The organism is Acidilutibacter cellobiosedens (genome assembly GCF_004103715.1).
Classification (GTDB): Bacteria; Bacillota; Clostridia; order Tissierellales; family Acidilutibacteraceae; genus Acidilutibacter; species Acidilutibacter cellobiosedens.
In genome coordinates, this window is the sequence record NZ_CP035282.1 from 3,581,544 (window position 1) to 3,639,214 (window position 57,671).

General features: G+C 34.0%; 52 protein-coding genes and 1 pseudogene (1 of these 53 only partly in view). 15 read left to right on the plus strand and 38 right to left on the minus strand.

The window, feature by feature from the left end; translation table 11 throughout:
• Positions 1–237: 237 nt before the first annotated feature.
• The 5 genes from EQM13_RS17315 to EQM13_RS17335 form a co-directional block, all read right to left on the minus strand.
• A complete protein-coding gene (locus tag EQM13_RS17315) occupies positions 238–2,898 on the minus strand; it encodes an ABC transporter permease (protein ID WP_128753355.1) in 2,661 nt (886 codons plus the stop codon).
• Positions 2,895–3,578: an ABC transporter ATP-binding protein gene (locus tag EQM13_RS17320; RefSeq protein ID WP_128753356.1), complete on the minus strand. Its 684-nt coding sequence runs from the start codon at positions 3,576–3,578 to the stop codon at positions 2,895–2,897. Before EQM13_RS17320 ends, EQM13_RS17315 begins: the two co-directional genes overlap by 4 nt.
• A gap of 70 nt (positions 3,579–3,648) precedes the next feature.
• Positions 3,649–4,830 (minus strand): sensor histidine kinase, encoded by a 1,182-nt coding sequence (locus EQM13_RS17325; protein ID WP_128753357.1) that lies wholly within the window; start codon positions 4,828–4,830, stop codon positions 3,649–3,651.
• Entirely contained in the window at positions 4,827–5,492 is a 666-nt protein-coding gene (locus tag EQM13_RS17330; protein WP_128753358.1) for a response regulator transcription factor, read from the minus strand. The genes EQM13_RS17325 and EQM13_RS17330 overlap by 4 nt, the downstream gene beginning before the upstream one ends.
• A gap of 245 nt (positions 5,493–5,737) precedes the next feature.
• Complete coding sequence (locus tag EQM13_RS17335) at positions 5,738–6,136, minus strand: GNAT family N-acetyltransferase (RefSeq protein ID WP_071139426.1); 399 nt, start codon at positions 6,134–6,136, stop codon at positions 5,738–5,740.
• Positions 6,137–6,378: 242 nt separating this feature from the next.
• Between EQM13_RS17335 and EQM13_RS17340 the strand changes: the two genes are divergently transcribed.
• Entirely contained in the window at positions 6,379–6,846 is a 468-nt protein-coding gene (locus EQM13_RS17340; protein ID WP_071139427.1) for a pyridoxamine 5'-phosphate oxidase family protein, read from the plus strand.
• 120 nt (positions 6,847–6,966) lie between these two features.
• Here the strand turns inward: EQM13_RS17340 and EQM13_RS17345 are convergent, their stop codons facing one another.
• The 3 genes from EQM13_RS17345 to EQM13_RS17355 form a co-directional block, all read right to left on the minus strand.
• Positions 6,967–7,854: a hypothetical protein gene (locus EQM13_RS17345; RefSeq protein ID WP_128753359.1), complete on the minus strand. Its 888-nt coding sequence runs from the start codon at positions 7,852–7,854 to the stop codon at positions 6,967–6,969.
• A 78-nt stretch (positions 7,855–7,932) separates the two neighbouring features.
• Positions 7,933–9,333, minus strand: a complete 1,401-nt coding sequence (locus EQM13_RS17350; RefSeq protein WP_128753360.1) for a sensor histidine kinase — start codon at positions 9,331–9,333, stop codon at positions 7,933–7,935.
• A complete protein-coding gene (locus EQM13_RS17355) occupies positions 9,330–9,983 on the minus strand; it encodes a response regulator transcription factor (RefSeq protein WP_128753361.1) in 654 nt (217 codons plus the stop codon). Before EQM13_RS17355 ends, EQM13_RS17350 begins: the two co-directional genes overlap by 4 nt.
• A gap of 232 nt (positions 9,984–10,215) precedes the next feature.
• Here EQM13_RS17355 and EQM13_RS17360 point away from each other — a divergent pair, with 232 nt between their 5' ends.
• Complete coding sequence (locus EQM13_RS17360) at positions 10,216–13,536, plus strand: UvrD-helicase domain-containing protein (protein WP_128753362.1); 3,321 nt, start codon at positions 10,216–10,218, stop codon at positions 13,534–13,536.
• A 53-nt stretch (positions 13,537–13,589) separates the two neighbouring features.
• On the opposite strand, the gene istB is transcribed toward EQM13_RS17360, so the two are convergent.
• The 6 genes and pseudogenes from istB to EQM13_RS19090 all read right to left on the minus strand — a co-directional run bounded on the left by istB (position 13,590) and on the right by EQM13_RS19090 (position 19,546).
• A complete protein-coding gene (gene istB, locus EQM13_RS17365) occupies positions 13,590–14,315 on the minus strand; it encodes an IS21-like element helper ATPase IstB (protein ID WP_128751668.1) in 726 nt (241 codons plus the stop codon).
• Positions 14,309–15,825, minus strand: a pseudogene (gene istA, locus EQM13_RS17370) (IS21 family transposase). The gene istB and the pseudogene istA overlap by 7 nt, the downstream one beginning before the upstream one ends.
• Before the next feature lie 302 nt (positions 15,826–16,127).
• Entirely contained in the window at positions 16,128–16,631 is a 504-nt protein-coding gene (locus EQM13_RS17375; protein WP_161567303.1) for a DUF4111 domain-containing protein, read from the minus strand.
• Between the two features lie 111 nt (positions 16,632–16,742).
• Positions 16,743–16,910, minus strand: coding sequence for a hypothetical protein (locus EQM13_RS18350; RefSeq protein WP_161567304.1), 168 nt, complete (start codon positions 16,908–16,910; stop codon positions 16,743–16,745).
• A 49-nt stretch (positions 16,911–16,959) separates the two neighbouring features.
• On the minus strand, positions 16,960–18,909 hold the full coding sequence (locus EQM13_RS17380) for a DUF2971 domain-containing protein (RefSeq protein WP_128753364.1): 1,950 nt from the start codon (positions 18,907–18,909) through the stop codon (positions 16,960–16,962).
• 397 nt (positions 18,910–19,306) lie between these two features.
• The gene (locus tag EQM13_RS19090) at positions 19,307–19,546 is read right to left on the minus strand and encodes a 23S rRNA (pseudouridine(1915)-N(3))-methyltransferase RlmH (RefSeq protein WP_128753520.1); all 240 of its coding nucleotides are present in this window, start codon (positions 19,544–19,546) and stop codon (positions 19,307–19,309) included.
• A 101-nt stretch (positions 19,547–19,647) separates the two neighbouring features.
• Here EQM13_RS19090 and EQM13_RS17390 point away from each other — a divergent pair, with 101 nt between their 5' ends.
• From EQM13_RS17390 to EQM13_RS17395, 3 genes are all read left to right on the plus strand, one after another.
• A complete protein-coding gene (locus EQM13_RS17390) occupies positions 19,648–19,932 on the plus strand; it encodes a helix-turn-helix domain-containing protein (protein WP_206172752.1) in 285 nt (94 codons plus the stop codon).
• A 77-nt stretch (positions 19,933–20,009) separates the two neighbouring features.
• Positions 20,010–20,246: an IS3 family transposase gene (locus tag EQM13_RS18630; RefSeq protein WP_206172753.1), complete on the plus strand. Its 237-nt coding sequence runs from the start codon at positions 20,010–20,012 to the stop codon at positions 20,244–20,246.
• The gene (locus EQM13_RS17395) at positions 20,247–20,843 is read left to right on the plus strand and encodes an IS3 family transposase (RefSeq protein ID WP_206173024.1); all 597 of its coding nucleotides are present in this window, start codon (positions 20,247–20,249) and stop codon (positions 20,841–20,843) included.
• Here the strand turns inward: EQM13_RS17395 and EQM13_RS18635 are convergent.
• The 12 genes from EQM13_RS18635 to EQM13_RS17450 all read right to left on the minus strand — a co-directional run bounded on the left by EQM13_RS18635 (position 20,840) and on the right by EQM13_RS17450 (position 32,387).
• Complete coding sequence (locus tag EQM13_RS18635; RefSeq protein WP_206172754.1) at positions 20,840–21,133, minus strand: type I restriction-modification enzyme R subunit C-terminal domain-containing protein; 294 nt, start codon at positions 21,131–21,133, stop codon at positions 20,840–20,842. The two genes, EQM13_RS17395 and EQM13_RS18635, sit on opposite strands and share 4 nt — an antisense overlap.
• Positions 21,099–23,090, minus strand: a complete 1,992-nt coding sequence (gene hsdR / locus EQM13_RS17400) for an EcoAI/FtnUII family type I restriction enzme subunit R (protein WP_206172755.1) — start codon at positions 23,088–23,090, stop codon at positions 21,099–21,101. The genes EQM13_RS18635 and hsdR overlap by 35 nt, the downstream gene beginning before the upstream one ends.
• 389 nt (positions 23,091–23,479) lie before the next feature.
• Positions 23,480–24,031 (minus strand): hypothetical protein, encoded by a 552-nt coding sequence (locus EQM13_RS17405; RefSeq protein ID WP_128753366.1) that lies wholly within the window; start codon positions 24,029–24,031, stop codon positions 23,480–23,482.
• A 265-nt stretch (positions 24,032–24,296) separates the two neighbouring features.
• Entirely contained in the window at positions 24,297–24,719 is a 423-nt protein-coding gene (locus EQM13_RS17410; protein WP_128753367.1) for a hypothetical protein, read from the minus strand.
• Between the two features lie 224 nt (positions 24,720–24,943).
• Complete coding sequence (locus EQM13_RS17415) at positions 24,944–26,668, minus strand: recombinase family protein (protein WP_161567305.1); 1,725 nt, start codon at positions 26,666–26,668, stop codon at positions 24,944–24,946.
• A gap of 38 nt (positions 26,669–26,706) precedes the next feature.
• Positions 26,707–27,066, minus strand: a complete 360-nt coding sequence (locus EQM13_RS17420; RefSeq protein WP_128753369.1) for a recombinase family protein — start codon at positions 27,064–27,066, stop codon at positions 26,707–26,709.
• 132 nt (positions 27,067–27,198) lie between these two features.
• On the minus strand, positions 27,199–28,191 hold the full coding sequence (locus EQM13_RS17425; protein WP_071139432.1) for an NADH:flavin oxidoreductase: 993 nt from the start codon (positions 28,189–28,191) through the stop codon (positions 27,199–27,201).
• Between the two features lie 103 nt (positions 28,192–28,294).
• Positions 28,295–28,864 carry a DNA-3-methyladenine glycosylase I gene (locus EQM13_RS17430; protein ID WP_128753370.1) on the minus strand — a complete coding sequence of 190 codons (570 nt, stop codon included), beginning with the start codon at positions 28,862–28,864 and terminating at the stop codon, positions 28,295–28,297.
• Positions 28,865–29,077: 213 nt separating this feature from the next.
• A complete protein-coding gene (locus EQM13_RS17435) occupies positions 29,078–29,401 on the minus strand; it encodes a DUF4491 family protein (protein ID WP_071139434.1) in 324 nt (107 codons plus the stop codon).
• A gap of 310 nt (positions 29,402–29,711) precedes the next feature.
• Positions 29,712–31,277, minus strand: a complete 1,566-nt coding sequence (gene hcp, locus EQM13_RS17440; protein ID WP_071139435.1) for a hydroxylamine reductase — start codon at positions 31,275–31,277, stop codon at positions 29,712–29,714.
• A gap of 2 nt (positions 31,278–31,279) precedes the next feature.
• Positions 31,280–31,660 (minus strand): cupin domain-containing protein, encoded by a 381-nt coding sequence (locus EQM13_RS17445; RefSeq protein WP_071139436.1) that lies wholly within the window; start codon positions 31,658–31,660, stop codon positions 31,280–31,282.
• A 13-nt stretch (positions 31,661–31,673) separates the two neighbouring features.
• Complete coding sequence (locus EQM13_RS17450) at positions 31,674–32,387, minus strand: ATP-binding protein (RefSeq protein WP_200796043.1); 714 nt, start codon at positions 32,385–32,387, stop codon at positions 31,674–31,676.
• A gap of 55 nt (positions 32,388–32,442) precedes the next feature.
• On the opposite strand from EQM13_RS17450, the gene EQM13_RS17455 reads away from it, so the two are divergent.
• Positions 32,443–33,111 (plus strand): Crp/Fnr family transcriptional regulator, encoded by a 669-nt coding sequence (locus tag EQM13_RS17455; RefSeq protein ID WP_071139438.1) that lies wholly within the window; start codon positions 32,443–32,445, stop codon positions 33,109–33,111.
• 157 nt (positions 33,112–33,268) lie between these two features.
• On the opposite strand, the gene EQM13_RS17460 is transcribed toward EQM13_RS17455, so the two are convergent.
• Both EQM13_RS17460 and EQM13_RS17465 read right to left on the minus strand, forming a co-directional pair.
• Positions 33,269–33,787: a nitroreductase family protein gene (locus EQM13_RS17460; RefSeq protein ID WP_071139439.1), complete on the minus strand. Its 519-nt coding sequence runs from the start codon at positions 33,785–33,787 to the stop codon at positions 33,269–33,271.
• Between the two features lie 164 nt (positions 33,788–33,951).
• Entirely contained in the window at positions 33,952–34,173 is a 222-nt protein-coding gene (locus tag EQM13_RS17465; protein WP_128753371.1) for a hypothetical protein, read from the minus strand.
• A gap of 194 nt (positions 34,174–34,367) precedes the next feature.
• On the opposite strand from EQM13_RS17465, the gene EQM13_RS17470 reads away from it, so the two are divergent.
• On the plus strand, positions 34,368–35,957 hold the full coding sequence (locus EQM13_RS17470) for an ABC-F family ATP-binding cassette domain-containing protein (protein WP_071139441.1): 1,590 nt from the start codon (positions 34,368–34,370) through the stop codon (positions 35,955–35,957).
• Between the two features lie 291 nt (positions 35,958–36,248).
• Here EQM13_RS17470 and EQM13_RS17475 read toward each other — a convergent pair whose 3' ends face one another.
• A complete protein-coding gene (locus EQM13_RS17475; protein ID WP_071139442.1) occupies positions 36,249–36,923 on the minus strand; it encodes an OmpA/MotB family protein in 675 nt (224 codons plus the stop codon).
• A gap of 6 nt (positions 36,924–36,929) precedes the next feature.
• A complete protein-coding gene (locus tag EQM13_RS17480) occupies positions 36,930–37,739 on the minus strand; it encodes a motility protein A (RefSeq protein ID WP_083381805.1) in 810 nt (269 codons plus the stop codon).
• A 602-nt stretch (positions 37,740–38,341) separates the two neighbouring features.
• Between EQM13_RS17480 and EQM13_RS17485 the strand changes: the two genes are divergently transcribed.
• Positions 38,342–39,889 (plus strand): ABC-F family ATP-binding cassette domain-containing protein, encoded by a 1,548-nt coding sequence (locus EQM13_RS17485; RefSeq protein WP_128753372.1) that lies wholly within the window; start codon positions 38,342–38,344, stop codon positions 39,887–39,889.
• A 48-nt stretch (positions 39,890–39,937) separates the two neighbouring features.
• Here the strand turns inward: EQM13_RS17485 and EQM13_RS17490 are convergent, their stop codons facing one another.
• The 6 genes from EQM13_RS17490 to EQM13_RS17515 form a co-directional block, all read right to left on the minus strand.
• Positions 39,938–40,984: a P1 family peptidase gene (locus EQM13_RS17490; protein WP_128753373.1), complete on the minus strand. Its 1,047-nt coding sequence runs from the start codon at positions 40,982–40,984 to the stop codon at positions 39,938–39,940.
• Between the two features lie 112 nt (positions 40,985–41,096).
• Positions 41,097–42,350 (minus strand): zinc-binding dehydrogenase, encoded by a 1,254-nt coding sequence (locus EQM13_RS17495; RefSeq protein WP_128753374.1) that lies wholly within the window; start codon positions 42,348–42,350, stop codon positions 41,097–41,099.
• A gap of 80 nt (positions 42,351–42,430) precedes the next feature.
• A complete protein-coding gene (gene pfkB, locus EQM13_RS17500; RefSeq protein WP_128753375.1) occupies positions 42,431–43,363 on the minus strand; it encodes a 1-phosphofructokinase in 933 nt (310 codons plus the stop codon).
• Entirely contained in the window at positions 43,364–43,804 is a 441-nt protein-coding gene (locus tag EQM13_RS17505; protein WP_128753376.1) for a PTS sugar transporter subunit IIA, read from the minus strand. It lies immediately after the preceding gene.
• Positions 43,804–45,852, minus strand: coding sequence for a BglG family transcription antiterminator (locus EQM13_RS17510; protein WP_128753377.1), 2,049 nt, complete (start codon positions 45,850–45,852; stop codon positions 43,804–43,806). The genes EQM13_RS17505 and EQM13_RS17510 overlap by 1 nt, the downstream gene beginning before the upstream one ends.
• 78 nt (positions 45,853–45,930) lie before the next feature.
• Positions 45,931–47,343 (minus strand): PTS mannitol transporter subunit IICB, encoded by a 1,413-nt coding sequence (locus tag EQM13_RS17515; protein WP_128753378.1) that lies wholly within the window; start codon positions 47,341–47,343, stop codon positions 45,931–45,933.
• A 393-nt stretch (positions 47,344–47,736) separates the two neighbouring features.
• On the opposite strand from EQM13_RS17515, the gene EQM13_RS17520 reads away from it, so the two are divergent.
• From EQM13_RS17520 to EQM13_RS17550, 7 genes are all read left to right on the plus strand, one after another.
• Complete coding sequence (locus EQM13_RS17520) at positions 47,737–49,026, plus strand: IS110 family RNA-guided transposase (protein WP_128751741.1); 1,290 nt, start codon at positions 47,737–47,739, stop codon at positions 49,024–49,026.
• A gap of 397 nt (positions 49,027–49,423) precedes the next feature.
• A complete protein-coding gene (locus tag EQM13_RS17525; protein ID WP_161567306.1) occupies positions 49,424–51,385 on the plus strand; it encodes a BglG family transcription antiterminator in 1,962 nt (653 codons plus the stop codon).
• Positions 51,386–51,394: 9 nt separating this feature from the next.
• A complete protein-coding gene (locus tag EQM13_RS17530; RefSeq protein WP_128753380.1) occupies positions 51,395–51,829 on the plus strand; it encodes a PTS sugar transporter subunit IIA in 435 nt (144 codons plus the stop codon).
• A gap of 53 nt (positions 51,830–51,882) precedes the next feature.
• The gene (locus tag EQM13_RS17535) at positions 51,883–52,182 is read left to right on the plus strand and encodes a PTS sugar transporter subunit IIB (protein WP_128753381.1); all 300 of its coding nucleotides are present in this window, start codon (positions 51,883–51,885) and stop codon (positions 52,180–52,182) included.
• A gap of 3 nt (positions 52,183–52,185) precedes the next feature.
• Complete coding sequence (locus EQM13_RS17540; protein ID WP_128753382.1) at positions 52,186–53,460, plus strand: PTS ascorbate transporter subunit IIC; 1,275 nt, start codon at positions 52,186–52,188, stop codon at positions 53,458–53,460.
• 26 nt (positions 53,461–53,486) lie between these two features.
• Positions 53,487–53,717, plus strand: a complete 231-nt coding sequence (locus EQM13_RS17545; protein WP_128753383.1) for a phosphoheptose isomerase family protein — start codon at positions 53,487–53,489, stop codon at positions 53,715–53,717.
• A 229-nt stretch (positions 53,718–53,946) separates the two neighbouring features.
• Entirely contained in the window at positions 53,947–54,408 is a 462-nt protein-coding gene (locus tag EQM13_RS17550; protein WP_128753384.1) for a YaiI/YqxD family protein, read from the plus strand.
• A gap of 7 nt (positions 54,409–54,415) precedes the next feature.
• Here the strand turns inward: EQM13_RS17550 and recQ are convergent, their stop codons facing one another.
• Positions 54,416–56,575, minus strand: a complete 2,160-nt coding sequence (recQ, locus tag EQM13_RS17555; RefSeq protein ID WP_128753385.1) for a DNA helicase RecQ — start codon at positions 56,573–56,575, stop codon at positions 54,416–54,418.
• Between the two features lie 360 nt (positions 56,576–56,935).
• A protein-coding gene (locus EQM13_RS17560; protein WP_206172756.1) for an alpha/beta hydrolase crosses the window boundary here: on the minus strand, positions 56,936–57,671 show its 3' portion. Its footprint extends 176 nt past the window's final position; only the last 736 of its 912 coding nucleotides appear in the window; the start codon falls outside the window, past its right edge; it ends in the stop codon at positions 56,936–56,938.

The following is a 57,671-nucleotide window of genomic DNA, read 5'->3' on the forward strand; positions in this document are numbered from 1 at the left end:
AAGGGATGATACATTGGTTGCTTGATTATGGCTTTAAAGTTGTAGGAATCCAACCTGACGCCTTAGGTAAAAATTATCACTGCATTTATTTAACTAAAATTTTAAATTAGTCTGATGATTTAAATTGTGTAGATTGTGAGCATAACAAGAGACGGTAAATCCATAGCATTATTAAAATAAAGGCAGGAAATTTCCCAATCTTCCTGCCTTTATTATTTCTCATAATTTTATTCTCAATTATACAGCTTCGTCTTTTAAAATATCTACGATGTCTCCCTTTCGAAGCATCCTTCCTCCCATTACGTAGGAAAGTATGATTGATAGCAAAATTACTCCACCGAAAATCAAAATCGGTAAAACCGGTAAAAAAGGCAGAAATTCTTTCAGATATATCATATTAACTTTAAGAAACACACCAATCACAATTAGGTTTAAAGGAATGCTTAACACAATGGGCATAATACCGAAAAGTATTCCTTCTAACAGTAACATCCGTTTTATTCCCTTAGGTGAAATTCCCACTGACCGCAGCATGGCAAATTCTTTTTTGCGTTGTCTTAAATTACCCGATACGGTAGCGAACACATTGGAAATACCGATTAATGCAAGAAAAACTGCTACGCACAACATTACAGTTTTCAGCAGGTTTCTGGAATTTGTATCCGTTTGACGCATTTCAAGAACGTTCCATATAGAATAATCTCCTGAACCATACCACTTATCACAAATTTCTATTATTTTATCCGTTACCGGCTGAATAAAATCTTCCGATTGAACAACTATAGGAGCAAAAACTCTCTTTCCACGCAAAGCACGTACTTCCTGAAAATTTTCGATAATTTTCAAATACGTACTTCTGGGCATAACCTGTATAAGCTGATATCCTCCGTATCGGTCACCAACGGCCGGCATTTGATTAGTCAAAAATCCGATTTCAGTCTGGAAAGAAAAGTCACTGGTATCCTCCGGATATGTTTTTTCCTCTTCATTCAACTTATCGCCGACGTTAAGTTTTAAAAACGGAATACGGACTTCATTACGGAGGTCACTGTGCATATCGTCCTGTACTTCATTGACAACGATGGTAAGTGGCCTTTTGGTATCATAAAACATAGATGAATCCGCACCGATTTGCTTACAGTATTCTGCAAAACTTTGATCATCCAAGGCAATCAGATTAGTTTGAATGCGGAACTTCCCCTTTTCTTCATACACGGAGAATTTCCCGCTGTCGGCAATCCGTTTAAGCCCTCCTATCCCTCTAAGCTCGTATGACTCCATATCCGTTGATAACCATAAACCGGCAGGAACCTCACTGGCAAATAATACACTTTTTGCTCCTTCAACGGAACGTATCTGATTTTCAAATTCTGGTTCTGTCATATTACCATCTTCTGTATAAAGTGAGATATTCTGCTGTTGTTCTTTTAATTTATCAAAATAAAATATTTTATTTTTTGCGTCGTTTACAGCCATGAAATTCAGGAATCCACTGAATAACAAGAATGATAAGGTAAGAGAAATAGATGCTGTGCGGTACGATTTTCTTCGGATATACAAAGCATTTTGAGCAAGTTCTCCTTCGATTCCGAAAATTTTTGAAGCAATGTTATGTTTCTTCACCTTTTTTATCTTTATATCCTCGCCTTGTCGAATAGCATCAATAGGCATAAGTCGGCTGATTTTTCGTGCCGGAATCAGTGCAGACAGCCATACAGTCAAAAGAGCCAGTAAAACAGAGGGCAATGCCGCCGGAAGTCCAAAGGTAAAAACGATGTTATAGTCCCTCAGGTTTTTTACAGAATTGATATAGGAAAATAAACCATAATCCAGTGCCCAACCGATAAATAATCCTACCGGAACGGGTATAACCGATAAAACAAATCCTTCAAATATGACCGAGTGTTGTACCTGCTTAGGTGAAGCACCTATACTCTTCAACATTCCAAGCTGCTTAAGCCGTGCATTTGCCGACATTGCAAAAGCATTGTTAATGATGAACACAAATACTCCCGCTACTAACAAAACAATAACCGTAATCATAACGGGCTGTGATAACATCCATAGTTTAAAATCCGTCCTTTGTTTCGGTGGGAAAATAAGGTATTTGGCCAGAAGACTATCATTGGTTCTCACCATGTATTTACCGTATTCATCAGGTTTAGAACATACCGACTTAGCAATGTTGTTAATATCTTCATAAGTACTTCTCGGATTTTTAAAACGCATATAAACGGTAAGCTGATCCTCCGGTAAGATATTTGTTTCATTCAAATATCCATAGGCCATATAATAAGGTGTCATGGAATTTGTGGTAATATCCAGCTTTGCAACAACAGTATAGATACGTTTAACAGTAGGAACAAAAAGTTCTTCGTCTTTAAACGGAGCATTAAAATCTATTTGCTTACCATTCAACTTTCGGTTGCCTAAATCGAGAGTAAGACTGTCTCCTATCTTTAAGTCAGGGTGATTTTCAAAATATTGTTTTGAAAGAGCAATTTCGTTTTCCGATTTAGGGATTCTTCCCTCCAGAATGGCCGTATGCTCTGGCATATCCTCCCAGTAACTTTGACTTAAACCCCGCATTGCCAGATAGGGGCGTCTTGGATCATCAATTTTAGCGATTTTCCATGTACCCTTTATCATCACTCTTTCCACATTAGGGTGAGCAGTAACATATTTCAATTTGTCACCGGGAGTATTGTCAAACAATTCGGCATGCCAATTACCGTTTTCCAAAATAAGCAAACGAACTTCGTCGGTATAAAAAGTATATAAGGCACCACTCAAGGCGGAAAGAAGGATAGTTGCAATCAAAATGGCAATCATGATGGCAATACTGCTTTTCTTGTTGTGCTTTATATAGTCAAGAGTATATTCTTTAAGAATATTCATTTCCTCACCGCCTCGTCGGAAATAATTATTCCATCTTCAATTGTAATGATACGATCAGCCTCCAGGGCAAGTTTTTCATCATGGGTAATAAGCAGTACGGTTTGTTGGAAATACTTATTGGAAAGCTTGAGCAATTCCAAAGTTTCCTCAGAGTTCTTCCGATCAAGATTTCCGGTAGGTTCATCTGCCAACAGAATAGCAGGGCGGTATATAAGTGCTCGCCCTATAGCCACGCGCTGCTGTTGACCGCCGGAAAGCTGCCACGGAAAATGATTTAACCGATCAGATAAGCCAAGGGTATCCACGATTTCCGCAAACCGTTGTTCATCCGGTTTCCTGCTGTCCAGAAGTATGGGAAGTAAAATATTCTTGCGTACATTCAGTGTAGGAATAAGATTATAAAACTGATAGATCAGCCCTACCTTGCGGCGGCGAAAAACAGCAAGTTGTTCTTCATTTAACGTAGCAATATCAATATCCTCAATAAAAATTTTCCCTTCCGTAGGACGATCTACACCTCCTAACAGGTGCAGCAACGTCGATTTTCCGGAGCCAGACGGACCGACAATTGTTACGAATTCACTTTTTTGTACCGAAAGGTTTACATGGTCAAGAGCCGTTACCATAAGTGTACCGGAGCCATATTTTTTTGTTACATTTTCACATCTCAACAATTCCATAAAACTACCTCCTTTATGCCATCATGGTATCAGCCTTAAATGACATTCCGGTGACAAAAGACAAAAAACATCAAACATAAAACTTTACAATAAACCTCCCGCCGCCTTTGGGAGAATTTTCTGCTCGAAGAGTCCCTTTTTGTCTTTCAATGATAGATTTGGAAAGCGCCAATCCAATACCTACACCGTCCTTTAAGGAATTTTTCCCTTTATAGAAACGCTCAAACAAATGAGGTAGGTCATTCCTGTCAAAACCTTTACCACTGTCCTCTATAATGATTTCCGTATAGAGTGGATTCTGTGAATAATTAATAGAAATATTCCCCCCATCCGGCGTGTATTCACTGCAATTCTTGATAAGATTCAAAAGAGCTTCTGACACCCAATTCATATCCCCCATGAACTTCACATCAGATTCATGAGGAATAATAAGCTGCTGGCCCTTTTTCAAAATCATATCCTCTACCGGCTCAGAAGCAAGAGCCAGTACAGCAAAAACATCCACATGTTCCTGTTTGAATTCCATTGTACCTGCATCCAACTTAGATAAAGTCAATAGTGAAGAAACCAATGTTTCCAGGCGATTAAGTTGGTGATTAAGCTTTTCAATATAAATTCTGTCTTCATCTGTAGGATTTTCCGACAAAAGTTGAGTCATTAACGACATAGATGTAATAGGAGTTTTTAGCTGATGGGAAATATCGGTTAGATTATCGGCAAGAGATCGACGTTCCCGCACAGCATTTTCCTTTGTTTGACGTAGTTCGTTCATCGTCTTATACAACTCATCTTCCAGAAGGGAAAAGTCATCTTCCTGACGTAATAGTAATGCTTCCTGTCCGAGATTGATGGCTTTCAGATAATCAGTCAATCCTTCAATACGTTCTTTTTTCTTCTTTAAGGAGAAGTAGCCTATCACTATCACCAATGTGGCCGGGACGATTGCCAACAAGATACCATATACCGTCATTCTGAAAGTATTTTGGCTTCGAAATACATTCAATGAATAATTATATTTCTTAAGAATTGCATCACCGTCATTAAAATCCGAAAAATTCGCTTCTTTAAGTGCCCGAATCATCATGGCTTCCATCTGGGGATCAGTTTTTACAGCAAAACCAAGTATCTGAGCCACATTTTTATATTCCTGCCTTGCAATGATGTGTGAAGATATCAAACCCATCGCAATTCCCATGATTATAAAAGTAACGATAATTGCCACTGTCCTATTTAAAAATTGGTTCCGTTTCATAACGAATCCTCCATTCTATACCCAATGCCTCTTATTGTTTTAATACAAGTAGGATTATTCAGTTTTTCCCGCAGGCGTTTCATGGTAACTGTAAGAGTATTGTCATTAACAAAGTTCCCTTCTGTATCCCACAATTTATTTAATAGCTGTGAGCGGGTCAAGGTCTGATTTTTATTTTCCAGCAAGACAGTGAGAAGGCGGTATTCCCTGGCAGTGAGCCCAATTTCCTTTCCGTTACAGAAAACTTTGGTTTTGTCCTTATGTACTATAATGTTCCCACAGCCCAGCACGGATTGATTGATAACTTTTGTTCTTCGCAAGACCGCCTTGATTCGAGACAACAATATGGAAAGCTGAAAAGGCTTGACAATGTAATCATCGGCACCCATATCAAGACCTTCTACAATATCTTTCTCTTCATCCCGAACAGTCAAAAAAATAATCGGTATATCCCTCTGTGCTTTTGCATAGTGACAAAATTCACTGCCGGTTCCGTCCGGTAAATTCCAATCTAAAAGAACTAAGGAAATGGAATCTGATAATTTCTTCTTACCTTCTTCAAGGTTCAGAGCGCATACAGGCTTAAATCCGTTTTTATACAGTGCCGTTTGTAATGCAAACTGAATGGTTTCATCATCTTCTATAATTAATATTTTTTTCAATCTTATAACACCCCCAGTCACCATAAATTTCTATTGGAAGTTCAGTTTTCAGACACTTGAATATCTTCTGTTGACTGAATGTTATACTCCCTGATTAAATCTGCAACGATATTCTTTTTCCCATAATACTTTTATTTTATCATAGAAATCTCTTATATATTTCAATTTACAGCCTTATTTCACAGGCTCAAAATAATTCACTCCGCTTATTCCCAATATCCTATTTCATCAACCTTATGAATACCCTATAATAATTTCTTTCTTAATAAAATTGCATTTGGTTCTTCCCAGCCTAATTTTTTATAGAAAGGAACAGCTGATTCTAAAGCATCTGCAATAATCAATTCACAATTATTACTCCGTAAAATATCTTCAACATGCTTAATGAGTTTCTTTCCAATTCCTTTAAAACGAGCTGATTCATAAACAGCAATTTTCGCTATATACCCCCTAAATCCAAAGTCATACGCAAATATGCAACCTAATATGCAGCCGTCTTCTTCATATACAAACGAAAGAGAACCTGAAGATTTCAAAGCCTTATTTAATGTACCATCATCCCAACATTCGTGCCAAAAATAAGGTATAGATTGTATAATATGTTTTACTACCGGCAAATCCTCTTCATTCATTACCCTAATCATATTCTCACCCTCCATACAATTTTTTAATATTGCTTAAATATCCGAAGGAATACTGTAAACTCCTCTTTTCAGATCCGATATCGCAAATAGTACTATTATTATATCAGTATACCAGATTCCTCCCATCAAAAACTTTTATTTCTTTTTCGACAACATTTTTAAGTATTATTTAAAAATTATGTTACTATAAAAATAATAAAGATTATTTATATTTAAGAAATATAATAAGGAGGGTGTCCCCTATGAATGAATTTGATGCTGCTTGTGAACTGATACAAAAACAACTTGGTCATGACGTACAGATATCTTTAGCAACATGTAATAAAAATAATGTAAGTGTACGTATCGTAGATGGATATTATAAAGATGGATGTATATATGTCGTAACTCACACATCATCCCATAAGATGAAGCAAATATCGCTCAATTCAAATGTAGCTGTCTGCAAAGATTTATTCCAAGGTATTGGAAAGGCTGAAAATTTAGGAAATCCAAAAGAAATAAAAAATCAGGAATTGGCAAAAGAACTTAGAGAAGTCTTTATCATTTTTTATGATCGTCATGTAGATGAAGACGATCCGGGGACTTGCATATTAAAAATTAATTTGACTGAAGCCGTTGTATTTGACGATAATAATAAATATTCCATTGATTATCTTAATAAGACCGCAAAAAGATATGACTTCCATAATGATATTATTACAATATAATACATAACACAATTATCATGCCAAAAAAACACGAGCACCTTAAAGGTACTCGTGTTTTTTGTATTAACTCCGTTTACGTTATATGTCAGATTAATTTTCCCATTTAAACTCCAGTAAAATTTACCATTCTATAACTTCTAAAAGAGGCATTCCCTCTCCTTTAGAAGAATCCGATTTTTTAAGTTCTTCGCTCTTTTCTTTCGTTTGCTCGAGAAGTTTTTCCTGTAATTCCAGACCATATTTATATTGAGAACTATAACCAATACCAAGCAGTGCCTTATCATATCGAGAGAAGGTCATCAAGGCAATCTCCCCATTTTCACCTATGATATCGATGGAAATAGTCGGGTCGTTACCGCTATAACCTTGCCCATTATATTCAGCCGACTTGACTGCACCGTGAACGACATTATACTTCTTTGCCAGATCTTTTGCCAATATAACATATTCCTGGGGGTTTTTATCGAGATTTGCATCAAATGATACTGAAACATCTTCCTTCAGTGTTCTGCTGTAACCTATATCAAACAGTTCTCCGGTCACGGAGTCCACACAAAAATAATAGCTGCGCTCACCTTTAATCAGTACATCAGCATACCAATTTGAACGAGGAAGGTTCTCTGTAGGCAAGTGATAACCCATTTCAATTACCTGCCCTTCCAAATCCAAGCCAAATATTTTCCAAAGAGCTTTTGCTCCTATTTCTGCGGCATCTTCCCTTGTCATGTCCTTATCGGTTGGTTTTTGATTACGGTAATACTCAAGATCAATTGGTTTTATCGTATAATTTGCTTTTTTGTAACCTTCCGGTAAGCTATTTTGTGCCGTATTGGACAAACTATCAGCATGAACCGTATAACTTGTAGGAATTAAATCTGTCTTCCCCATTTCATCCTTCACAGCTATCTGTGTAAATCCCTGAAATAAAAATGTGCTTATTCCGATAGTTACTATAGCTGACAATATAATCTTTTTGGATCTTTTTCCCTCCGACCTATCTTCTTTCATATTAATCGCTCCTTTATAGTTTTATTTGTGATCACAATAAGTAGTATAAATGAACATAATTATAGAATAATTATCAAGTTATTTCGAAGTTGTAAAAGTTATTTTTGCTGTAGTTCCTTCTCCGGGGTGGCTGATGAATTTAAGCTCGGCATCGTGACATAAAGCAATCTGTTTACAAATGGCAAGACCTAACCCCGCCCCGTTATCCTTGTGATTTCGTGACTTCTCTGCCCGATAAAAAGGCTCTGTAATGTGGTTGAGTACTTCGGCCGTCATGCCTTTTCCGTCATCCCGGATACAAATTATTTTCTTACCATTTTCTTCAGTAGCACGTATTATTATATGTCCTCCCTTACTGCACGCCTTTATCGCATTATCAATTAAATTTACAAGTAAACTTTCCAATAAACACGCATCCCCCCAAATAATATCTATTTCACAAATAAACTCTATTTTAATTTCTTTTTCTATAATCTTATTATGTAGGGTTGTCTTGACATATTGAAAAAGTCTTGATATTTCTTGTTCTTTCCACACTATCTGATCATTTTTGAGATTTGCCAGTTCAAGTAATTGACAAGCCATTGTTTGCATATGGCGGCTTTCCGACATAATATAATTTATTGCAAACAACCTATCGGATTCGGTCATAACGGCTTTTTGCATATATTCTGCATATCCATAGATTGCGGTCAAAGGTGTACGGAGTTCATGAGCAAAATTATCAATAAACTGCTGCTTCTTTTCTGCCTCAGTGATAAGTTCTGTCATTTGATGCTGAATCTTCTCTGCCATGCTATTAAAACTTTGTGCCATTTCCGAAATTTCGTCATGACCGGATACCGGAAGTCTTGTTTCATACGCACCATCCGCTATACTTCGGGAAGTTTGAGATATCTGTGCAAGAGGTTCAAATATTCGATTAAACAGTAAAAGAAGACCTAAAGAAAGAAAACAGGAAAGAATGAATCCTATAATAAACAACATATTTTTCATTTGTTCCCATGAAGTAATTTCATCTGTCATATCATAAAGATAAATTATCGTATAAGAATCATAGGGATCAGGAAGCTTCCCCGAAACAATTACATAGGTACCGCCCTCTGATTTCTGTATCGAAACAATACGGTCTCCATTCTTCGGAGGTTCCAATAAATTGTCCTGTAATTCTATTTCAAATCGATTTGAATATACAAGACGGCTATCCTTATAAAGTGCTAATCTGGCTTTTTTATTCTCAGACAGATAACTATAGGGTTGGAGCAGAGAATCCAAAGATCCTTCAATATTATTTCCCCGGCTTTCCACAGCATGAAAATCCTTTACAAGAGCAGATGTTATAAAATAATGTTCTCCTAAGCTTCTTTCTTTGGCACTATTGGCAGTATCTTTAAACGTAATGGCAGAAATCACTAATATCCCGAAATTAAAAGAAAACAGAAAAAGTATAAGTGTTGCTAAAAATGTACGGTATTTCATTGATTTACCTCCAAACGATAACCCAATTTATAGACGGTTTTTATTACATCATCCCACCCTAATTTTTTTCGCAGTTTCTGTATATGAACATCAACCGTTCGGGTATCACCTTCATAGTCGTAGCCCCATACAAGTTCCAATAATTTTTCTCTTGATAATGCAATATTACGGTTATTTACAAGTACCTCTAACAATTCATATTCTTTCGGGGTACATTCTATAGGTTGCCCCATATAAAATACTTGGTGGCTGTCAAAATCAACCCTCACATCTCTCAGTTCAAAGCAACTCCTGTTTTTTTGAGTTCGACGTAATACCGCTTCTACACGAGCTAAGAGTTCCAACATTTCAAAAGGTTTCACCAGATAATCGTCAGCCCCCATTGAGAAACCTTTTATGCGGTCCGATAAACTACTCCGTGCTGTTAAGAAAATAGTGGGAACTTTATCTACTTTTTCAAAAACTTCGAATCCATCAAGTTCAGGTAACATAATATCTAAAATTATCAGGTCATAGGTATGATCTTGTATTTCAGAGACGGCAGTTTTCCCATCAAAAACAGAAGTACAGTGATGCCCTACGAGCTGCAAATTCCTTTTAATTAACTCATTGATTGATATTTCATCCTCAACAATTAAAATTGATGCCATAATGATTCACCCCTTTTTTAATATAACATCATTTTATTATAGAGTTGTAAAGTGAAAAGATAATTTTATTATACCGAATATATGATATAATACATACACAGATTATTTATACAAATAGATACGATGTTGATATATTACAGACTCAAATAAAATTTTGAGAAAAGTTATTTTTTGGTTTATAATATTTATAATATAAGTTAATTCAATTTGATAAGAATGTAGGTGTATTGTTATGTTTATTGCTGATTTTCATATTCATTCAAAGTATTCAAGAGCAACAAGTAAAGAATGTATACCTGAAATTCTTGAAATGTGGTCACGACGTAAAGGTATCAATCTCCTTGGAACAGCGGATTTCACACATCCAGTTTGGCGTGAAGAATTAAAGGAAAAACTCACTCCTTCAGAAGAAGGTCTATATGTTCTTAAAGATGATTATCGCAAAGAAGATAATATTGGAGGAACAGATTTTAAGCCTCGATTCATTATATCTGGAGAAATCAGCTCAATATACAAAAAAAACGGAAAAGTGAGAAAAATCCACAATCTAATACTTCTCCCCGGATTGGAGGAAGCTGAATTAATATCTCATCGTCTCGAGGCCATAGGTAATCTACACTCTGATGGAAGACCCATATTAGGTCTTGATAGTAAGGATTTGCTTGAAATTGTACTTGATATATGCCCGGAAGCCATATTTATTCCTGCCCATATATGGACTCCTCATTTTTCTTTATACGGTGAGTATTCAGGGTTTGATGATATAAGAGAATGTTTCAAAGATCTAACGGACAATATCTATGCTGTAGAAACGGGCCTTTCTTCAGATCCCCCCATGAACTGGCGTCTCTCTGCACTTGATAAATTTACTTTAGTTTCTAATTCAGATGCTCATTCTCCTGCTAATTTGGCCAGAGAAGCTAATATCTTTGATACGGACCTTTCTTATTCAAATATATCACAGGCTTTAAAGAACCGAAATACAAAGGAATTTTATGGTACAATAGAATTTTTCCCAGAGGAAGGAAAATATCATTACGATGGACACAGAAATTGTAAAGTATGCTTAAAACCTGCAGAAACCGAAGCTTTATCGGGTATATGCCCAGTGTGTGGAGGTAGACTTACAGTAGGGGTACTTCATCGAGTTGAAGCCTTGGCAGACAGAGCTGAAGGGTTCGTCCCTCAGACAGCCAAACACTTTGAAAGCCTCGTTCCCCTTCGGGAAATAATTGCATCTTCATTAGGCTTTACTACTGCCAGCATTAAGGTAAAAAGAAGGTATGAAAATCTGATACAAACTTTAGGTACTGAATTATTCATCCTTCGGGAAGCATCCTTAAGCGATATAGAATTAGCTGCTGGACCTCATATTGCAGAAGGTATTCGCAGGTTGCGAGCTGGGCAAGTGGAAATACATCCCGGTTACGATGGAAAATATGGACAAATTAATGTAATGAACAAGAATGAAATAAATCTAATTTCCGGCCAAATAAGCCTTTTTAAAAATGAAGATAATAATGACAGGAATAATGATAAAAATAACGATATTCAAAAACAATCTTTAATTAAAAAAGAAAGGGTTTCGGAACCTTACTCAGCAAGCTCTATTGAACCTCTTCCTTCCAGCAACCCTTACAGATTAAATCAAGAACAATGGGAAGATGTTTCATCGCCGGAACCTGTAATCGTAGTAATGGCTGGCCCCGGAACGGGAAAGACAAGAACATTGGTATACCGTATAGTATATCTAATTGAAAACTGCGGTATTTCTCCTTCAGAAATAACCGCCGTTACTTTTACCAATAAAGCTGCTAATGAGATGCGCAGTCGTTTAGAAAAACATTTTAAGAACAAAAACACAGTAAAAGCCATGAATATAGGAACATTTCATTCCATATGTCTAAAAATTTTATCTGAAGAAAAAGGGAATGGAAAAACTACAATTATTGATGAATATAATTCAATTTCTATAGTTGAAGATATACTGAAAAATCTTCAACTGAAGATCTCCCCACGGGATGCTATGAAGGAAATTTCTCTGATGAAAAGCGGAACAATTTCAGGAGAAGAAAATAAGAAAGAGCTTAAAATTCCATTGGAAGTATATGATTTATACTGTTCGCAGCTTAAACAGTATGATGTTATGGATTATGATGATATCCTTCTTGAAGCACTCAAAAAGTTTAAAAATACAAATTTAAGCAATTCTTTCTCCTATCTTTTAGTAGATGAGTTTCAAGATATTAATGAAATTCAGTACCGTTTAATTAAAGAATGGGCAAGTAATAATATCTTCGTCATAGGGGACCCCGAGCAATCAATTTATGGCTTTAGAGGTTCAGATTTTCGATATTTTGATATATTTAAAGAGAATTTTCCTCATGCCAAAAATATCAGGCTTACCCAAAATTATCGTTCGACTCCTGAGATCATACATTGTGCCAAATCGGTAATTTCCAAAAAAATAAAGGGGGAACCTTTTAGTTTTCTGGAATCCAAAAGAGAAAAAGGTACAAAAGTACGACTTCTAAAAACCAATAATGAATTTTCCGAAGCATTGTTTGTCGCTAAGGAGATTAACCGCATAGTGGGCGGTATTGATATGATAGATACACAGAAGATATCGGAAACTGACAGGAAGAATTCCAAAGTAAAAAATCCAAGAAGCTTTGCTGACATTGCCATATTATATCGTACTAATCACCAGGAGAATATTATAGAGCAGTGCCTTATAAAAGAAGGCATACCCTACGTAGTTGCAGGAAAAGATGAGTTTCTTTCAGAAAAGGAAGTTCGTGCCGTAATTGCTTTCTTCCAGTTTTTACTCAATCCAAAGGATATTTTTTCCTTAAAGACATACCTAAAAATATCAGGCATATATTCAACGGAATTAATTCAAGAAATACTAAAAAATTATGTTTCAGCTAAAAAGAATATACCGTCTCTTATTAAAATAATAGAAAAAGTTCAGCCGTCTGATGATTTAGTAAAATCTTGGAATTTTATTGAATTACTAAAGAAATATGAACCTTTACTCCATAAAGAAAAACCCGTGAAGCTAATAGATTCTTGGATTAATGATAATAACCTATCCGGCATAGATTGTCTAAAACTGCTCTTAAATACATCCGTCTTTCACAATAATATGTCCTCCTTTATTCAAACCCTTATATTAGGGCGTGAAAGTGATATAGTCCGTAGCAGCAGCAAGATTTATTCTTCTGATGCGGTTTCATTAATGACGATACATGGATCAAAGGGCCTTGAGTTTCCAGTTATATTCATATGTGGAGTAAACGATGGTCTGATTCCTCTGAAAAATTCCGGTCGTGACTTCAATTTAGATGAAGAAAGGCGACTTTTCTATGTAGGTATGACAAGGGCACAGGATGAACTTATCCTTATAACTTCCCATGATAGGCCGTCTCCCTTTATTTCCGATATACCTGAAGACTCCATTATAAAGGAGAATACTTCCACAAACAAACACAGACTGTTTTTTGCAAGAGGAAATTCCTCACTTTTGCAAATTTTTTTCCTCACCCCATAGGTGGGGAATTTTTGATCATTGCAGCCATCTTTCAACTTTTTATTCTGCGGTTACTAAGCCGAAATACTTGATTCTCTCATCCTGTTGCTCTCCCCGGGGAAAAGCAGCAGGTGACAGTGGTGTAAAACTCTATCCAGTATTGCGGCTGTCATATCTTTATCATAAAAAACATTTATCCATCTTGAAAATTCAATATTAGTGTTTATAATCAGTGTTCTTTGTTCATAGCATTCGGATATAAGTTCAAACAACAGCCGGGCTCCTGTTACATCAAGGGGTACATATCCCCATTCATCACATATAATCAGTTCCGCTTTCATAATCTTTTTCATAAAACTGCTTAAGGTTCCTTCTTTCTTTGCTTCCGACAGTCTGTTAACTAATGCTGCCGTACGGTAAAAACGGGTTTCCATCCCTTTTTTACAAGCTTCTACTCCTAATGCTATGGATAAGTGAGTTTTCCCTGTACCTACATTTCCGTACATTATGATATTTGTTTTGCTTTCACAAAACTTTAACTCCTTTAAATACTCCGGTGTAACACCTGGAGGCAGGCTTATTTCATCAAACTTGAATCCGTTAAATGTTTTTATACTATAGAATCCTGCCTTGCTTATTAGTTTATCTATTCTTGCTGTTTTTCTGTGTTCTATTTCTTCCTGCAGTAGTTTAAGTAAAAATTCCTGATGATTTTCCCCTTCCGTTGTCTGTGCCTGTTCTGCCAGGTTTTGACTTAATCTGAGACGTTTACAGCATTCTCTGATTTCTTTATCTAACATGTCCTTTTACCCCATTTTTTCAATGCCTTATCATACTTTGATAAATCTGTTTTCGTAGGTTTCAGTCGGGGTATTCTGCTTTCTGTTTTCATCGGAGGTAATTCCCTTATCTCACTGCATAAATGCCTGTGCATGCTTATCAGGCTGTCTACATCCACTGCATCATAACATAGTACTTGGGTTACTGTTTGTGCTGCATTCTCAAAACCATTTTTCTCTGTTAATGAAGCTATTACGGATAGTATCTTCCCTCTCTCGCTTCTTTTACATTTATCCAGGTATTTCTTCATATCTTCCGGCATAATGTTATAGATACCACTATATTTTAGTGCCCCAGGACGTTTGGCAAGCTGCCTCAGATAGGGAAGCCACTTCATGCTTTGCTGTTTATGATCTCCGTATAATCTTTTGTGCCGAACAATTTCGTTTTGATTTTCATCCATAGGTATCACATATAAAGATGTAATTTTGATTACAACACGGGTATTTGCGTATTTTGGTGAAACGGAATATTCATGTAATCCATTGTTTAAATAAAATCGCCCATATCCGTTTGTATGTACTATATGATATCCTGCTGTATCAAACTCTGTTGCAGGCAGCGGTAAAAAATTCTTTTTATCTTCTTCAAACAATTTACTGATAAAATCTGCTTTCCTGTAATGCTCCCTGTTTCCGTCTTCATTACATTTGACAAGTAATTCCTCGTTATATTTCCTTAATTCCTGAAATCTCGGAATGGGGACTAACATATTTCTCCTGTGGTATCCTACTTTTGATTCAACATTCCCCTTTTCATGCCCTGCCTCAGGATTACAGAATACAGTATCAAAACCGTAATGTTCCCGAAATCTCATGAATTTTTCAGTCAGGTTACGGCTTCCTTCTTTCAGTATTTTGGTTACAATCGTCTTCGTATTGTCAAACCATAACCGGGTTGGAACACCTCCTATATATTCGAATATTGCTTTCAATCCTTCCAACAAACATTCAATATTTTCTCCATAGAATAACTGAAGATATCCCTGATTACTGTATGGGAAAGATACATTCAGATATTTTCCGTCATGAAGTACGCCATTTTCATAAAACTGTGCATCCCCGAAATCAACCTGTGCTTCACCCGCAGGGTGCTCCAACGGCAAATATCCTTCTTTTTCGGTATGAAAAATTTCCTTTTTCTTTAATGTTACAAAAGCCGCTACTGTCCGGTAAGAACAGTCAAAACCTTCGATTTCTTCTTTCAGTCTGTTATAGACCCTGGTGGCTGTATGACGTTGTTTCTTTTTGCTTTCTTATCATTCTCCAGCCATTGGGTAATAATTGACTTGTAAGGATCAAGTTTAGAAAATTCCATATTTGTTTTAACTGCAGGAACAGGCTTGTTCCAATCATTTTTATTAATATACTCCCTTATTGTTTTTCTGTCATAACCGGTTTCACGGGATATTTGAGATATATTTTTCCCTTCCTCAAAGTAAAGTTTTCTGATATCATATATTTGTGCCATTGTTAGCATCTCCATTTCCTCCTTGCAATCTAATCAATTACAAGGATAATATATTGGTCAGATGTCTGCAATGGCATTTGCAATATTGGGGAAATTACCTCTGCAAAAGTGGGGAATTCTACTTTGCAATATTGGGTAATTTTATTTTACAGCAAACACACAGACCTCAATCTAAACAGCTCAGTATTTTTGATATATAAATAGACGTAAAAAAGATGGCATAAGGTGGCATAGGGACGTTTTGATTGCCATACAGGAAATATGGCAATCAAAACGTCCCTATGCCTTTATGCCTTTGGTGTTTATTTCTCAGATAGCTTCATTATTTCGTTCATCATAAATTTACTAAAAGATACTTTAACATCATCCTTTACATTAACTTGACTCATTACCCGATAATCGTTTAAAGCTTCTTTTATCAATAAATGATATTTATCATCAATATTTTTTAAGGCCCATTTCCCGCCCTGTTCCTTTGATAAAATTTTATTATCTTGCAAATAAGCCAATACTCTGCATAAATTTAATGTAATGTAGGTAGTATTTTTTAATATTTCTTCATCAGCATTTAAAATATCGCCTTTGATGCTGTCAATATAAAAGTCTCTTGAGACTTCTCCAAAAACTTCTTGAATTGGTTCGCCCCACAGCACAATTCCGCAATTACGTATTACCGTAAAATGGGCTGCTAAATCTTTATCCTTTTTCAGCTCATCCCCACACATCACCATCTGACTTAACAAATATGTTTTTAACCAATCCTTTGAAAAATGTAATTCATAAGGAGTAGGATATTGAAAATTCAAACAGTACTTTTTCAATACTATACTCATTTCTATTCCCTTTGGAGGACAAAAGGGCCAAATCTCCTTCAAACAATTAAGTATTTTTAATTTTGTCGGACTATCAATTTTAGATTATATTACCGCTATAAAATCAATGTCGCTTTTTTCTTCATGAAAGCATCCAAATGCTATAGAGCCATGTACATAAATTCCAACCAAATTGTCACCCAAGATAGTTTGATATTCACCGTGTATTACCAAATACATGACTACATTATTGATAATAAAATGACTTGACATTCCTATCAATGTTCTCTCAATCTCAGTCCTTGCTTTACTTTTTACACCTTTATTCTATAACTTCTTTTATTTTATTATCATTAGGAACTATCTCAACTCCATTTTCAAACCAAATTAACTTAGGTTTGTACTTACCAATTGTAATAGATAATCCAAATTTATATTTATACTTTCCAGTACTGTCGGTGAAAACCTGCAATTTTTTTATATCTTCACTAATATCTTGATTCCACCATGTCTTAACTTCAATTACTAATATGTTATCATCATTATTTCCTCTCTTATGTAAAATTAAATCAGGATATACTCCATTTTCGTGTTCAGGCAACTGTTTTACTTCACCAATATTCCTATTATACTCATTATCTAGATTATACTTAGCAAATTCGCTATCAAATCTTAATACTTCCTCTAAATAAATGCCTAAACGAAATACAATTGCCCTCTTACTAACATGATTTTGACGATTTTCATTTATATTATTTCTTATTAGGTATTCATCTCTTTCATATAACTTATCAAGTGCTTGCAATACCTTTTGTTGCAATCTTTCCCTTAAATCCACCTTTTTAATGTATCTTCCCTCTATAACATTTCTTTCAATAGTTTTTAATTCACTACTTTTAATCGATTTTGATTCTTCATCAAAATACGCCTGGTAAATCTTAAAATCCTTCCTTTTATTTTCAACACATTTTTTTGAAATAATTTCAAGAATTCTCGCTTTGTCTATTTCTGATGTTTCTATGCCAAAAATTATTCCTTCTAAACAATCAAAGGGGTATTTTAGGTCTCTACTCTCATTTGAATCATAATCAAAGAACGTATTTTCTATACGTAATCTATACTCCTCTTCAAACTCCCATTCTTTTGTTTTTGTATAATAACGTTTATTAAATAGTTCCCAATAGATTTTTCTCCATTCATCTTTATCTCTCTCTATTTTGTCTAAAACATTGCTCCTTTTATTACCGTCTGTAAACCAATATTTTATTTGATTTCCATTTAATCTCCCAAGCATTTCGAAAAAGTTAATAGTAGTATAATTGCTACCATAAACTACCTTTTCTAACTTTGTATTAATATAATATTTATGAACACCATTACTATCAAAACTACACGGTCTTTCAATCGGAATATATGAATCATTTTTATCTTCAGTTGTTTTAAAAATCATACATATACCCCTATGTTTATCAGCGTAATTTCCCCACATAGATGAGTTAGAATAATTTCCAGAAAAACATGCCATATAACATTGTGGATGAATCAGATTTTCTATCTGTTGTAAATAATTAAATGGGAATTCGTAAAAGAGATAATAAAAATCCATTCTTTTCTCGTTGTTAGTTATATCTATTAAAACTTTGCCATGTAAAAACATTTCCTCTAATATACTACTAGAAATTTTAAGTAAAACTTCCTTTTTATCTGTTTCGTCAACTTGAATTCTTAAATATGAATTTAAAAGTTTGTCCATTTGCTCAGAACTTGGTGCATATTTTTCAAAATTACCCCACTCTGATTTTTCCATAAAACCATGCAAACAATGGTATTTCATAATTATTTTTAAACCATCATTATGTATTATAGATAAAAATAACCTCAAATCATCTCTTGTAGCCTTAATATTATTATTCCCCAACGTGGAAATAATCTTGTCAACGGTTGATGATTTAATAAATTCATTGGTTATCTCACGACTTAATTCTTTATATGATTCCGTAGGTAACATACTCTCAACTAAAAATATAGGAATTTTACGTAATTGCTGTTTTTGGGCTCCTAAACGATACATTGAAAAGGCACTTTCCAGACAAATAATATAATTCTTAAATAATCCTTTCCATGCAATAATATCACCCTGCCAATACATGTTAATATAACCTTCTAGTGGGTCGTTTAAATCCTCCCTTGGTGAAAAGTGAATTGTTTGATTTTCTAATTCATGATACTGCTCCAGTATGCTTCTTGCAGATTTAAATCTATACAATAACATCTTTTTCCCCCCAAATAAATAAAATTAACCACCCTTCTAATATATTATGTTATACTGATGTTATAGGGTTAAGTCTGGCCTATGCTCACTTATGGTACGCCGTTTATTACTGAATACATGACTCTATATTTATTAATTATTTTGGCACTTATATTGTGCGATTTTTATTATAGCGCTTTTTTGGCACTTATAGTATGAGATTTCTTTAATGTATTAATTTTTGGCACGCATAGTGTGAGATTAAGCGTTTTTGGCACATAATGTACGATTTCTTAATTTTTATGATTTCTGGCACGTATAGTGTGCGATAAAGTGTTTTTGGCACTTATATTGTGCGAATTAGTTCTTGGAACTTATGCTGTGCGATTAATGCTTTTGGCGCTTATTTTGTGTTATTCTATTTGTGGTAAGGTGCATTGTTAATGATACGGTAAGCCCTGTAAATTTGTTCATAAATAATAATTAATAATATATTAATATCAATATCCATCCGGGAAATAGATAATACATAGTCTGCTTCGATATCATCCTCACCCAAAAATATAGTAATATGACTATTACCACTTACACCTATTTGCGCAACTTTCTCCGCTAATTGTTCTGAAGATAGTTGCTCACCATGTTTATCGATTTTAATTTACTGGTGTTAGAATATAAATAGTACAAGTCAAAATGAGAAAATCCAAAATAAATATAAATTATGGTACAATGTATGTATCATAGAAGGAGGAACTCATTATGGCTAAACAATATGATAAACAATTCAAACTGGATGCAATCCAGTATTATCAGGATCACAAGGATCTTGGCCTTATAGGTTGTGCTGAAAACCTTGGTATCAGCCAGCAGAGCCTTTCCAGATGGAAGAAGGGACTTGAACAAAGTGGAGAGATTGTGTGCCGTGGCTCCGGGAATTATTCTTCCGACGATGAAAAAGAAATAGCATGTCTTAAGCGTGAACTTCGTGACACAAAGGATGCCCTTGATGTCTTAAAAAAAGCTATAAGCATTCTGGGAAGATAACAGAAGCTATTTATCATGAAGTTTCTGAAAAGACGGAGGCTGCCAAAAAAGAAAATCGCCGGGTTTCCGTCTCCGGAATGCTGAAAATTTTAGGCGTTTCACGCTCTGGATACCTTGCCTGGCAGAAACGTGTGCCCTCTGATACACAAAAGCGCAAAGAGGCTGTTAAAGTTAAAATCAAGGATATATACGATGATTCAAAGCAGAATTATGGTGCACCAAAGATTACCCAAAAGCTTCAGCAGGAAGGTGAAACCATCTCTGAACGTACCGTAGGCAAATATATGAAGGAAATGGGTATTAAAGCTCAGTAGATAAAGCCATGGACTGCAACAGCCAAAGATTCCGATTTTAGTACGAAGCTTCATAATATTCTTGATGAGAAATTCAACCCTGACCGTCCAAATGCAGTATGGTACAGCGATATTACTTATATCTGGGCAACAAGAGGATTCGTCTATCTAATAAGCATTATGGATCTATATTCCAGAAAAATCACTGCATGGATGCTTTCAAAAACGATGGAAGTTTCCTGCGTAATAAATACAATAAACAAAGCTAAAGCGAGGAGAAATACAGACCTGCCACTTATTTTACATAGTGACCGCAGAAGCCAGTATGTTTCCAATGAATATATAAAAGCTGCTGCTAAAATGCAGAGAAGCTATTCAAAAAAGGCTTTTCCATGGGATAATGCCTGTATTGAATCGTTTCATGCAATAATCAAACGTGAGTGGCTAAATCGATTTAAAATTCGTAATTATCAACAGGCATACAAGCTTGTATTTGAATATATTGAAGCCTTTTATAATACAAAACGAATTCACAGTCATTGCGACTATATGTCACCGGATGATTTCGAGAAGCTGTATGCTAAAGTACAGAATGACAGCTTACTATTAGCTGGTTAATATGAGGATATTTTTCTCATTTTAATTTGTACTAAATCTTGACATATGACCAATACTTCCCTCGCACTCTCGCCATACTTTGTAAAATAGTTTTTTTTCATTACATTATTAGCCCTTTCTCTTCTTGTGAGAGGAGGCATGTCAAAGGCTATGTGGCAAATCAAATCAAAGGGGTCTAAATCTTTTCCTACCTCATCTTTCAGTTCTTCAAAAAATACTCCTCGTTCTTCTAATTCCTTTATGATTGCCTCTTTTCTATCTTGCTTCATTCCATTTTCTAAGGAATTCATCAAGGGTTTTAAATTCATTTTTTAAGTTTTTCCTGGTGTAGGAAACCAGTGATTCAGTTATCAATTTGCCATTTTTATCGTAATAATAAACCCTCTCATGTATTACCTTTACAGGAACATCATCTACATAGTACTTGGCCGGAGTTTCATTTATATTCCCGCCCTCTATAATATCGTGAGGAATATCACCTTTGTTACCATCTTCAGTATTATAGTCCTCGTCTGGTTTTCCTACTCCACCTATACCTTCTTCCTCGTCTTCTGTAGGAATGTCTCCTTTCGTAGTTTTAACGCTTACAGGGTCTCCATCGAAGTCTGGGTCTGCAAATAATTTAGTAACTCCTCTGAAGTCTATAATGGTAAAATATTGCTTTCCATAATCTTCTCTTATTCTTGTACCCCTACCTATGATTTGTTTGAATTCAATCATACTATTGATATTAGCATCTAATACAATGAACTGGCAAGTCTGAGCATCTACTCCAGTTGTCATTAGTTTGCTTGTTGTAACCAAAACAGGGTATTTGCTTGCAGGGTCAATAAAATTATCCAGTTCAGCCTTTCCTTCTTCGTTATCCCCTGTAATTCTCATGACATATTTGGGATTCTCCGCTACTAAATCCGCATTTTCATTGACAAGTGCCTGTCTCATTCTTTCAGCATGCTCAATATCTACACAAAAGAAAATTGTCTTTGCAAACCTGGAATTATTCTTTTTTAAGTAATCAGACACTTTTTTGGCAACAATCTCTGTCCGGTTTTCAATGACTAAGTTTTTATCAAAATCCTTTATATTATATTCTCTATCTTCAATTTCAAAGCCATACTTGTCCCTTTTCCCTTTTTCGGGCCTATAACCTTCTACATCTCTATCCAATATTACTCTTATAACCTTGTATGGAGCAAGGAAACCATCTTCGATTCCCTGCTTTAATGAGTAGACGTAAATAGGTTCACCAAAGTATTCTATATTAGACACGTCCTTTGTTTCCTTAGGTGTTGCCGTAAGCCCTATTTGGGTGGCAGGAGAAAAGTATTCCAAAATTTCCCTCCAGGCGGAATCCTCTTTGGCACTTCCTCTATGGCACTCGTCAATAATAACTAAATCAAAAAAGTCTGGTGAGAATTGCTTATATACATTTTTAAATTCATTTTCACCTGAAATTCCTTGATATAGTGCCAAATAAATTTCATGGGCTTTATCTATCTTTCTGTTAGTGATTTTCGTCATTTTATCGCCGAAATATTTAAAATCATTTGCCATCGTCTGGTCTACCAATATATTTCTATCGGCTAAAAATAGGATTCTCTTTTTAGCCCTTGATTTCCAAAGCCTATAGATAATTTGGAAGGCTGTATAAGTTTTCCCAGTACCAGTAGCCATAACAAGCAGAATTCGCTTTTGTCCTTTGGCAATCGCCTCTATCGTTCTGTTTATAGCAATTCGCTGGTAATATCTAGGAGTCTTTCCATCTTGCTCAAAATAATATTCCTGTGTAACGATTGCTTCTTCTTTCTCAGTGATTCCTTTTGCACTTTTATATCTATTCCACAATTCCTCAGGAGATGGGAACCGGTTAAGAGGTATTTCTCTTTCTTTTTTCCCTTCTTTAATAGTTCTGTCGTGTTCTAAAAATGCATCTCCATTACTTGAAAAGGCAAAAGGAATATCCAGTATTTCAGCGTAATCCAATGCTTGCTGCATACCAGCCCCTACTGGATGCTTATTGTCTTTTGCTTCTATGATAGCAAGAGGTATATTGGATTTATAATATAGTATATAATCTGCTCTTTTCCTTTCTCCTCTTGTAACCAATTTTTTTCTGACGATAATTCTTCCGTCGGTAAAGGTAACTTCTTCTCTAATTTGTCTTTCTAAATCCCATCCTGCATTTATTAAAGCGGGGGTTATGTATTTAGAACATATATCCCTTTCAGATAAATCCTTCTTGTTCACCAATATCACCCCGGTCCTAATATTTAAATCCTAAACATAGATGCCACACTTAACAATATTTTATCATAAATGTCCAAGAATTAGAAATTTGAATAATAGATAGCATTGAAAATGTAAAAAAGGCATTTTAAAAATGCCTTTTTTACAATAAATACCTTATTCAATTATTATATTAATCCTTAATGCAGGTATAATGATGGAATAATAGAGTAATAAATCATAATGAACTATTTCAAGTATTTTGTTAATATTTTTGCTTCTTTACAAATTTTATTAAATTATTACAATTTATACAGAATTATTTTTTGCTCTTTATTATCTTTTTTCTTTGTATAGACTAATTTAATGACTTTAACTTCATTTGCCTGTTTTAATAAGGTAACAATTAGTTATAACTGTTGTTTATCCAATAGTTCTTTTAATATTATTTTAGATTCTGAAGGTAGTATTTTAACTAAGTGCTTCAGTCCAATGTTGTATATAAGGGCAATTATCATATTTTCTCGTTCTCTTAAGTCTGCCAGCGCTTGTCCATCAAAAAGTTCCAGTTTATTCTCATATGGAGTATACTGTGCCCACTGTTCACAAGTGAGCCTCTGTGGTTCTTCCACTGGTATTAGTTCTTCCCTATCCTCTTCTGGCTCGAAATACTGTAGTGCATTTTCTACCCATTTTATAAAGTCCCTATATCCCGGGATTTTACCGTCATTTTCTGCTATTTGCTGCTTAACAGTATCTTCTGCAATTTTTCTGATGTCTTCTTTTCCGGTAAAAACCCTTAAAACAGCACTTTCGGGCAACTCAATAATTTTTAAAACTTGTTTTACATTAAAACCCATTCCTTTAAGCCTCTTTACAATTTGCAGTGTACAAGACATTTCTGCTATTAATTCTGCTTTTATAAAATGTTCTTGCAGAGTATTTTCAAAAGTACCCTCCATATCTCTTTACACCCCTTTTCTTTCTTATTTTTTATATATATCACCGCTCATAGTATGTTTAATTTATACTCCAATAACTCTGATAGAATTTATCGAATAGCCGAGAAAATAGTAATGTATACATAGTATCCAATGATAAAATCAAAATCTTTGCCCTGCTTTGATATTGAAAAGTTTTTTCTAATTGGTATTCTTAATTCCTCTAGGCTTTTCTTTATCTCCCTTGCATAACATGCTAAATAGCATAGTAGATAGGAATATTATTTCATTTCTCCATTTCTGTACACAAATTATGAAAATTAGATTGGAGAATCTGTTCTCGGAGAACACTATCGATTTCAACCCTCCACTCTTTATTAAAGTAAATATCATTCATTGGTTTTTCAAATGCTTTAATAGCATGGGCAATCCGTTCTCTGTTATTTTTCAGTTTACATTTATAGAAATTGATTTTAAAGTAGAAAATAGCATTTTCAATTCGATGATAGGTATATATAGAATCTTCAAGGCCAAGCAATTCTCTAATTTGATTTAAATTGAACGTTATTTCTTCGCCTAGTTCAATTTGATGCCTTCCAATAAATAAAATAGCAGTTAAAATTTTTAAATTGAAATTATTCGCATCAATCAAGATATTACTTTTGTCCCATACTTTTTTGAAAAAAGTTTCAAAATTCGTACTATCCATAATAAACACCCCTTCAAATAAATAAGACATATTATATCACAAAAAAATAAGGGCTTTTTTTAGTCTAAAATGGTATTCTATTCTCTCTTGGAAAAACAGACTCACAAGTAAAATAAAAATAGTATAAAAAGTCCAATCAAATGGCTAATTTCATATCATTCTCAGGATTCTCATGTTATTCTAAATAAAAATTTTTTAGTGAAAAAATAAATAGCCCTTACCCTTTAGGTAAGAGCATTTTTATTTTGCAGTATTTTTTTTAAGAAATACTTAAATTTAAATTCCTCATATGTTTTATCAACATCTTGCATCACTTCATCAAGTGTCTTTTCTGACACTTGCCCGGTTTTCTCAAAACTTTCATCAATAAATTGTTCTATGAACTCATCATTAAATTTATCTATAGCAGCATCCATTTCTTCAAAATACTGTTTAAATTTTACACTATGATTATGTTTTTGAGTTTCTGCTATATATTCTTCAGCATCTCCAAAATATCTTTCTAGCAAATTAAGTTCCTGCCGACCTTTAGTTTTAAGATACTCGTTAAACTCATGGAAATCCTGTACACCCAAAATTTTACATAATCCATATACACTGCTGTATTGATTATATATAACTTCTTTCAGTCTTAGCCGTTTAGGGCCAAATTTCGCATTTGAAATAGTATCTATTACAATTTTGCTGTAAATCTTTTCAAGCAACTCTCTTTTTTGTAGAAGAGTTAAAGAATGAAAATATTCTTCTATATTCTCAAAGTCCTCCTGCTCTTTTGCTTCTGAAAGTAATGCTTCTCTTCGTCTTTCTGCTTGTAGTATCTTTTTTTGTTGTTCTTCCTTTAATTTTTTAACTTTTTCTATTTCTTTTTCTGTATCTTTTATCATCTTTTCTATACGATTGTATTTTAAAGAACCTATTTCTTCCTCTAACTGTCTATCTATTAGATTATCCAGCCTTGTAAGAAGCCTACTTTCATTTTTCTCAAGATTTTTGATTTCGTCTTTAATTTTGCCTACTTCTGCATCATAAAGCATTTCTTCTTTTGTTCCATTTCTTTCTTTTAAGTAGTTTTGATACTCTTTAACAAGTAAAAAAGCCTCTTTCAGCCTTTTGAAGAAATCTTCTTTAATCAGGTTGAATACTCTTTCCTCTTGAACGCTATAGTATCCATCACAATAATCTTTTCCTGCGTTGAATGTACTGCATTTGTAATACACTTTCGCAGGTTTTCTTGTACCGTCAGCCAATATGGGAGATGGTTGTAAACTTGAAGTCATTTTACCACCACAATTCGGACAGTGAAGTATATTTATAAACATCTTTTTATGTGCATCAAAATATTCCTGTTTTGTAATTGCAGACATTGCTTCTGCCATGTCCAAGTTTTTTCGTATTTTTCTTCTATCACGCAATCTTTCAAGTGTTTGTAAAAAGAATTCTTCTGTTATAATAGGTTCATGATTGCCGACTGGTAAGTCATGTAAATCTATATCATAGATAGTTGTTTTTTCCCAAATTCTTACGCCTGCATCTGTCTTTTTCTTTTGTTTTCTCTTAGCCCAAAACAATCGCCCACAATACAAAGGGTTCTCCAGAATTTTTTGGACAGTAGCAGTTGCAAATTGTTTACCTTGCCTTGTTCGATAGCCATTGAGATTAAGGTATTGTGCAACATTTTTTATACTGTGTTTCTCATCTGTAAAGAGATGAAATATAAGTTCTATAATTTGTTTTTCATTTTCATCTATTACTAATCGTTTTTTTATATCCTTCTTTTTTGTTTTTTTATCTTGTTTGAAATCATTATTTTCTTGTTGACTTGTAGAATAAAATTCGTATCGATAACCATGCGGTGCGGGGCCACCAAAGTAGTTTCCGGCCTGCACTGATTTTTCTAAACCAGCCTTAACACGTTCTCTCAACTGGTCGATGAAAAGTTCATTTAACATACTATATATGCTAACCATTATCTTGGCATTTTGAGAATTTATATCCCCATGAATGCCCCATCACAAGTAAACAAACGCAAATTATTCTCTTTGAGAAGTTTGAAAATCTCTAAAGTGTGACTAATAGAACGGCTTATACGGGATAAATCATAGCAACAAACGCCTTCAATATTGTTATCAGGTTCCTGCAGTCGTTTTAATAATTCTTTTAATTCGTCTCTTTCTTCAATTGTTATGCCAGAAATTCCTGCGTCACAATAATAAACAAAATCCTCTCTTTTGTAACCTTGTGATATAAGCAAGGCTTCACATCGTTCTTTTTGCACAGCAAGTGAATATCTATCCTCACTTGCTTGCTTCTCTGATGAAACTCTTGGGTAAATTGCTATCTTACCCATTTTGACTCCCTCCGTTCTGTGTTATGACTTCCTATTTCTAAGCATAACACATGAATTTTCGGAGTCATGTATTCAGTAAATCACGGCTCCTGCTTTATAATTTTAAGAATATTATTATAATGCAATGTTTTATTACCTTTCCATAGCATTTCTGGCCCAATTGGAATCTCTATATATCGCTCTACCTACTCCGATCAAATCTGCCTTTTTTTCTCGAAGAATGGCTTCTGCTTCATCTGCTGTCTTAATCCCACCGGTCAAGATTACGGGAATAGAAACAACCTCTTTGATTGCTTCGGATTGTGGTGAAAAATAGCCCGGTTCATTTACACCGGGTATAGTATATCTACACATTCCTCCTGAAATATCCAGCATATCAACTCCGGCTCTTTCAAATATCTCAGCAGCGGTTTTAATATCCTCTGTTGTAATTCCGCCTTCCATATGATCTGTCGCACCGAAACGCAAAAGAATAGGAAAGTCTTCTCCGACCGCTTTGCGAACTGCCCTTATGATCTCTGAATGAATTTTCACCCTGCCTTCAATGCCCCCTCCATATTCATCAGTCCTCTTATTTGTAATAGGAGATAAAAACTGGTTTAATAAATATCCATGAGCAGAATGAAGCTCTACACCATCAAATCCGGCATTTTTTACTCTAACCGCAGCGTGCTTAAAATCATCTATAATTCTTTCAATATCATTTTTTGATAACTCTTGAGGTATTGCCGTATCTTTTCTCGACGGATTTTTCACTGGTGAAGGCCCCACCGGCTCCATTCCTATAACTTCTCTTAAAGTTTCACTTCCGGCATGATTAATCTGCATAACTGTCTTGGAACCATTCCCATGAATAATGTCGGCCAACTTCTTTAAATCTTCCACTAAATAATCCTCGGCAACGGAAATCTGGTTATGGTTTGCCTTCCCCTGCTGAGAAACATAACTGTGTTCAATAATAACAAGAGATATATATCCTCCCCTCGACTTTTCGTCATAATAATCTAAAATATCTTGGCTGATCCTTCCGTCTTCATCAGATTTTGCTGTCGCCATAGGCGGCATAACTAGTCTGTTTTTTAATTGAAATTTACTATACGTAAGTGGTTCACCCAAATAAAACATCTTCATTTTCTCCTTTCCCATAAATGGTATTTTAAAGATTCATATAAAATAGTAATTTAGGCCAAATTTCAAAACGGCCTACTGTTTCAATACATTTTAATATTTATCCCTTAATTGTAGAACAATTTTTTCTAAAGCATGAGTCTATGTGATCATTGACAATACCTGTAGCTTGCAGGTGAGCGTAGACCGTAATAGAACCTAAAAATTTAAAACCCCTTTTCTTCAAATCTTTGCTTATTAAATCTGATAAATCCGAAGTCGCCGGTATTTCCGATATGTCTTGGTAGCTATTGATAACAGGTCTCCAGTTTACAAAATTCCAAATATAATTATCAAAACTGCCAAATTCTCTTTGTATCTCTATAAATCTCCTTGCATTAGTGATAGAAGATTGGATTTTCTTTTTATTTCTGATAATTCCCGGATTTGTAAGCAATTCTTCAATCTTTTCCTCATCATAACAAGCTACCTTCTCTGGGTCAAAATTATCATAGGCCTTTCTGTAATTTTCTCTTTTCCTTAAGATAGTTATCCAGCTTAAACCAGATTGAGCTGATTCCAGCAACAAAAATTCAAAATGTTTTTTATCATCATGAACAGGTACTCCCCATTCCTCGTCATGATATTTTATATAAAGTTCATCTGATTTGCACCAATCACATCTATTCATCTTATATTTCCCCCTCATCTTTTCAGAAATGAAAAGAATACAATTTAACTTTAAAATCCGAGAATAAAGAAGAGCTCTTTATGAAATGAAAATATTCTTAAATTAATTATAACGGTATTTTTTTCAAAAAACAATGGAATCATTATCATCATAATGTGGATATAAAAAAGCAGATAATCTTATCTCTAATAAGGCTATCTGCTTTTTTATCTATCAATTTCTAATCCTGCTTTGTGGAGATTTATATATCATTTGGTCTCTCTTTGGATTCTTTGGAAACCATCCTTTTTTTACCCTTCTCTCTTGTTCAAAAAGCTCTCGAATGCTCCACAGTAACGAAAATCCTAATATAGATAAAAGTGACGATAAAATCAACATATCAGAAAAAAACGATAAACAAACACATAATAAACCTGTTATCAAGAACAACGGCCATACTCTTGAGCCTATGTAATATTCTGCCTTTATAACAACCGGATGTAAGATTCCAATAATTAAAAACGTCCCGATTCCTATAATCACTCCATAGTAATTCATTTATTATCCCCTCTCCTTTTCACTACTCTCACTTATTATTCAGAGTTTTTCGTTTAAATTCTCTATCTGTTTTTGAAGCTAAATTTATTTTCACCATTTTTATTAGTATATATGCTTAAATTAGATATATTTCCTTTAAAATAAGTATATTTTCCATTTTTTATTTCTATCATAAAAGGTACAAATAACCAACATTTAAAACTATTTGTTATTATATCATATAATTCAATAAAAAATGGGATTTCCCGTTATCTAATCTTAGAACATCAGGAAACCCCATAAAAATATATTTAAGAAATCTTATTCTCAATTAACCAAGAATATTTTTTAAATCTTCTTCCGGCGTAGATACAGGTGTCAAACTATAATTATTTACTAAAACATCAAGAACTCCTGGAGATATAAATGCCGGAAGTGACGGCCCAATATAAATATTTTTGATGCCAAGAGATAAAAGTGATAATAGGATACAAACTGCTTTCTGTTCATACCAGGATAAAACTAAAGTCAACGGTAAGTCATTTACATTACATTTAAATACTCCCGCTAAAGCAACGGCTACACGAATAGCACTATAAGCGTCATTGCACTGCCCCATATCCATTAGTCGAGGTAATCCGTTGATGCTGCCCAAATCCAAATCATTAAAACGGTATTTACCACAAGCAAGAGTTAAAATAATGCTATCTTTAGGTGCCTTCTTAACAAATTCGGTATAATAATTACGTCCGGGTTTTGCACCATCACATCCTCCGACTAAAAAAATATGCTTAATATCACCGTTTTTTATTGAATCAACCACTTTATCGGCAACGGATAACACTGTACCATGCCCAAAACCTGTAGTCACTTGAGTACCGCCGTTAATGCCTAACATAATCTTATCTTCCTTGTATCCTCCTAACTCCAGCGCTTTCTCTATAACCGGAGTAAAATCTTTATCTTCTCCTATATGAACCATATTTGGATAAGCTACTACTTCAGTAGTAAAAATACGGTCTCGATAACTATCCTTTACAGGCATTAAACAGTTCGTAGTAAATAGTACAGGAGCAGGGATGTTTGCGAATTCCTTCTGCTGATTCTGCCATGCAGTACCAAAATTCCCTTTTAAATGAGAATATGCTTTTAATTTTGGATAAGCATGAGCCGGAAGCATCTCTCCATGAGTATAAATATTAATACCTTTCCCCTTAGTCTGTTCCAGTAATAAATACAGATCACGGAGATCATGTCCGGAAATTACAATAAAGGGCCCTTTTTCAATCTTCAATGGAACAGTAGTAGGAATCGGATTCCCGTATGTTTCAGTATTGGCTTTATCCAACAGTTCCATACATTTAAGATTTACCTTCCCGGTCTCCATCACAATAGGAAACAATTCATCCATTCCTAAATCATCTCCAACAGCCCGTAATCCTTTGTAAAAGAACTGATTAACCTCATTGTCCGTATATCCTAATACCAATGCATGAAAAGCATAGGCTGCCATTCCTCGAAGCCCAAAGAGAATAAGGGATTTAAGAGAGCGGATATCTTCACTTTCATTCCACAATTCTTTCATATCATACTCAACACTACTACACTGTGAAGTCAGCTTTTTCCTTTCTCGGCGGACCGCATCAATCTGACGCTGTACTGCATTATTATCAAAATTTACATTGGTAACAGTAGTAAAAAGTCCTTCAATCATAGCACGATGAGTGGATGAAGTAGGTTCACTAACATCTGCCACACGAGCAAGACCTATAAGAGCTCCGGTTAATTCATCCTGTAAAATAGCGGTATCCTCTTTTTTGCCGCATACACCTTGTGTTCCGGTACAACCTTTGCAACCTGCAGTTTGCTCACATTGAAAACAAAACATATTTGACATATTTACCCCTCCATTTTTATTTGATTTTTTTGATTACTTTTTTCAAACGGAAATATAACAGTCAACATCATCTTAAACATTTCCTTAGCAAAAACTCTGTGAGGTTTATTGGCAGGCATAACCAATGTCTCCCCTTTTTTTACCAGATGCTCTTTACCATCTACTACAAATAGGCCGTTACCTTCTAAAACAGTCACCATAGCATCACCATCTGAATCATGAGTACTAATTTCCTCGTTTTTATCAAAGGCAAATAATGTAATACTTACGTACTCATTCTGTGCCAATGTTTTACTGACAATTTGTCCTGGTTGAACCTGCACTTGATCTGCCAATGATAACACTGTTTCATGCAAAATATTTTTAATAAAAACTTCTTCCATAATAACCTTCCTCCTATTCTTCTAAAATTTGACCATCTATAGATATAATTACAACCTGCCACGGAATCATTTTTTTACTGTTAATAAGTGCTTTCTTTACCGCATTTTCGATACCGCCACAACATGGTACCTGCATACGAACTACCTTAACACTTTTTATATTGTTATTCTTAAATATTTCTGTTAACTTTTCAGCATAATCGCCTTCGTCTAACTTGGGACATCCAATTAAAGTAATGTGATTCTTAATAAACTTACGGTGAAAATCACCATAGGCAAATGCAGTACAGTCCGCAGCTATAAGCAAGTTCGCATTATTAAAATAAGGTGCATTTACCGGAACCAATTTAATTTGTACAGGCCACTGCATAAGTTTGCTTTGTACGGCTTCAAAATTATCGACAGATTCAGGCTTTGGCTGGATTGCCTTTGCCATACTGCCGGGACAGCCTCCAATGCGGTGATTAACCGCTTCTTCGTTATATGCCAAAGCTTCCCGCTCTTCAAAGGATATAGCCCCAGTCGGACAAACGGGTAGACAATTTCCCAATCCGTCGCAGTAATCATCACGGATAAGTTTCGCTTTACCATTTATAATTGCAATAGCTCCTTCATTACAAGCATCAGCACACATTCCACAGCCATTACATTTCGTTTCATCAATTTTTATAATTTTACGAATCATAACCGTTTCATCCTTTCTCTTTCCTTGATTTTTCGATTTCATTATATTATAATAAAATCATTAAATCTGTTGTTTTTACAACGTAAAAGGAGAAAATATGAAAGAATATTTAAAAGTTTTAAAAATCGTTCCTCTTTTTAAGGATATAAATGAAGTGGAAATAAACACAATGCTCAAATGCTTAAATGCCCATAAGAAAAGCTACAAAAAAAATGAAATCATACTGATGGCAGGTCAATCGGTTACCGAGGTCGGAATTGTACTGTCAGGATGTGTACAAATAATGCGGGAAGACATATCAGGAAATCGTACAATTTTAGCTCGATTTGAGAAGGGCAATCTTTTTGCGGAGGCCTTTGTCTGTTCCAATATAAAAACACTCCCGATTACTGTATCTTCCATATCAGAAAGTGTCATCCTGTTTGTCGATTACCATCGGATTATCACTACATGTTCTTCTGCTTGTGTTTTCCATGCTAAATTGATTAAAAATATGATGGCAATTTTAGCAGATAAGAATATTATGCTGAGCGGAAAAATCGAGCACCTGTCCAAGCGAACTACAAAAGAAAAGCTGTTGTCCTATCTCTCAGAACAAGCAGCTATAAAGGGCAATAATGAATTTACAATTCCATTTAACCGACAGGAACTTGCCGATTATCTTTGTGTTGACAGGAGTGCTATGTCAAATGAACTGTGTAAACTGCGCGATGAAGGTATTCTCAGTTTCCACCGCAATAACTTTATGCTCTATAAATTCAGGTAAATAATAGTTAAAAAAGACTTCTATCTAAGCATTAATCCATTAAAGAAACCATTTTTAAAACCTGCCTTATGAAAATTTTACATTAGGCAATCATAATTTCCCTATGGGTTATAAAAAACCTCTATATGCTTTACTGCATGCAAATAGAGGTAAATAGTCAAAATGTTTCATAACGTACTGTTTCTGTAAGGGGTTTGCGTTCTGTATTGTGTCTGTCAGGAGATTTTCTCTCTTCATCGGAATATCCAATGCCCAATATGTTTATAGGCTCAACTCCTTCAGGAAGTGCAAACTCTGCCTTAATTACATCCGGTTTGAAATAACCTACCCATATAGAATTAAGCCCAAGATCAGTGGCTTCCAGAATCATATGAGTTGCGACAATTGAAGCATCAATTTCTGCTGTATCCTTTCCATCAAAAGCTCTCTTCCAGCTAAAAGAATGATCGGCACAAACCACAAAAGCAAGCTGTGCTCCGTATACATTTCCGGCTTTTTTAAGCTTTTCTAATCCTGCTTCCGTTTTAATGACCAATATCCTTTGAGGCTGCAGATTGGCAGCAGTGGGAGCTACCCTGCCGGCTTCCAAAATCTTTTCAAGTTTTACCTGTTCCACTTTTTTGTTATTAAAATTTCGCGTGGAATAACGCTTTTTTGCAAGTTCAATGAAATCCATATAAATCATCCTCTCCACAAATGTTAAATTTTATAGATCAAATTCAATATAATCTTCATCTTTTTCACGAAATCTGGTTTTCTTCGGAACAAACCTGTTACTGTCAGGCGCATAGTATACAAACTTTATACAAAATCTGTATATTATATTTATTGAAAAAATTATCATCTAAGTAATATCACATATGCAGAACCGCTAAAATTAGGTATTAAGTTATCTTTAAAATTTTCTTCTTCAACAGGATCTTCAATATATTCTGTTTCAGCAGATGGTTCAGTATAAGGATTGATTGGCTCATAAACGGTTTTTGTTTTTGGTATAATTATCAATACATATAATCCGATTATTAAAGAAATCAATAAAATTACATTTTTAACTTTTTTCATAATTTATGATTTCTCCTTTTAGATTTATTTAAAAAGCATTTATAATTAATAACATTATATACATATCTCATTAATAAATGCAATAAAAGAAAAAGCTTTCCGGCTTAAAATAAACAATAATTTAATGAAAACACAATAAATTTATGGTATAATAACTAAATGGTTTTTAAATATCGAAAGGAAAGGTAAGTATTATGATAACTGTTAATAATGTAAGTTTAAGATATAAAGATCAAAAACTTTTTGAAGATGTAAATTTAAAGTTTACTCCCGGCAATTGCTATGGTGTAATCGGAGCCAACGGTGCCGGAAAGAGTACTTTCTTAAAAATATTATCCGGAGAAATAGAACCCAATACAGGAGAAGTAAGTATTTCTCCGAATACCCGTATGTCTGTCTTGAGGCAGGATCATTTTCAATACGAAAATTTCAATGTATTGGATACGGTAATAATGGGAAACGCAAGGCTTTATGAGATAATGAAGGAAAAAGACATAATATACGCAAAACCGAATTTTAACGATGAAGATGGCATAAAAGCGGCTGAATTGGAAGCGGAATTTACAGAACTGGACGGGTGGACGGCTGAATCGGAAGCTTCATCTCTCCTTCAAGGATTAGGAATAGATATAGAATTGCATAGTAAAAAGATATCCGAGCTATCAGGTAATGAAAAAATGAGAGTGCTTTTAGCCCAAGCTTTGTTTGGAAAACCCGGAATACTTATTTTGGATGAACCGACAAATTATCTCGACATTAAATCTATTACATGGCTGCAAAATTTTATTATCGATTTTAAAGGTACCGTAATCGTTGTATCTCATGATAGACATTTCTTAAACGAAGTCTGTACCTATATGGCGGATATTGATTATGGAAAAATTAAATTATATGCCGGTAATTATGATTTCTGGTACGAATCCAGCCAGTTGGCCCTTCAAATGATGAAGGATCAAAATAAGAAAAAAGAGGAAAAAGCTAAGGAACTTCAAGAATTTATCGCAAGATTCAGTGCTAATGCTTCTAAATCAAGGCAGGCTACTTCCCGTAAAAAATTGTTGGAAAAACTAACTATAGACGAAATACAACCTTCAAACAGAAGATATCCTTTTATTTCGTTTCAAATAGATAGGGAAGTAGGAAATGAAATACTCTCCGTAGAAGGATTATCTAAAAGTATAAATGGTGTTGAAATTTTAAAAAATATCAGCTTCAGAGTTGTCAAGGGAGATAAGATTGCCCTTGTAGGGGAAAATGATGTTGCAAATTCCACATTACTTAAAATATTGGCAGGTAAAATGGAGCCGGACAGTGGAAGCTATAAGTGGGGAATTACTATTAGCAGGTCCTATTTCCCAAATGATAATTCCAAATTTTTTAATGATGTGGATTTGAATCTTATAGATTGGATGAGACAGTTCTCGGAAGAAAAGTCCGAAAACTATTTGAGAGGTTTTCTGGGAAGGATGTTGTTTTCCGGCGATGAAGCTTTGAAAAAGGCAAAAGTTCTGTCAGGCGGAGAAAGAGTAAGATGTATGCTTTCGAGAATGATGCTTAAAAACGCCAATTTTCTCATACTGGATCAACCCACCAATCACCTCGATTTGGAATCAATTACCGCATTAAACAATGGATTAAAGGATTATAAAAGTAATATGATATTTACTTCTCATGATCATCAATTTATACAAACTATAGCAAACAGGATAATGGAAATTACTCCTGAAAGATTTGTCGATAAAAATATGACATATGACGAATATTTAGAAAAGATGAACATTTAATTTCCTGGGAAATATTTTGTTTATTATGGCAAATAAATTTTAATACTCTAAACTTCAAACCACCGGCACAATATTTTTGTTTCCCTGTGGCAGCAAGAATAATTGCAAACAGGTATAACAGCGTTGAGTAATTTAACACTTTTAACTCCGTTATTAACCAATTTTTTTATTATAACAGTAAAAAAATAACAGTACTAATTTATACTGTTATTTTTTAGTTATAATAAAAAATGAGCTTGAGTTTCTTTAAAATTTGTATTTGCAGTCTATTATTTAAATAAAAAGTAAATTTCATTTCGTCTCGATGATAAAGTCCACACGCCTGTTTAAAGCCCTCCCCATTGCAGTATTGTTATCGGCAATTGGGTGAAATTCACTATAACCAACTGCAGAAAATTTATCCGCTCCAAGCGAAGATACCTCTAAAAGTCGTTTAAGAATATTAACAGCCCGACTCGTAGATAACTCCCAGTTGCTGTTGAACTGTTCATTGTGTATGGGACGGTTATCCGTATGTCCTTCTATCCGGACCATATTAATAGAATCTTTATAATTTTCCAGTATATTGGAAATATTGTTAAGTATTTTCTCAGCCTTCGGGTCAATAGTAGCCTGTCCGGAATCAAAAAGAGCAGAATCCCTCATACGTATCAAAACCACACCTTCCCCTTCGTCAATAACACTTATTTGTGTAGAAAACTCAGACTCCTTAATATAAGAATTTATATCTTCAACAAAACTATCAAACTTCTGCTGTGTCGCCACAGTCTGCTCTTGAGCTGAAGCAGTCGCAGGCCTGTTTGCTGCTGCCTTGGAGGTTACTACTCTATCTGCTATGGCAAATGAAAATAAAATTACGAATATTGCAAGTAAATCAGTCATCATATCACTATAGGAAGTTAACCAACCTGGTGACTCGTCATCAGAATCATCATCAGAATCATCATATCTTCCACTCATTTTCATAATTGGCTAAGCCACCTCCTTTATCTTAAACTTATCTTCTTGTTGACTTCTCAAATCCTTTCCACCCTTTGACATCATATAGAAAGTAAGCCTTTCTCTGATTACCTTCGGGTTCTGACTTTCTTCAATAGCCATAAGGCCTTCAATAAACAACTCTTTCCTTGTTACCTCGTTTGCATTCATAACCTTTAACCTTTTAGACATAGGCAAAAAAATAACATAAGCAAGAAAAGCTCCATAAAAAGATGTGACCAATTCAATAGCCATTAAAGGCCCTAATTTAGTTGGGTCCTCTAAATTTATGAGCATAGGAATAAGGCCGACATACGTCCCTACAAGGCCAAGAGATGTTACTTCACTTCCTATCATGTCCAGCATTTCCCACCCTTTCTTATGTCTCTGCTTCATAAAATAAATCTCCGTTTGTAAGGATTCCATGAGCTGATCCTTATCGGCACCATCTATTATGAGCATTATACCTTCCTTTAAAAATTTATCATCGGTAATTTCATCAACCGTATCTTCAAGGGCAAGAAATCCTTCCTTCCTTGTAATTTCAGCAAGGCTTACTATGGTGTCAATGTCTTTTTCTACATCAAATTTTTCATTGATAAATGCTTTCTTCATAACCGGCCTAAGGGTTTTTAGCCTGTCCACTGGAAATGATAAAACAACAGCTCCCACCGTACCACCTATTGTAATACAAAACGAAGGCAAGTTTAAAAATGTTCTAATATCACCTGATGCCATAATTGAAATAGCTATACATCCTACACCAATTATTAATCCGATCCATGTCGATTTTGATCTTGACAATATAAAACCTCCTTCTCAATTGGCTTACCCTACTCTTATGTATCCATGACTGTTCTTCAGTATCCTGCTATAGAAAAACGTATCATACATATTATTGCTGTAGTATGCCTCATTAAAATTTCACTTTCACAAAATCCAAAATTGGATTTTATCCTTTAATTAAGTTTCTATTTATATATCGGATATCTCACAATTAACTTAACCCGTTTTACTAAATTTTTAATGAAAAGCGCCAAAAGTTTATATTTAAAAATCCTTTACATCTTTTGAGCGATATTGTATAATAATATAAATAATTGATTTTAAAGGAGATGAGAGTTTAGTGTATCAGTGTGGAATTCTTTTAAATTGTTTAGCTTAAACCAAGGGAGAAGTCTGCCCTTTTTTAAGCAAACAAATTTAATAAGAATTCACGAGATATATTAAAACTCTTTTTTATAACTTAAAGGGAAGTCTTAATTTGCCCTAATGTCTGACATTACTTGGGTTTCAAAAAAAGCTTTCTTAATATGATGTTTCAATTTATGACAATATAAAACTATGACTTTAAGGAAAGAGAATATTAATATTCTCTTTCCTTTTTTATTTAGGAGGGAATTTATATGAGTGTTTTAAATGTTGAAAATTTAAGTTTTTCTTTTGGAGATAAACCGGTATTAAAAAACATATCTTTCGCTCTTCAAAAGGGAGAACACGCAGGGTTAGTCGGAATTAACGGTGCAGGAAAGACCACATTCTTTAATATTTTAATGGGAAATTTGGTTCCGGACGAAGGGTCCGTTTATAAATCGTCATCTATAAATATCGGATATCTTGATCAACATTCTGAATTCAACAAGGAATATAGTATCAAAGATTGGCTGAAATCTGCTTTTGATAAATTATATCTTATTGAAAGAAAAATGATAAAAATTTCAGATAGTATGTCTTGTACAAATTCAGATTCAGAGAAAATGAAAAAACTACTTAATGAATATGGAAAGTTCCAAGACAGGCTTGACAGAAGCGATTTTTATAAAATAGACAGCTTAATAGAAAATGTGGCAAGAGGCCTGGGACTGTATCAATTAGGGATGGATACTTCCGTGGATAAATTGAGCGGAGGCCAGAGAACAAAACTAAAGCTCGCAAAGCTTCTTTTAATGAATCCTGACCTTCTTCTGTTGGATGAACCTACTAACTATCTCGATAAAGAACATATAGATTGGCTTGCAGATCATCTCAACAATTATCCTAACAGCTTCATAGTCATATCTCACGATACGATTTTTCTCAACAATATAACAAATGTAATATTTAATATTGAATTTGGATATTTAAAAAGATACCCTGGAAATTATAAAAAATTTCTAATGCTGAAAGATGAAGAAACCAAAAGATATACAGACATGTATAACAGACAACAAAAAGAAATAAATAAGATGGAGGAATTCATAAATAAAAATATCGTCAGAGCATCAACTACTAAACGAGCTCAAAGCAGAAGAAAACAGTTGGAAAAGATGGAGAAGATAGAAAAACCTTTGAAAATTTCAAAACCCCATTTCAACTTTCAGGAAGCAAGAAATTCCGGAGAATTGGTCTTTAGATGTACTAACATGAACATAGGATATTACTATCCTATTATTAAAAATCTAAATCTCAAGATAATGAGAGGAAACAAAATTGCTGTTGTAGGATGTAACGGTATCGGAAAATCAACTTTACTAAAAACAATCATGGGAATAATCCCTCCCCTAACAGGAAAAATAGATATGGGAAACTATCTTTACCCCGTATACTTTGAACAGGAAACAAAGTCCACGAACTATACTCCTTTAGAAGAAATATGGAAGGACTTCCCTCAAAAAAAACAGCAAGAAATAAGAGGAGTCTTGGCTCAATGCGGTTTAAGACAGGAACATATTCTGCAAAAAATTTCATCTTTAAGCGGTGGAGAACAATCAAAGGTAAGACTATGCAAATCAATGATGACTCCCAGTAATTGGCTTTTATTAGATGAACCTACCAATCACCTCGATTTGGATGCCAAAAATGCTCTAAAAGAAGCTCTAATCGATTATAAAGGAACTATACTTTTAGTTTGTCATGAAAAAGAATTCTTTGAAGATTGGGTAACGGATATATGGAATATGGAAAAATATATCTAAAAATTTGGCTAACTTATAAATATTTATAAGTTAGCCAAATAAATATATTTATAAATATTCATCAAATTCCTTTAAACTTCTCCTTATATTGCCTTTATACCCTCTTACACTGTGGGCAGTAATCATAGAATTCAATATCGCCTCTTCACATGCTTCTGCCACCGCTCTAAAGGCCAAATCAATTTTGTTTTCTTTTATCATCTTTATGTTAAATATATCATCTCTCTCATCACTATTTATAATATTTGCCGTTGAAAATCCAACGACAATTTCTCCGCTGCCATTTCCCATATAAGATCCTAGCTTTGATAATCCTATACTGGTCCTTTTGCATATCCTTTTTAATTGTCTGCTGGATACAGGTAAATCTGTAGCTACAATCATTATTATTGAGCCTTTATCCATTTCTTCCTCCATTGCCATTTTATACGATATCTTTTTTCCAATATTATTGCCATTTATAATAAAATCCTCAAGAAGTCCGTAATTGGATTGTACCAATACTCCTACAGTATATTTTTTCCCGTCTAAATCTATGGTTCTGGATGCAGAGCCTATTCCTCCTTTTAACTGATGACAACTCGTCCCTTTTCCTGCTCCTACATCTCCTTCTTCAAAATCTTCACAGGCAGAATTTATTGCCTCAAACACATGATTCTTATTTACTGCCCTGTTTCTTATATCATTTAATCCCGAATCGTTACATTCACATATTATCGGATTTATAGATTCAATTATAGTCCCATCTTTTTTACACTCTTGAATCATATATTCTACAATCCCATCATAAACAATTCCCACATTCAATGTATTTGTCAATGCTATGGGAGTCTCCAAAGTCCCCAGCTCATCTATCTGGATAAGCCCTGTGGTCTTTCCGAAACCGTTAAAAACATAAGCTGCAGCAATTAATTTATTTTTAAATATATTTTTCTCAGATAGTATTACTACAGTAACACCTGTTTTATTCCTATCGTCATCTATAGTACAATGCCCCACCTTTACCCCTTTTACATCTGTTATCTTATTTAATTTTCCTTTAGCTAAATTGCCCATTTTTATATTATAATCTTCTATTCTTTTTTGCTCTGACATTTATAATTCCCCCTTTTATGTGAAAATTTCCCTATTCTTTATAAAAAAACTGATGTACTATAAGACATTTAACTTATTATACACCAGTTCTTCACAATATAAAAATTTATATTTACCAATTTTCAAGAAGGTATTTTTCAGCTTCCGGACACCAGAGCCCTCTGTTTTCCACAACTATTTCAGCAAGTTTCGCAAATCGTAGATCCTTTTCACCTTTCCTTTTGAAGTCATCAATTGCAGTAAGTTCCATATTTATATGAGTATATATAAGTTTTTTACCCCCGGGTATTTTGGGAAGATTAAGTACCGTTTCGGGAACACAGCTCATTCCTCCTACATGAGTTATCATAACAGCAGGGTTTATTCTGCCTTCTTCAGTGAGTCTCAAGGATTCTACCAAATCGTCAGTATTGCCTCCGGTCGTTCCCATTACATGAACGGAAGCATAATGTACATTATAATAATTCAATTCTCCGGAAAACTTAGTATCTGTAGGACCTGCAAAGAAATTCATGCACCCATCCCTTCCGAGGATATTACTAGCCTGTTCTACAACTTGTTTTACAGGAGTAAATACAAATACATCGTCAAATCCCTTCCCACCAGTAAATAACCTTAAATATTCTGATGGATTATCCTTTTCCTTTATATTTACAAATATCAGCTCTACGCCTGATTTTTTAGATACATTATCGGTAAATATATTTCTGGCCCTATTTAATCTATCCTCATCTACATCTGTTATAACTAATTTCCTAGGCTTTCTTTCGCCGTGCAGTGCATAGTCTACAGCTCCGAGTCCCATGGGGCCAGCTGCTGCCAGGAATGCCATGTTTCCGCCCTCAACTATTCCCATATTATGCTTATAAACCCCCATAGTCGTATGATAACAAGCATGAAACGCTCCTATTATACATGACATGGGTTCTGCCAGTGATGCCTCATAATATGCCTCTCCCTTATAATTTAAAAGACATCCTAGCTCCATTACTTCATTAGGAATTATATTATAAGTTGCATCTCCTCCACAGTACATATAAGAATATCCCGGAGACCACATAGTACCTTTATAATTTAAGGCAGGCTGAATTGCGAATTTCTCACCTTCCTTAAACTGCTCCTTCCATTTACTCCCCACTTTTACTATATTGCCTGAAAATTCATGGCCTATTATTATAGGATTTATATCAACATCCTTTGGAACCCTTTTATGCTCCTTTCCCAGTATGGCTGCCTTATATGTAGACATGCACACACTGTCTGAAATATTCTCTACAAGTATTTCATCATCTTTTATTTCGGGAAGTTCAAATTCCTCTACCCTCAAATCATTTTTGCCGTACATCCTTACGCCCTTAGTCTTCATATCCTAACGCCTCCATAATCTATTTTCTATTATGTCAATATAACTTTAATTTAAAATTCAGCTATACAGGCTTAATATAGCTATTTTATATAATTTAGTTTTATCCGGTTTTCAATAGATACTATTCTATCAAAGTTAGGCATCTGAGTGCCTGAAGTAGTTACCTTGGCTGTAGCAGCTGCCATAGAATAAGCTGCTGCTTTCTCAAAATTCATTCCCGTATCAAGTGCATAAGCCAAAGCTGCGACCATTGAATCTCCCGCTCCTACAGTACTTTTCACATCAACTTTTATGCCTACGGCATGGATTGCACAATCCTTTTTTATAAATAATGCCCCTTTAAACCCCATGGACAATACCACAATCTCAACCCCAAGTTTCAAAATCTCTCTGGACACCAAAACCATATCATTTATATTCGCAATTTCCCTTCCAATTAGTCCTTGAAGCTCATCTATGTTAGGCTTCATAAGATATGGAGATGCTTTTATCCCTTCCTTCAGAAGTTCCCCATCACAGTCGAGTATCGTTCTAACCCCAAACTTTCTTGATATATTAATCCACCTTCTGTATATATCCTTCGGTACATCATTTGGTACACTTCCGGACAGTACCAGCAACGTATTTTTATCAATACCTTTAAAAATCTTCTCTTCCAGTTCTTTAATTTTATTATATGAAATATTCACTCCCGGTTCGTTTATATCGGTATTTGTATGATTTAAACTATCTATAACCTTTATATTTGTTCTTGTCTCGCCTTCTGTAAATATAAAATCATTTTCAATACCGCACCTGTCAAGATAACCTTTAATATACCTTCCGTTTCCTCCCGGCAGAATTCCAAAAGCTTTGGTTTTTCCTCCCAATGTCTTGACCATTTTTGAAACATTTATTCCTTTTCCCCCTGCATCTATCCTTATGGATGAAGCCCTGTTTACAGAACCTATTCTAAAATTATTAACTTCAATGGTTTTGTCCAGGGCCGGATTTAAAGTTACAGTCCATATCATTTATTCTTCACCCTCCATAAGTATTTTTATAACCTCTTTTTTTGTTTTTACATATTTAAGCTTATTGACATTTTCTTCATATTGGCATACGATTGCAATACTTGAAAGTATATCTACATGCTCATCATTTTTGCCGGCAATTCCTATAACTATATAAGCAATATTATTTCTTCCAAAGTCAATTCCTTCAGGATATTGTATAACCACTATTCCCGATTTGTTTATATACTTTTTATATTCGGGCATTCCATGAGGTATAGCTACACCGTTTCCAATATATGAAGAAATATTATTTTCCCTTTTTATCATACCTTCTATATATTCCCTTTGAACATATCCATTTTTAACCAAAAGCTTTCCTGCCCTTTTAATTGCCTCATCTCTACTTTCACATTCAAGGCCAATCAGGACGTTATTTTCATTTAAAATAAACTTATTCATCAATATTCCTCCCTGTTAAGTATGTGCACAAGTTCCGTCCTTATATCTTTGATATTTCCAAGCCTCAATAGTCTAATAAATCTTTTGCCTTCCACCAACGATATGCTTATCTTACCTAAAAGTTCGAGTATATAATTACTTTCATTCTTCCTTGCAAACATTACGAAAAAGGTATCCACGTCTTCAAATGAAAATCCAATGCTTTTCATTTCAATTGGATTTTGCAGTCTATATGCCCCCACAAAAGGAATTTCTATTTCTTCTGCCCTTATATGAATCAATGCCACATGACTTCCCGGTATCACTACATTGCCTTGTTCTTCCCTTTCGTTAATCAGATATTCTACTTTTTCTTTATCATCAATCTTATTTAATTCATATATATCATTTACAACTTTTTTAATAACAGATTGTAAATTTTCCACATCCAAGTTTTTGAGTTGAAAATTCTTTAACATATTATCTGCAATTTCAAAATCCTTTTCAGAACCTTCCATACCTTTCATATTAGTATTTCTAATTATATCAGGGCCAGGCCATCTTGATTTATTTAAAATTATTTTATCCCTTATTTTTTCAATATCTTTATCAGGTAAAAATGGAGAAACTGTTATTATATTTTTATCTGAATTATTATTAACTTTTATGGTTGACAGTAATAAGTCGTATCCATCCTCTATTTTCTTGTTCATATCCTTCAAAGAGCAAATATCTATTATCTCAAACTCCGGAAAAATTCTTTTTAGTTTGCTGTGTAATATATTGGCTGTGCTAATACCATTAGAACAAATTATCAGCACTCTCAATTCCCTATTTAATAAATTTTGCCTTTCAATGGCAGCCCCAATATGCATTGTTATATACCCTACTTCACTATACGGAATAGAAAGATTATACTTTGAAAATACAATTTTACAAGCATAGTCTACTGCCTCAAATAAGCCTATATAATATTCTTTTATTTGATCTATAATAGGATTTCTCAACTGAAGCCCCATAGTCAACCTGTAAAATGCAGGACTAAAATGTTGGATTAACCCCACCATAAGTTGGTGATCAAGATTTATTTTTATGTTTAATTTTTTACTTGCTTCATAAACAACTTCCCTGACAGCATCCTCCATATCAATTCCTATAGCTTCAAATTTTCTATCATCCTTGTATATATATTTACCTCCATTCAGATGAATTGAAATATATGCCAGTTCACTATCAGAAAGTGCAACGCCATTTTCTTTAAATATTCTATCAATATCTTTTATAAATGAAAATTCCTTTGAAGACAATATATCCGAAACAAGATAATTAGGGAGTTTTATTGATGATCCGCTTTGGGTTCTTTTAACGGATAGGAGTATGTGTATAAATGCTCCAAAATATGCTTCATCACCGATATTCAAAAAATTACATTTCTCCAGTTTTTTAAGTAGTTTTCTTGATAAATTTATAATTTCGTCACCAAATGATAATCTAAAAAAAGCAGATACAGAATACTTATTTGATTCCTTATAGAGAAAATTTAATAGATCATTCATAGATTCATAACTGTATAACAATTCCACAAAAGCATTCCTTTTGTTCCATTCGGTTCCTTCAATAACAAGCCCTCTACCTCTTTTCCTTATAAGATTAAGGTCTCTAACTTTAAGCCACTTTTCCACTTTATCAAGATATAGGCTTATCGTTCCTTCGACAACATTAAATTGATAACTAAAATATGCAGATTTTAGGGGCTCATTAGACAACAAAAGTTGTGCTGTCATAAACGTTTGCCTCTGCTCAGGGGTTAGCATCCACAGATAAGGAATTCCGCTGAACTGCTCATGGATTTTATCTATACTTTTTCTGTCTCCGTTTAGATTCAATCTTCCTCCGACTTCTGAAATCCTTAATTTATACTGCTTAAGACAGCTATTTATAGCAGATATCTCTCTTCTGGTTGTTCTTGAGCTCACATTCATTTGCAGAGAAAGCTCTTCAATGGATGCAGACTCATTATCAATTAGTCTATTTAGTATAAATTTTTGCCGTGCTGTTAAAACGTTCACATTATCACCACCATCTTAAAACATATATAACTATCTACTATAAATTCTGATGTAAAACCTGCATATAATCTTTTATAATTACTTTTTTAGACTGTTAATATATTTATCATATATTGTACTGTCAAGGAAATTATCTACGGCTATTATCTGAGCATTCGGTACAACCTGAGATGCTCTTTCAGATAAGCTTTCCTGTGTAAATATTACATCTGCATTCCTCGGTATCTGGTTCACTGCAGAGTGCTTAACATCAATCTGGAATCCTGATTCTTTTATCTTCTTTTTTAATATTGATTCTCCCATTGCTGATGAACCCATTCCTGCTTCACAGGCAAAAACTATAAGTTTAGGTATATTAACTTTTACTTTTTGTCCTTTACTCTCGGCTTTCATAACTTTTACCATATTTTGGGCATCATTTAGAAATTCATCATTGATACCGGATTTATCCTTTTTTATTATAACTGAAGCAATCATAAATGATACTGCAGCTCCTACTGCAATTCCAATCAATACAGGAATCAAACCACCTTTTGGAGCCATAGCCATTTCTGCAAATATACTTCCAGGTGAAGGTGTAGCTACAAGACCTGCATTAAAAAGTACAAACATAAAATCCGCAGCCATTCCTCCCCCTATTGCTGCCAGTATAATTAAAGGTTTCATGAGTATATATGGAAAATATATTTCGTGAATCCCACCAAGAAACTGAATTATAATAGCACCAGGCGCCGACTGTTTTGCCGAGCCTTTACCATAAAGCCAGTAAGCTGTCAGGATTCCAAGTCCGGGACCTGGATTTGTTTCAAGAAGAAAGAATATCGATTTCCCTATTTCTTTAACTTGTTGTATCCCCAGAGGTGAAAGTATCCCATGGTTAATAGCATTATTTAAAAATAATACTTTACCCGGCTCAATAACTATTGAAATTAAGGGAAGCAAACCCGCATTTGTTACCATTTTTGCAAATGATCCTAATGCATTGGAAAACCCTTGGACAATAGGTTCAATTATCGTATATGCAAGTAATGCAAGGATTGCTCCAAGTATCCCTGATGAAAAATTATTGATGAGCATTTCAAACCCTGTAGGAATTTTATTCTCTATCAGCTCATCAAATTTCTTGATAAGCCATCCTCCAAGAGGACCCATTATCATAGCACCAAGAAACATCGGAATAGAAGAACCAACAATAATACCGATAGTTGCCACTGCCCCTACTACTCCTCCTCTTACTCCATAAATCTGTTTACCTCCTGTATAACCGATTAAAATAGGAAGCAGGTAATTTAGCATAGGATCTACTAATTTGCTTAAATATTCATTTGGAATCCAACCGGTTGAAATAAAGAATGCAGTTATAAGACCCCATGCAATAAATGCCCCTATATTGGGAATAACCATACCTGCCAGAAAGCCACCAAACTTTTGCAGCTTAGCTTTGCCTTTGGAATTTTTGCTTAATGCTGAATTGGTTTTTACAGTTTCCATTAATATTCCTCCTTGTACAATATAGTTATAATCAAATTACAGTTTTCCACTGTAATAATTATCAATTTCTTAAATAATAATATAGTCTTCTTTTCTAATCATTAAATACATTTCTTTGGCTTCTCACCCTAGCCATAAAGCCAGTTTAATTTGGCCTGAACCATGAACAATATTGTATAATTAATTTATGGATTTGGAGGTTGATGCAATTCCTCCTAGGACGCCTTTATGCGACTACCTGTAAAAAAGAGTATCTATCCATTCTCATAAGATTACATTATTTGGCTGGTTGAGGCCAGTTAACACTGGTTCCTCGTGTCACATGCAAGGTTGTGTACTTATTTGAGAAGGAATGGATTTCTAAATCCAAATACTTTATTTAGGAGGTTTCTTATGGATTATCCACCTGTAGCTGGAATTGATGTTGGTAAAAATTTTAGTGAGATGTGTATTTTGTCCCCTAATAATGAGATTTATCATCGTATTAAGATCTATCATGATTCAATTGACAGTATTAAAGAGGCTATAGGTCTATTGCAAAAAGCAGAAAAGGATTTTGCAATTAGGCCTGTCGTAGTCTTAGAATCCACTGGGCACTATCACAAAATCCTCTTCCACTATCTTTCTGATTCTGGATTTGAGGTCTCTATCATAAACCCCATCCAATCTGATTCTATCAAAAATATTGGAATAAGGAAAGTAAAAAATGATAAATTTGATGCCCATAAGATTGCATTGCTTTATAGGTTTTCTTTTATTAAGACTACTGTTGTTCCTGATGATGTTATTGACTGCCTTAAAAGCCTTTGTCGCCAATATTACAAGTTAGGTGATGAACTTACTACTTACAAGAATAGGCTTATTGGCATTATTGATCAAGTAATGCTAAACTTTACAGATGTCTTCCAAAATGTATATTCAAACACTGCCTTAGCAGTACTTGATAGGTATCCTTCACCTAAGCAAATTCTAAAGGCTAACAAACAAACATTAATATCACTTATTGAAAAAACTTCTAAAAAAGGTTTAGCGTGGTCCACTGAAAAATATGAACTTTTGGTTTTAAAAGCTAAGGAATTTAAAGATTTAAGCATCAATAACCCTGGAAATCTAGCCATTCTCAAAGTTAATATTTCCATGGTAAGAACCTTACAAGATGCCCAAAAAGACATACTTGACGCAATTAATGAAATTATTTTAGCAGATTCTTTAGAAGATAATCCTGTATTGGCACCTATTATTAATCTGCTATGCAGTATTCCTGGTATCGGGATACTAACTGCTGCCACGATACTTGCTGAGGTTGGTGATTTTTCTGCATTTTCTAGCCCCAATAAACTTGTAGCTTTCTTTGGAATTGACCCCTCTGTTAATCAATCGGGTGAATTCACCGGAACCCGTAACAAAATGTCTAAAAGGGGCTCTAGATTGCTTCGTAGGGTCATCTTTACAACTGCTTTAGCCAATATTCGAAGTAAGAGAAATGGTGACAAAACTAATCCAGTGCTCTATGAGTTCTACCAAAAAAAGTGTACAAACAAGCCCAAAAAGGTTGCATTAGGTGCTGTAATGAGAAAATTAGTAAATATTATATTCGCCGTCATGAGAGACAAAAAGCCTTTTGAGCTAAGAACCCCAGAAGAGCATGAGGAACTACTTCTTACTAGGTCTTCAGTAGCCTAATGATCTGTATTTAATGTTTAGTTTTCAAAGAACAATTTTAAATAACAGCTTCGTTTTTTAAACCAATAATCATTGGTTTATTAGGTGTGCATTTTTTTATTATTAATTTTTCAAAAAATATTTAATATTATTTTGCTAAAATCTATTGACTTTAATTAGCTGGTCTTTTTTTTCTCTCATTTTAATTATAAGTTTTATAATACATCGTTACAATTTAAAGGACTTTAATATTGTCACAAATTTTACTGACAATTTTAAAGATTCAGTTTTATTATGAAATATATAAATATTATTTTAGTTTTAATTTACGATAGTATAATAGTTGCTACAATGGCTGTAAACTATTAGTATTGACCGGATATTATAAACCTTATAATATAGAATTGGAGGTTGGATGATGATATTAACAAAAAGGCAAGGGGATATTTTAATTTATCTGTGTTCTCAAAGAGATTATATAACAATTAACCAATTAGCATTAAAATTTAATGTTAGTCCCAGGACAATACAAAATGATTTGGGCTTTATTGATTCATTTTTGTCAGGTTCAAAAGTAATTGTTGACAGAAAGTCAAGCAAGGGAATAAAGATAAATGCTGGCGAATCGGAAATCTCTTATTTGCGCAAAAAACTCAAATCATTAAATTATAGGACGTTAAATAGCGATGAACGTTCATCGATTATTGAATTATTGTTGTTGTGTAATCCCGTAAATACCTTTGACCAACTATCCCATGCTTGCCGTGTAAGTAGACAAACTATAATAACTTCATTTCAAAAAATTGAGGATAAATTTAAAAAAGAAGAAATTGAAATTCAAAAAACAAAAGGTATGGGAATAAAACTTTCCGGAAACGAACTTAAAATCCGAAAATGTTTTGAGAACAGGCTATCGGAATTGGTTTCGAACGAGATAATAATGAACATTGTAATAGAGAATACAAGATTAATGGAATTTGACAAAACAGCAAATGAAATAATTAATTCAGTTGAAAACAAACTTAATATCAAATTCGCTGAATTTATTAAAATAAAATTGCTGCTTAATTATTCATTATTAAGAATCAGCAATGGAAATGTCTTATTTAGTGAAAAAGAAAACACTGATATGAAAAAAATAAAGATTTATAAAGAATATAATTACATAATCAGTGCTTTAAGCAACTATCCGTATTCAACAAGCGATAAATTTTATTTCTGCAGTTTATTTATGAATGCAAAAAGAACGGTTCAATATTCCAACAATTCAAAAATGCATGAAAATAATATTGACGAGGCAAGTATAATTTCGGAATACCTGTTTAATGAATTACAAGCAATCCAGCCGCTGGACATAAATAGTAAAGAACGCTTTATCCGTGGATTAACGCTTCATTTGAGAGTTGCCATATATCGTATAAGAAACAAAATAGACATCCGGAATGAATTATTAGATCAGATAAAAATCAGTATCCCTATTATATATGAATTTACTAAAAAAGAATTATTAAAATGTGAAAAAAAGTTCAATTTGGAATTCGACGAAAATGAAATCGCATTTATCGCAATGTATATTGCATCAGCCTATGAAAACAGTTTTAAGATAGAATCAAAACTGACAGTACTTTTAGTATGTTCATTTGGTATATCTACCTCTTCTATTTTAAATACAAGGATTTTGCAAGCCATTCCGGAATGCAAAATCGTCGGGCCCATATCGGAGAAGGATGTTGAAGATTATCTGCAAAAAAATGAAGTCAATTTAATTATTTCTACAAATGACTACCAAATAGATGACATCCCAATAATTAAGGTTAATCCGTTATTGTACCCTGAAGATGTTGAATACATTAAAAACCGTCTATTCCAGTTATCATATTCAATGATGTCCACTCATTTTATTAGGTCATATGCAAATTTTGAAAAGGGAAAAAAGAAGCCAACTTATATTAAGGACTACATAGCAAGGGAAAATATCCAAATTGTGGACACTTGTAAAACCTGGGCTGATGCAATCAGATTAGCATCAAAACCATTGCTGGATAAAGGCAAGATCGAGCAAAGATATGTTAATCGAATGATACAAGCAGTTGAACAATTTGGAACTTATATGGTTCTGGTGCCTGAAACAGCATTTATCCATGCCGGAACAAAGGATGGGATAAATGAAAACTGTGCTGCAATGTTGGTACTAAAAAACCCGATTTTATTCGGAAATAAAAATATCAAAATAGTAAGAAATCTTGTTGTACTTGGAATTAAGAACAAAAATGAGGATTCTTTATTAAAGTTAATATATATTTTTGAAAATAAGTTTAATTTATTGAATTTGAAATCCAAGAAAATATCAATAGACATAATATTCAATATGCATGATTAGAGGGATAATATGAAAGAAGTAATTAGTATTAACAATATTAAAGTCAACGTAAATGTAAAAGATTGGAGAGAAGCAATAGAAGCAGCTGGGAATATACTGCTGCAAAATGGAAATATAAAAAAGAAATACATTGACGATATGGTTAAAGCTGTCGTCAGTATGGGTCCGTATATGGTTATAACACCAGGATTTGCATTGGCTCATGCTAAACCGTCATCAGATGTATTGGAAAACAGTGTATCGCTGATAACTTTAAAAAATCCGGTTAAATTCGGTTCTATAAATGATCCTGTAAATGTAGTTTTATGTATAGCATGTGTTGACAATATTTCGCATATTAATGTTTTGAAGGCAGTAGCTGAAAAATTAATGATAGAAGAAATGATTGCTAAGATTGCTTTATGCCAAAGTGTTGAGGAAGTTTATTCGTTAATAAATGGATAAGGTTTTAAATGCATTATGTATTTTATATAATCAATCAGAAAGGAAGTTTTATAATGGAAGTAATAAAGATTCAAACAGTATGCGGATTTGGCTGCGGATCTTCATTGATGTTAAAAATGAAGATTGAAAGCATATTAAAAAAGCATAATTTAAAAGCCGAAGTGTTCTGCGGAGATGTCGGTACCTGTTGTGCAAATAATTGTGATGTTATATTTATTTCAAAAGAACTATCTGAAAGAATCATTGAGAGAGCAAAGGTACCGGTCATCAGTGTTGATAACTTTATGAATCAGTCTGAAGTTGAAGAAAAGACCTTAAAATTTTTTAAAAACTTAAAAAATAAGGAGGGTTAATTTATGAAAGTGCTTAATTTTATAATTAATGAAGTGTTCGGCCAAGGTGCTATCTTTCTTGCTATTATCGCGCTTATCGGTTTAATATTACAAAAGAAATCTTTTACTGAAGTCGTCCGCGGAACATTAATGACTGCAATCGGATTTTTTGTTTTATCTACAGGTACCGGTATTGTTACCGGCAACTCGATTGATGGATTAGCAACAGCATTCAATACAATGATGCCTCAGGCAAAAGTATCGACTACCGTAGATATCGGAGCAAAATTTGGTACTCAAATTGGTATTGTAATGGTAATTGCATTCCTACTTAATATCTTATTTGCACGTTACAGTAAATGGAAATCTGTATTTTTAACAGGGCACATGTTATATTGGTTCCCCTTTGTATTCATTGCTGCAGGTGTTGATGCAGGCTTAAGTGGCATTAAGTTGATCGTACTGGCCACAATATTTACAGCCACATATATGATCATTTCTCCAAACTTAATTCGCCCATTTGTTAAAGAAGTTACCAATGACGATTCATTTACAATTGGTCATCCGACAACAATATTATCGGTAATATCCGGACTTCTCGGCAAAGCGTTTGGAGATAAGACAAAATCCACTGAAGATTTGAAGTTTCCTAAATCTTTCGGCTTCTTAAGAGAAGTATCAATTACCGGCTCCATTACTATTTGCATTACTTATATTGTTATGGCAATTATTTTAACTGCTAATGGTTTTAATCCAGCTGAAATTTGGGGTTACACTGAAGAAAAGACCGGCATATTCACATATATTTTCACACATTCAATTTATTTTGGTGTTGGTATAACTATATTGCTGCAAGGTGTTCGTATGCTTATTGCTGAAATCGTTCCGGCATTTAAAGGTATAGCTGACAAACTCGTTCCAGGCGCTATCCCCGCCCTTGACTGTCCGGTTATATTTGGTTATGCTCCAAATGCTTTAATACTTGGATTCATAGTGGCTATGATTACTTCAACTATTACGATTATATTAACAGCGGGCATGTTTCCGACAGTTGTTATTCCTTTAACATTTACTTGTTTCTTTGAAATAGGGTGTGCTTCCATCATCGGTAATGCGACTGGAGGAATTAGAGGCAGTATTATCGGTGCAGCAGTTTCGGGTGTTATAATGGTATTCTTGGTCGGATTTGGTGCTTATTTCTTCAATAATACTATTCAGTCATGGATGCTGGTATATGGCGGTCAAGATTTTTCACTGTGGGGAATAATTGAAGGCTTTGTTGCCAGACTGATAAATTAATTTGATGAATAAAGCAGTATTATTTATTGCCGCAAATATATGCTTTGGGAGGATTGGAACAAAAAGCAGGTCCGACTTCCACTGTTATTGGTGCCACAATTCTGAACTCAATTATAGTATCTACAGCTCAAAACTTAATCAAAAAAGGCATGAAAAAACCTCCAATATTTTATAGTGCAAACGTCGATGGAGGAGATGAACTGAATGAAGAATTGTATAATGAATATAAAGATTCAATTCATTACAGGTTCAAGTGACCATTTCTAAATATACGAAAATGCTGTGATATGTAAAAACGGAAAGTATATATCAAGGAAGAACTTAACTTTCCTATGGGTTATAAAGAAGGGTTGAAATTTAATTATTTTAAATCTCAACCCTTTTTAATTGCTGTTTTACCTCTCTTCTAATCTCTATGGGAGAATACTTTTTCCCTTACTCATATAATTTGAATATCTGTGTTATAATACTAGGGGGTGATAAATTATGAAAATATTTATTGACAGCGACGGATGTCCCGTTGTTCATCTAGCAATTGAAATGGGTAAATCTTATAACTTAGATGTAATTGTAGTTAAAAACTATTGCCATGAAATATATGACGAGTATGCTTCTATAGTTACTGTAGATAAATCTCCCGATAGTGCGGACTTTTATATTGCCAATAGAGCTGAAAAGGGAGATATTATTATTACTCAGGATTATGGCCTTGCCGCCTTAGCCCTTGCTAAAAATGCCTTTTGTATAAATCAAAACGGCCTTATTATAGATTCAAAGAATATTGAGCAATTATTAGAGCAAAGATATATAAATAAAGAACTCCGAAAAAATCACAGGTACTATACTAAATTTAAAAAAAGAACTTCTCAATGGGATATTCAATTTAAAAAAAGTTTAAAAAGATTAATAGAAGCAAACTTTCCTTCCCAAATTAATTGTAACAATTAGTAAAATATTATTGTATTTTCAGCTGATTCTTCGCCATTATGATTTTAATATCTTCATAGGTAATATCTTTCGGTAAAGACTCTTTAATCGGTTTTAATCTTTTTAATCCCAATTTTCCGATAGCCTCTAATATTCTTTTTTCCTTATGGAAATCATCAATAAATCTTGACCAATCTACTTTTAATCCATCTTTTTCACATTTTTTAAGATGCTCGATTATAGTATTAACCGTAAAATTTCTCCTTTTTGCAATTTCTTCTAAAGAAAGGCCTTGTAGATAACAATCATATGTAATCTTATATCTGTCGTGTTTTTCATCTCCCGTAGATATCGTAACCTTTAATGATTTTAAGTCAATCTCATTTTCCTCGCAATAACTTTTAATTAATAATATAAAATCTTCCCCGTAACTTTCATATTTTTTAATTCCGACTCCGCTTATTGCCAAAAGTTCTTCTTTATTTTTGGGAAAATAGGAAGCCATCTCTTGCAAAGTGGAATCGTGAAATATCATAAAGGGAGGTAGATTTTTCTTTTGAGATATTTTGTATCTTAATTCCTTTAATTTTATAAATAAATTCTCATCAAATTTTTCTATACCTGTTTTTTTCACGGATTTTTCTATTTCTATCTTTTTCTCTATTAAATACCTTTTATGATAAACTTTAACCTCACCTGTTAAGATTTCCTTTGATCTTGCTGTCAATTTCAATATAGGAAATTTATCTGCGGTAACTTCTATGTATCCTTTAGACGTTAATGTCATAGCAATTTCTCTAACTGCCCCTTCATTATAATCTGCCATTATTCCATAGGTAGATACTTTATCAAGACCAAACTCCAATATTCTCTTACTTTTTGAACCTCTTAATACTTGTATTATAGTACTTAACCCAAACCTTTCATGGGTTCTATATACACACGATAAAATCTTTTGAGCTTCTATGGTTACATCAATCATCTCGGACTTGTCCAAACAATTGCCACAATTGTTACACTTTTTCTTTCCCGGAGTTTCTCCGAAATAAGATAATATAAAATTTCTCAAACAATCATCAGTATTGCAATAATCTATAAGATATTGAAGATTTTCATACATCACAGTTTCTCTCTCCGAAGAAAAATTGCTATTTTGAATAATAAATTTTTGTTTAACAATATCCCCGGGAGAATAAAGAAGTATACAATCACTTTTTTGTCCATCTCTTCCTGCTCTGCCGGCTTCCTGATAATATGCTTCCATATTTTTAGGCATATTATAATGAATTACAAACCTCACATCCGGTTTATCTATTCCCATTCCAAAAGCATTTGTCGCAATTATTATCCGAGATCTGTTAAATATAAAACTATCCTGATTTTCCTGCCTATCTTCCGAATTCATTCCCCCATGATACTGTACAACAGAAAATCCTTTTTCTGTAAGTTTTTTAAACAAGGACTCTACGGTTTTTCTGGTAGCACAATATATTATTCCCGAGTCTTCTTCATAGTTGTTCTCTAAATAATTTAAAACATAGGAAAACTTATCATTAACTTTAATTACCTGATAAAACAAATTAGGTCTGTCAAATCCCGTTATGGATTCTATAGGATTCCTTAATCCTATTAATTCTTTTATCTCTTTGACTATTTCTTTTGTAGCCGTAGCCGTAAAAGCTCCAACAGGAGGTCGGTATTTCAATGATTTTATGAATTGAGGAATTTGAAGATAACTTGGTCTGAAATCATGTCCCCACTGACTTATACAATGAGCTTCATCTACTGCAATGAAAGAAATATCTATGCTTTCAACTAAGTTAATAAAAATTTTTGTATTCAAACGCTCCGGAGCAATATATAATATTTTATATTTTCCTGCCTTTACATCGTATAATCTCTCAATAAATTCTTTATGATCAAGAGAACTATTAATAAATGTAGCCTTTATTCCCATCTCATTTAGGGAATCCACCTGATCTTTCATTAAGGATATTAAAGGAGAAATCACTATAGTAACTCCCTGAAGAATAACTGCCGGCAACTGATAGCATAGAGATTTTCCCCCTCCTGTCGGCATTATCCCCAGAACATCTTTTCCTTTAAGTATTCCTCCAATTAGCCTTTCTTGCCCTTTTTTGAATTTATCATATCCAAAATAAGTTTTCAGCACATCATAAATATCCATTTTTCTTCTCCCTTACCTAATTATCCAATTAATATTATACAATATTTTATAATTAATTGTAAAATAATCAGATAAAGAATGATGAAAGCAACAAAAAACTTTGTAAAAATTAGACGATATGTTGACAGAAACAGGCAACAGGCATTTTTTGATTTCGTTTGATGTAATATATTATATTAAACATATACTTAGGTCAGTTTACAAGGTGGGCAATCCCATCCTGTGCTTGTCCGCCGATAAATCCATTTTGGGGATGTTCGTTTTTCTCAAAATGGGCGGGACCGTCAGCACCATTCATTTTAACCGTTGACTAGTTCGGCCGTCTTTACTATCTACCGATATGCTACCATTTGCCTATTCTTATTGTACTTTTAATAGGGTAGCAATTTCCTCATTAGCTTGTTTCCCTTCTGGATAAAATGTCAACATCGGATAACAATGACACATTCCTTTTCCGAAATGCATTTGATACTTGACCCCATATTTTTCACATGCTTTTGCATATGGCTTTGCTGCAGCAGATAGGACTTCGTCACTGCCATAATAAAAATGAATCATTGGAAGATTTGTAAAATTCCCAAGTGTCCCTGATAGCATATACTCAGGTATATTCTCGTTTCCATGCTTCATAATTTCACGATTCGTTTCAAACAGGGCAGAATCTACCACGATATCGACTTTATTGAGTTCTTGTATATCTGCCTTTTCTTCTTCCGTTACAGGGATAGAAGCAGGCGAAGAAGCGATAATCAGTTCTGGCATAGGAAAAGGCTCCGGCTGAACATTGTTATGTAGGCATAGTCCGATTGCCAAGGCTCCACCCGCTGAAAAACCAAGAATTGCGATATTATCTGCACCATATTCAGCTACCATATGCCGATAGGTTTCATATAGCATATCATAGGTCTCTGTGACGCAATAATCAGTGCAGAGCGGATAATATGGGAACCAGACATCACGGCCACTACGTACCCCAAAACTAATTGCTGTTTTAATAGCACCCTGATCCGGGCCGATAATCATACCACTGCCAAATAAGAACAACAACGCTTTCTTTGTTTTCTTTTCCTGTATCTCAATTTTCAAGCAGTGATAA

What these genes read in the sequence shown, in the direction of transcription:
- EQM13_RS17315 (WP_128753355.1), bottom strand. Translation starts at nt 2,898, where the DNA reads ATGAATATTCTTAAAGAATATACTCTTGACTATATAAAGCACAACAAG.
- EQM13_RS17320 (WP_128753356.1), bottom strand. Translation starts at nt 3,578, where the DNA reads ATGGAATTGTTGAGATGTGAAAATGTAACAAAAAAATATGGCTCCGGT.
- EQM13_RS17325 (WP_128753357.1), bottom strand. Translation starts at nt 4,830, where the DNA reads ATGAAACGGAACCAATTTTTAAATAGGACAGTGGCAATTATCGTTACT.
- EQM13_RS17335 (WP_071139426.1), bottom strand. Translation starts at nt 6,136, where the DNA reads ATGATTAGGGTAATGAATGAAGAGGATTTGCCGGTAGTAAAACATATT.
- EQM13_RS17340 (WP_071139427.1), top strand. Translation starts at nt 6,379, where the DNA reads ATGAATGAATTTGATGCTGCTTGTGAACTGATACAAAAACAACTTGGT.
- EQM13_RS17345 (WP_128753359.1), bottom strand. Translation starts at nt 7,854, where the DNA reads ATGAAAGAAGATAGGTCGGAGGGAAAAAGATCCAAAAAGATTATATTG.
- EQM13_RS17350 (WP_128753360.1), bottom strand. Translation starts at nt 9,333, where the DNA reads ATGAAATACCGTACATTTTTAGCAACACTTATACTTTTTCTGTTTTCT.
- EQM13_RS17355 (WP_128753361.1), bottom strand. Translation starts at nt 9,983, where the DNA reads ATGGCATCAATTTTAATTGTTGAGGATGAAATATCAATCAATGAGTTA.
- EQM13_RS17360 (WP_128753362.1), top strand. Translation starts at nt 10,216, where the DNA reads ATGTTTATTGCTGATTTTCATATTCATTCAAAGTATTCAAGAGCAACA.
- istB (WP_128751668.1), bottom strand. Translation starts at nt 14,315, where the DNA reads ATGTTAGATAAAGAAATCAGAGAATGCTGTAAACGTCTCAGATTAAGT.
- EQM13_RS18350 (WP_161567304.1), bottom strand. Translation starts at nt 16,910, where the DNA reads ATGTCAAGTCATTTTATTATCAATAATGTAGTCATGTATTTGGTAATA.
- EQM13_RS17380 (WP_128753364.1), bottom strand. Translation starts at nt 18,909, where the DNA reads ATGTTATTGTATAGATTTAAATCTGCAAGAAGCATACTGGAGCAGTAT.
- EQM13_RS17390 (WP_206172752.1), top strand. Translation starts at nt 19,648, where the DNA reads ATGGCTAAACAATATGATAAACAATTCAAACTGGATGCAATCCAGTAT.
- EQM13_RS18630 (WP_206172753.1), top strand. Translation starts at nt 20,010, where the DNA reads ATGCTGAAAATTTTAGGCGTTTCACGCTCTGGATACCTTGCCTGGCAG.
- EQM13_RS18635 (WP_206172754.1), bottom strand. Translation starts at nt 21,133, where the DNA reads ATGAATTCCTTAGAAAATGGAATGAAGCAAGATAGAAAAGAGGCAATC.
- EQM13_RS17405 (WP_128753366.1), bottom strand. Translation starts at nt 24,031, where the DNA reads ATGGAGGGTACTTTTGAAAATACTCTGCAAGAACATTTTATAAAAGCA.
- EQM13_RS17410 (WP_128753367.1), bottom strand. Translation starts at nt 24,719, where the DNA reads ATGGATAGTACGAATTTTGAAACTTTTTTCAAAAAAGTATGGGACAAA.
- EQM13_RS17415 (WP_161567305.1), bottom strand. Translation starts at nt 26,668, where the DNA reads ATGTTAAATGAACTTTTCATCGACCAGTTGAGAGAACGTGTTAAGGCT.
- EQM13_RS17420 (WP_128753369.1), bottom strand. Translation starts at nt 27,066, where the DNA reads ATGGGTAAGATAGCAATTTACCCAAGAGTTTCATCAGAGAAGCAAGCA.
- EQM13_RS17425 (WP_071139432.1), bottom strand. Translation starts at nt 28,191, where the DNA reads ATGTTTTATTTGGGTGAACCACTTACGTATAGTAAATTTCAATTAAAA.
- EQM13_RS17430 (WP_128753370.1), bottom strand. Translation starts at nt 28,864, where the DNA reads ATGAATAGATGTGATTGGTGCAAATCAGATGAACTTTATATAAAATAT.
- EQM13_RS17435 (WP_071139434.1), bottom strand. Translation starts at nt 29,401, where the DNA reads ATGAATTACTATGGAGTGATTATAGGAATCGGGACGTTTTTAATTATT.
- hcp (WP_071139435.1), bottom strand. Translation starts at nt 31,277, where the DNA reads ATGTCAAATATGTTTTGTTTTCAATGTGAGCAAACTGCAGGTTGCAAA.
- EQM13_RS17445 (WP_071139436.1), bottom strand. Translation starts at nt 31,660, where the DNA reads ATGGAAGAAGTTTTTATTAAAAATATTTTGCATGAAACAGTGTTATCA.
- EQM13_RS17450 (WP_200796043.1), bottom strand. Translation starts at nt 32,387, where the DNA reads ATGAAATCGAAAAATCAAGGAAAGAGAAAGGATGAAACGGTTATGATT.
- EQM13_RS17455 (WP_071139438.1), top strand. Translation starts at nt 32,443, where the DNA reads ATGAAAGAATATTTAAAAGTTTTAAAAATCGTTCCTCTTTTTAAGGAT.
- EQM13_RS17460 (WP_071139439.1), bottom strand. Translation starts at nt 33,787, where the DNA reads ATGGATTTCATTGAACTTGCAAAAAAGCGTTATTCCACGCGAAATTTT.
- EQM13_RS17465 (WP_128753371.1), bottom strand. Translation starts at nt 34,173, where the DNA reads ATGAAAAAAGTTAAAAATGTAATTTTATTGATTTCTTTAATAATCGGA.
- EQM13_RS17470 (WP_071139441.1), top strand. Translation starts at nt 34,368, where the DNA reads ATGATAACTGTTAATAATGTAAGTTTAAGATATAAAGATCAAAAACTT.
- EQM13_RS17475 (WP_071139442.1), bottom strand. Translation starts at nt 36,923, where the DNA reads ATGAAAATGAGTGGAAGATATGATGATTCTGATGATGATTCTGATGAC.
- EQM13_RS17485 (WP_128753372.1), top strand. Translation starts at nt 38,342, where the DNA reads ATGAGTGTTTTAAATGTTGAAAATTTAAGTTTTTCTTTTGGAGATAAA.
- EQM13_RS17490 (WP_128753373.1), bottom strand. Translation starts at nt 40,984, where the DNA reads ATGTCAGAGCAAAAAAGAATAGAAGATTATAATATAAAAATGGGCAAT.
- EQM13_RS17495 (WP_128753374.1), bottom strand. Translation starts at nt 42,350, where the DNA reads ATGAAGACTAAGGGCGTAAGGATGTACGGCAAAAATGATTTGAGGGTA.
- pfkB (WP_128753375.1), bottom strand. Translation starts at nt 43,363, where the DNA reads ATGATATGGACTGTAACTTTAAATCCGGCCCTGGACAAAACCATTGAA.
- EQM13_RS17505 (WP_128753376.1), bottom strand. Translation starts at nt 43,804, where the DNA reads ATGAATAAGTTTATTTTAAATGAAAATAACGTCCTGATTGGCCTTGAA.
- EQM13_RS17515 (WP_128753378.1), bottom strand. Translation starts at nt 47,343, where the DNA reads ATGGAAACTGTAAAAACCAATTCAGCATTAAGCAAAAATTCCAAAGGC.
- EQM13_RS17520 (WP_128751741.1), top strand. Translation starts at nt 47,737, where the DNA reads ATGGATTATCCACCTGTAGCTGGAATTGATGTTGGTAAAAATTTTAGT.
- EQM13_RS17525 (WP_161567306.1), top strand. Translation starts at nt 49,424, where the DNA reads ATGATATTAACAAAAAGGCAAGGGGATATTTTAATTTATCTGTGTTCT.
- EQM13_RS17530 (WP_128753380.1), top strand. Translation starts at nt 51,395, where the DNA reads ATGAAAGAAGTAATTAGTATTAACAATATTAAAGTCAACGTAAATGTA.
- EQM13_RS17535 (WP_128753381.1), top strand. Translation starts at nt 51,883, where the DNA reads ATGGAAGTAATAAAGATTCAAACAGTATGCGGATTTGGCTGCGGATCT.
- EQM13_RS17540 (WP_128753382.1), top strand. Translation starts at nt 52,186, where the DNA reads ATGAAAGTGCTTAATTTTATAATTAATGAAGTGTTCGGCCAAGGTGCT.
- EQM13_RS17550 (WP_128753384.1), top strand. Translation starts at nt 53,947, where the DNA reads ATGAAAATATTTATTGACAGCGACGGATGTCCCGTTGTTCATCTAGCA.
- recQ (WP_128753385.1), bottom strand. Translation starts at nt 56,575, where the DNA reads ATGGATATTTATGATGTGCTGAAAACTTATTTTGGATATGATAAATTC.